Annotated in this window: 43 protein-coding genes, 2 tRNA genes, 2 rRNA genes, 1 other RNA gene and 1 pseudogene (2 of these 49 only partly in view); 28 read left to right on the top strand and 21 right to left on the bottom strand. The window is 59.0% G+C overall.

Annotated features, from left to right (window positions below; genetic code table 11):
• From AC3Y64_RS03505 to yfiB, 10 genes are all read left to right on the top strand, one after another.
• Positions 1 to 46: transfer RNA gene (locus AC3Y64_RS03505), tRNA-Ile, on the top strand (it extends 31 nt beyond the left edge of the window).
• A 31-nt stretch (positions 47 to 77) separates the two neighbouring features.
• Positions 78 to 153: transfer RNA gene (locus AC3Y64_RS03510), tRNA-Ala, on the top strand.
• A gap of 247 nt (positions 154 to 400) precedes the next feature.
• Positions 401 to 3,294 (top strand): 23S ribosomal RNA (locus tag AC3Y64_RS03515).
• Positions 3,295 to 3,445: 151 nt separating this feature from the next.
• Positions 3,446 to 3,561: ribosomal RNA gene (rrf, locus tag AC3Y64_RS03520) — 5S ribosomal RNA — on the top strand.
• A 154-nt stretch (positions 3,562 to 3,715) separates the two neighbouring features.
• A complete protein-coding gene (gene recC / locus AC3Y64_RS03525) occupies positions 3,716 to 7,168 on the top strand; it encodes an exodeoxyribonuclease V subunit gamma (protein WP_489986460.1) in 3,453 nt (1,150 codons plus the stop codon).
• Entirely contained in the window at positions 7,165 to 10,854 is a 3,690-nt protein-coding gene (gene recB / locus AC3Y64_RS03530) for an exodeoxyribonuclease V subunit beta (RefSeq protein ID WP_489986461.1), read from the top strand. Before recC ends, recB begins: the two co-directional genes overlap by 4 nt.
• Positions 10,851 to 12,959 carry an exodeoxyribonuclease V subunit alpha gene (gene recD, locus AC3Y64_RS03535; protein ID WP_489986462.1) on the top strand — a complete coding sequence of 703 codons (2,109 nt, stop codon included), beginning with the start codon at positions 10,851 to 10,853 and terminating at the stop codon, positions 12,957 to 12,959. Before recB ends, recD begins: the two co-directional genes overlap by 4 nt.
• Before the next feature lie 119 nt (positions 12,960 to 13,078).
• Entirely contained in the window at positions 13,079 to 13,654 is a 576-nt protein-coding gene (yfiR, locus tag AC3Y64_RS03540) for a regulatory sequestration protein YfiR (protein WP_489986463.1), read from the top strand.
• Positions 13,651 to 14,919: a diguanylate cyclase DgcN/YfiN gene (dgcN, locus tag AC3Y64_RS03545; protein WP_489986464.1), complete on the top strand. Its 1,269-nt coding sequence runs from the start codon at positions 13,651 to 13,653 to the stop codon at positions 14,917 to 14,919. Before yfiR ends, dgcN begins: the two co-directional genes overlap by 4 nt.
• A gap of 4 nt (positions 14,920 to 14,923) precedes the next feature.
• Positions 14,924 to 15,418, top strand: coding sequence for an outer membrane lipoprotein YfiB (gene yfiB, locus AC3Y64_RS03550; RefSeq protein ID WP_489986465.1), 495 nt, complete (start codon positions 14,924 to 14,926; stop codon positions 15,416 to 15,418).
• On the opposite strand, the gene AC3Y64_RS03555 is transcribed toward yfiB, so the two are convergent.
• Positions 15,415 to 16,362, bottom strand: coding sequence for a LysR family transcriptional regulator (locus tag AC3Y64_RS03555; RefSeq protein WP_489986466.1), 948 nt, complete (start codon positions 16,360 to 16,362; stop codon positions 15,415 to 15,417). The two genes, yfiB and AC3Y64_RS03555, sit on opposite strands and share 4 nt — an antisense overlap.
• 149 nt (positions 16,363 to 16,511) lie before the next feature.
• On the opposite strand from AC3Y64_RS03555, the gene AC3Y64_RS03560 reads away from it, so the two are divergent.
• Together AC3Y64_RS03560 and mmsB are read left to right on the top strand one after the other, a co-directional pair.
• The gene (locus AC3Y64_RS03560) at positions 16,512 to 18,038 is read left to right on the top strand and encodes a CoA-acylating methylmalonate-semialdehyde dehydrogenase (protein WP_489986467.1); all 1,527 of its coding nucleotides are present in this window, start codon (positions 16,512 to 16,514) and stop codon (positions 18,036 to 18,038) included.
• A 9-nt stretch (positions 18,039 to 18,047) separates the two neighbouring features.
• Positions 18,048 to 18,953, top strand: a complete 906-nt coding sequence (gene mmsB / locus AC3Y64_RS03565; RefSeq protein WP_489986468.1) for a 3-hydroxyisobutyrate dehydrogenase — start codon at positions 18,048 to 18,050, stop codon at positions 18,951 to 18,953.
• 94 nt (positions 18,954 to 19,047) lie between these two features.
• Here the strand turns inward: mmsB and AC3Y64_RS03570 are convergent, their stop codons facing one another.
• Both AC3Y64_RS03570 and AC3Y64_RS03575 read right to left on the bottom strand, forming a co-directional pair.
• Positions 19,048 to 19,398 (bottom strand): cupin domain-containing protein, encoded by a 351-nt coding sequence (locus AC3Y64_RS03570; protein ID WP_122589396.1) that lies wholly within the window; start codon positions 19,396 to 19,398, stop codon positions 19,048 to 19,050.
• Between the two features lie 88 nt (positions 19,399 to 19,486).
• Positions 19,487 to 20,374, bottom strand: coding sequence for a LysR substrate-binding domain-containing protein (locus tag AC3Y64_RS03575; RefSeq protein ID WP_489986469.1), 888 nt, complete (start codon positions 20,372 to 20,374; stop codon positions 19,487 to 19,489).
• 212 nt (positions 20,375 to 20,586) lie between these two features.
• Between AC3Y64_RS03575 and AC3Y64_RS03580 the strand changes: the two genes are divergently transcribed.
• On the top strand, positions 20,587 to 21,351 hold the full coding sequence (locus tag AC3Y64_RS03580) for a sulfite exporter TauE/SafE family protein (protein ID WP_489986470.1): 765 nt from the start codon (positions 20,587 to 20,589) through the stop codon (positions 21,349 to 21,351).
• Here the strand turns inward: AC3Y64_RS03580 and AC3Y64_RS03585 are convergent.
• On the bottom strand, positions 21,341 to 21,655 hold the full coding sequence (locus AC3Y64_RS03585) for a putative quinol monooxygenase (protein WP_489986471.1): 315 nt from the start codon (positions 21,653 to 21,655) through the stop codon (positions 21,341 to 21,343). The genes AC3Y64_RS03580 and AC3Y64_RS03585 overlap by 11 nt on opposite strands.
• 184 nt (positions 21,656 to 21,839) lie before the next feature.
• On the opposite strand from AC3Y64_RS03585, the gene mdaB reads away from it, so the two are divergent.
• The 8 genes from mdaB to AC3Y64_RS03625 all read left to right on the top strand — a co-directional run bounded on the left by mdaB (position 21,840) and on the right by AC3Y64_RS03625 (position 30,470).
• Positions 21,840 to 22,430 carry an NADPH:quinone oxidoreductase MdaB gene (gene mdaB / locus AC3Y64_RS03590; protein ID WP_489986472.1) on the top strand — a complete coding sequence of 197 codons (591 nt, stop codon included), beginning with the start codon at positions 21,840 to 21,842 and terminating at the stop codon, positions 22,428 to 22,430.
• A gap of 118 nt (positions 22,431 to 22,548) precedes the next feature.
• Entirely contained in the window at positions 22,549 to 23,460 is a 912-nt protein-coding gene (locus AC3Y64_RS03595; RefSeq protein ID WP_489986473.1) for a LysR substrate-binding domain-containing protein, read from the top strand.
• Between the two features lie 103 nt (positions 23,461 to 23,563).
• Positions 23,564 to 24,457 (top strand): NAD-dependent epimerase/dehydratase family protein, encoded by an 894-nt coding sequence (locus AC3Y64_RS03600; RefSeq protein WP_489986474.1) that lies wholly within the window; start codon positions 23,564 to 23,566, stop codon positions 24,455 to 24,457.
• Between the two features lie 361 nt (positions 24,458 to 24,818).
• Positions 24,819 to 26,168, top strand: coding sequence for a GntP family permease (locus AC3Y64_RS03605; RefSeq protein ID WP_489986475.1), 1,350 nt, complete (start codon positions 24,819 to 24,821; stop codon positions 26,166 to 26,168).
• Between the two features lie 16 nt (positions 26,169 to 26,184).
• On the top strand, positions 26,185 to 27,045 hold the full coding sequence (locus tag AC3Y64_RS03610) for a MurR/RpiR family transcriptional regulator (protein WP_095191405.1): 861 nt from the start codon (positions 26,185 to 26,187) through the stop codon (positions 27,043 to 27,045).
• A gap of 1 nt (position 27,046) precedes the next feature.
• A complete protein-coding gene (locus tag AC3Y64_RS03615) occupies positions 27,047 to 28,510 on the top strand; it encodes an N-acyl-D-amino-acid deacylase family protein (RefSeq protein ID WP_489986476.1) in 1,464 nt (487 codons plus the stop codon).
• Positions 28,511 to 28,624: 114 nt separating this feature from the next.
• On the top strand, positions 28,625 to 30,037 hold the full coding sequence (locus tag AC3Y64_RS03620) for a hypothetical protein (RefSeq protein WP_489986477.1): 1,413 nt from the start codon (positions 28,625 to 28,627) through the stop codon (positions 30,035 to 30,037).
• Between the two features lie 64 nt (positions 30,038 to 30,101).
• The gene (locus tag AC3Y64_RS03625) at positions 30,102 to 30,470 is read left to right on the top strand and encodes a glyoxalase superfamily protein (protein WP_489986478.1); all 369 of its coding nucleotides are present in this window, start codon (positions 30,102 to 30,104) and stop codon (positions 30,468 to 30,470) included.
• A 156-nt stretch (positions 30,471 to 30,626) separates the two neighbouring features.
• Here AC3Y64_RS03625 and gliR read toward each other — a convergent pair whose 3' ends face one another.
• From gliR to AC3Y64_RS03640, 3 genes and pseudogenes are all read right to left on the bottom strand, one after another.
• Entirely contained in the window at positions 30,627 to 31,643 is a 1,017-nt protein-coding gene (gliR, locus tag AC3Y64_RS03630) for an AraC family transcriptional regulator GliR (protein ID WP_489986479.1), read from the bottom strand.
• 301 nt (positions 31,644 to 31,944) lie between these two features.
• Entirely contained in the window at positions 31,945 to 32,808 is an 864-nt protein-coding gene (locus tag AC3Y64_RS03635; protein ID WP_370593494.1) for a methyl-accepting chemotaxis protein, read from the bottom strand.
• Positions 32,803 to 33,864 (bottom strand): annotated as a pseudogene (locus AC3Y64_RS03640) (methyl-accepting chemotaxis protein); the annotation flags it as partial. The gene AC3Y64_RS03635 and the pseudogene AC3Y64_RS03640, both read right to left, overlap by 6 nt.
• A gap of 254 nt (positions 33,865 to 34,118) precedes the next feature.
• Here AC3Y64_RS03640 and pmrG point away from each other — a divergent pair.
• Positions 34,119 to 34,790 (top strand): lipopolysaccharide core heptose(II)-phosphate phosphatase PmrG, encoded by a 672-nt coding sequence (gene pmrG, locus AC3Y64_RS03645; RefSeq protein ID WP_489986480.1) that lies wholly within the window; start codon positions 34,119 to 34,121, stop codon positions 34,788 to 34,790.
• Entirely contained in the window at positions 34,787 to 35,608 is an 822-nt protein-coding gene (locus AC3Y64_RS03650; protein WP_489986481.1) for a phosphatase PAP2 family protein, read from the top strand. The genes pmrG and AC3Y64_RS03650 overlap by 4 nt, the downstream gene beginning before the upstream one ends.
• On the opposite strand, the gene AC3Y64_RS03655 is transcribed toward AC3Y64_RS03650, so the two are convergent.
• The 3 genes from AC3Y64_RS03655 to AC3Y64_RS03665 all read right to left on the bottom strand — a co-directional run bounded on the left by AC3Y64_RS03655 (position 35,587) and on the right by AC3Y64_RS03665 (position 40,003).
• Entirely contained in the window at positions 35,587 to 37,434 is a 1,848-nt protein-coding gene (locus AC3Y64_RS03655; RefSeq protein ID WP_489987919.1) for a CocE/NonD family hydrolase, read from the bottom strand. The two genes, AC3Y64_RS03650 and AC3Y64_RS03655, sit on opposite strands and share 22 nt — an antisense overlap.
• Before the next feature lie 88 nt (positions 37,435 to 37,522).
• Positions 37,523 to 38,965, bottom strand: a complete 1,443-nt coding sequence (locus tag AC3Y64_RS03660; RefSeq protein WP_489986482.1) for a YfcC family protein — start codon at positions 38,963 to 38,965, stop codon at positions 37,523 to 37,525.
• A 132-nt stretch (positions 38,966 to 39,097) separates the two neighbouring features.
• Entirely contained in the window at positions 39,098 to 40,003 is a 906-nt protein-coding gene (locus AC3Y64_RS03665) for a LysR family transcriptional regulator (RefSeq protein ID WP_489986483.1), read from the bottom strand.
• A gap of 229 nt (positions 40,004 to 40,232) precedes the next feature.
• Between AC3Y64_RS03665 and AC3Y64_RS03670 the strand changes: the two genes are divergently transcribed.
• A complete protein-coding gene (locus tag AC3Y64_RS03670) occupies positions 40,233 to 41,456 on the top strand; it encodes an OprD family porin (RefSeq protein WP_489986484.1) in 1,224 nt (407 codons plus the stop codon).
• Position 41,457: 1 nt separating this feature from the next.
• Here AC3Y64_RS03670 and AC3Y64_RS03675 read toward each other — a convergent pair whose 3' ends face one another.
• From AC3Y64_RS03675 to AC3Y64_RS03720, 10 genes are all read right to left on the bottom strand, one after another.
• Positions 41,458 to 42,897 carry an ArnT family glycosyltransferase gene (locus AC3Y64_RS03675; protein ID WP_489986485.1) on the bottom strand — a complete coding sequence of 480 codons (1,440 nt, stop codon included), beginning with the start codon at positions 42,895 to 42,897 and terminating at the stop codon, positions 41,458 to 41,460.
• Between the two features lie 68 nt (positions 42,898 to 42,965).
• Positions 42,966 to 43,553, bottom strand: coding sequence for a GNAT family N-acetyltransferase (locus AC3Y64_RS03680; RefSeq protein ID WP_489986486.1), 588 nt, complete (start codon positions 43,551 to 43,553; stop codon positions 42,966 to 42,968).
• A gap of 207 nt (positions 43,554 to 43,760) precedes the next feature.
• Complete coding sequence (locus AC3Y64_RS03685; RefSeq protein ID WP_489986487.1) at positions 43,761 to 45,167, bottom strand: DUF2252 domain-containing protein; 1,407 nt, start codon at positions 45,165 to 45,167, stop codon at positions 43,761 to 43,763.
• A gap of 198 nt (positions 45,168 to 45,365) precedes the next feature.
• Positions 45,366 to 45,762: a transfer-messenger RNA gene (ssrA, locus tag AC3Y64_RS03690) on the bottom strand.
• Between the two features lie 95 nt (positions 45,763 to 45,857).
• Entirely contained in the window at positions 45,858 to 46,136 is a 279-nt protein-coding gene (locus AC3Y64_RS03695; RefSeq protein WP_489986488.1) for a PA2433 domain-containing protein, read from the bottom strand.
• 132 nt (positions 46,137 to 46,268) lie between these two features.
• The gene (locus AC3Y64_RS03700) at positions 46,269 to 49,079 is read right to left on the bottom strand and encodes an FAD-binding and (Fe-S)-binding domain-containing protein (protein WP_489986489.1); all 2,811 of its coding nucleotides are present in this window, start codon (positions 49,077 to 49,079) and stop codon (positions 46,269 to 46,271) included.
• Positions 49,076 to 49,747, bottom strand: a complete 672-nt coding sequence (locus tag AC3Y64_RS03705) for a LutC/YkgG family protein (protein WP_489986490.1) — start codon at positions 49,745 to 49,747, stop codon at positions 49,076 to 49,078. Before AC3Y64_RS03705 ends, AC3Y64_RS03700 begins: the two co-directional genes overlap by 4 nt.
• The gene (locus AC3Y64_RS03710; RefSeq protein WP_489986491.1) at positions 49,747 to 51,201 is read right to left on the bottom strand and encodes a LutB/LldF family L-lactate oxidation iron-sulfur protein; all 1,455 of its coding nucleotides are present in this window, start codon (positions 51,199 to 51,201) and stop codon (positions 49,747 to 49,749) included. The genes AC3Y64_RS03705 and AC3Y64_RS03710 overlap by 1 nt, the downstream gene beginning before the upstream one ends.
• Entirely contained in the window at positions 51,198 to 52,022 is an 825-nt protein-coding gene (locus AC3Y64_RS03715; protein WP_489986492.1) for a (Fe-S)-binding protein, read from the bottom strand. The genes AC3Y64_RS03710 and AC3Y64_RS03715 overlap by 4 nt, the downstream gene beginning before the upstream one ends.
• Before the next feature lie 149 nt (positions 52,023 to 52,171).
• The gene (locus AC3Y64_RS03720; RefSeq protein ID WP_463556767.1) at positions 52,172 to 53,866 is read right to left on the bottom strand and encodes a lactate permease LctP family transporter; all 1,695 of its coding nucleotides are present in this window, start codon (positions 53,864 to 53,866) and stop codon (positions 52,172 to 52,174) included.
• A 262-nt stretch (positions 53,867 to 54,128) separates the two neighbouring features.
• Between AC3Y64_RS03720 and AC3Y64_RS03725 the strand changes: the two genes are divergently transcribed.
• Positions 54,129 to 54,896, top strand: a complete 768-nt coding sequence (locus AC3Y64_RS03725; protein WP_158958613.1) for an FCD domain-containing protein — start codon at positions 54,129 to 54,131, stop codon at positions 54,894 to 54,896.
• 133 nt (positions 54,897 to 55,029) lie between these two features.
• Here the strand turns inward: AC3Y64_RS03725 and smpB are convergent, their stop codons facing one another.
• Positions 55,030 to 55,512, bottom strand: coding sequence for an SsrA-binding protein SmpB (gene smpB / locus AC3Y64_RS03730; protein ID WP_008088297.1), 483 nt, complete (start codon positions 55,510 to 55,512; stop codon positions 55,030 to 55,032).
• A gap of 119 nt (positions 55,513 to 55,631) precedes the next feature.
• On the opposite strand from smpB, the gene AC3Y64_RS03735 reads away from it, so the two are divergent.
• The 3 genes in view from AC3Y64_RS03735 to AC3Y64_RS03745 are tightly spaced (at most 7 nt apart) and all read left to right on the top strand, a layout consistent with a single transcriptional unit that may run on beyond the window.
• Positions 55,632 to 57,035, top strand: a complete 1,404-nt coding sequence (locus AC3Y64_RS03735; RefSeq protein ID WP_489986493.1) for a sodium-dependent transporter — start codon at positions 55,632 to 55,634, stop codon at positions 57,033 to 57,035.
• Positions 57,036 to 57,042: 7 nt separating this feature from the next.
• On the top strand, positions 57,043 to 57,477 hold the full coding sequence (locus AC3Y64_RS03740) for a type II toxin-antitoxin system RatA family toxin (RefSeq protein ID WP_016986510.1): 435 nt from the start codon (positions 57,043 to 57,045) through the stop codon (positions 57,475 to 57,477).
• On the top strand, positions 57,470 to 57,671 hold the 5' portion of the coding sequence (locus tag AC3Y64_RS03745) for an RnfH family protein (protein ID WP_489987920.1). Its footprint extends 113 nt past the window's final position; only the first 202 of its 315 coding nucleotides appear in the window; the start codon lies at positions 57,470 to 57,472; its stop codon lies off the right edge, out of view. The genes AC3Y64_RS03740 and AC3Y64_RS03745 overlap by 8 nt, the downstream gene beginning before the upstream one ends.

Here is a 57,671-nt window from a genome sequence, read left to right on the forward strand (position 1 = left end):
CCTGATAAGGGTGAGGTCGGCAGTTCGAATCTGCCCAGACCCACCAATTTTGTGTGGGAAACGCCTGTAGAAAATACGGGGCCATAGCTCAGCTGGGAGAGCGCCTGCCTTGCACGCAGGAGGTCAGCGGTTCGATCCCGCTTGGCTCCACCACTACTGCTTCTGAAGTTTGAAAGCTTAGAAATGAGCATTCCATCGTGATGATGGTGAATGTTGATTTCTAGTCTTTGACTAGTTCGTTCTTTAAAAATTTGGGTATGTGATAGAAAGATAGACTGAACGTTACTTTCACTGGTAACGGATCAGGCTAAGGTAAAATTTGTGAGTTCTCTTAGTTGAGAAATTCGAATTTTCGGCGAATGTCGTCTTCACAGTATAACCAGATTGCTTGGGGTTATATGGTCAAGTGAAGAAGCGCATACGGTGGATGCCTTGGCAGTCAGAGGCGATGAAAGACGTGGTAGCCTGCGAAAAGCTTCGGGGAGTCGGCAAACAGACTTTGATCCGGAGATGTCTGAATGGGGGAACCCAGCCATCATAAGATGGTTATCTTGTACTGAATACATAGGTGCAAGAGGCGAACCAGGGGAACTGAAACATCTAAGTACCCTGAGGAAAAGAAATCAACCGAGATTCCCTTAGTAGTGGCGAGCGAACGGGGACTAGCCCTTAAGTGGCTTTGAGATTAGCGGAACGCTCTGGAAAGTGCGGCCATAGTGGGTGATAGCCCTGTACGCGAAAATCTCTTAGTCATGAAATCGAGTAGGACGGAGCACGAGAAACTTTGTCTGAATATGGGGGGACCATCCTCCAAGGCTAAATACTACTGACTGACCGATAGTGAACTAGTACCGTGAGGGAAAGGCGAAAAGAACCCCGGAGAGGGGAGTGAAATAGATCCTGAAACCGTATGCGTACAAGCAGTGGGAGCAGACTTTGTTCTGTGACTGCGTACCTTTTGTATAATGGGTCAGCGACTTATTTTCAGTGGCGAGCTTAACCGAATAGGGGAGGCGTAGCGAAAGCGAGTCTTAATAGGGCGTCTAGTCGCTGGGAATAGACCCGAAACCGGGCGATCTATCCATGGGCAGGTTGAAGGTTGGGTAACACTAACTGGAGGACCGAACCGACTACCGTTGAAAAGTTAGCGGATGACCTGTGGATCGGAGTGAAAGGCTAATCAAGCTCGGAGATAGCTGGTTCTCCTCGAAAGCTATTTAGGTAGCGCCTCATGTATCACTGTAGGGGGTAGAGCACTGTTTCGGCTAGGGGGTCATCCCGACTTACCAAACCGATGCAAACTCCGAATACCTACAAGTGCCGAGCATGGGAGACACACGGCGGGTGCTAACGTCCGTCGTGAAAAGGGAAACAACCCAGACCGTCAGCTAAGGTCCCAAAGTTATGGTTAAGTGGGAAACGATGTGGGAAGGCTTAGACAGCTAGGAGGTTGGCTTAGAAGCAGCCACCCTTTAAAGAAAGCGTAATAGCTCACTAGTCGAGTCGGCCTGCGCGGAAGATGTAACGGGGCTCAAACCATACACCGAAGCTACGGGTATCACCTTCGGGTGATGCGGTAGAGGAGCGTTCTGTAAGCCTGTGAAGGTGAGTTGAGAAGCTTGCTGGAGGTATCAGAAGTGCGAATGCTGACATGAGTAACGACAATGGGTGTGAAAAACACCCACGCCGAAAGACCAAGGTTTCCTGCGCAACGTTAATCGACGCAGGGTTAGTCGGTCCCTAAGGCGAGGCTGAAAAGCGTAGTCGATGGAAAACAGGTTAATATTCCTGTACTTCTGGTTATTGCGATGGAGGGACGGAGAAGGCTAGGCCAGCTTGGCGTTGGTTGTCCAAGTTTAAGGTGGTAGGCTGAGATCTTAGGTAAATCCGGGATCTTAAGGCCGAGAGCTGATGACGAGTTACCCTTTGGGTGACGAAGTGGTTGATGCCATGCTTCCAAGAAAAGCTTCTAAGCTTCAGGTAACCAGGAACCGTACCCCAAACCGACACAGGTGGTTGGGTAGAGAATACCAAGGCGCTTGAGAGAACTCGGGTGAAGGAACTAGGCAAAATGGCACCGTAACTTCGGGAGAAGGTGCGCCGGTGAGGGTGAAGGACTTGCTCCGTAAGCTCATGCCGGTCGAAGATACCAGGCCGCTGCGACTGTTTATTAAAAACACAGCACTCTGCAAACACGAAAGTGGACGTATAGGGTGTGACGCCTGCCCGGTGCCGGAAGGTTAATTGATGGGGTTAGCTAACGCGAAGCTCTTGATCGAAGCCCCGGTAAACGGCGGCCGTAACTATAACGGTCCTAAGGTAGCGAAATTCCTTGTCGGGTAAGTTCCGACCTGCACGAATGGCGTAACGATGGCGGCGCTGTCTCCACCCGAGACTCAGTGAAATTGAAATCGCTGTGAAGATGCAGTGTATCCGCGGCTAGACGGAAAGACCCCGTGAACCTTTACTATAGCTTTGCACTGGACTTTGAATTTGCTTGTGTAGGATAGGTGGGAGGCTTTGAAGCGTGGACGCCAGTTCGCGTGGAGCCATCCTTGAAATACCACCCTGGCAACTTTGAGGTTCTAACTCAGGTCCGTTATCCGGATCGAGGACAGTGTATGGTGGGTAGTTTGACTGGGGCGGTCTCCTCCTAAAGAGTAACGGAGGAGTACGAAGGTGCGCTCAGACCGGTCGGAAATCGGTCGTAGAGTATAAAGGCAAAAGCGCGCTTGACTGCGAGACAGACACGTCGAGCAGGTACGAAAGTAGGTCTTAGTGATCCGGTGGTTCTGTATGGAAGGGCCATCGCTCAACGGATAAAAGGTACTCCGGGGATAACAGGCTGATACCGCCCAAGAGTTCATATCGACGGCGGTGTTTGGCACCTCGATGTCGGCTCATCACATCCTGGGGCTGAAGCCGGTCCCAAGGGTATGGCTGTTCGCCATTTAAAGTGGTACGCGAGCTGGGTTTAGAACGTCGTGAGACAGTTCGGTCCCTATCTGCCGTGGACGTTTGAGATTTGAGAGGGGCTGCTCCTAGTACGAGAGGACCGGAGTGGACGAACCTCTGGTGTTCCGGTTGTCACGCCAGTGGCATTGCCGGGTAGCTATGTTCGGGAAAGATAACCGCTGAAAGCATCTAAGCGGGAAACTTGCCTCAAGATGAGATCTCACTGGAACCTTGAGTTCCCTGAAGGGCCGTCGAAGACTACGACGTTGATAGGTTGGGTGTGTAAGCGCTGTGAGGCGTTGAGCTAACCAATACTAATTGCCCGTGAGGCTTGACCATATAACACCCAAGCAATTTGCGCTTAAGAGCCAGATTGCGGTGTGTGAAGACGAAACGAACCGAAAGTTCGAAATGCTCACAAAACACCAAGCTATCACATACCCAATTTGCTGAAGCGAGACCATCAGGTCGCGACTCAGTACCCGAATTTCTTGACGACCATAGAGCGTTGGAACCACCTGATCCCATCCCGAACTCAGCAGTGAAACGATGCATCGCCGATGGTAGTGTGGGGTTTCCCCATGTGAGAGTAGGTCATCGTCAAGATTAAATTCCGAAACCCCAATTGCGAAAGCAGTTGGGGTTTTGTTTTGCCCGCAGGAAAGTTCTTACAGCATTCGCGGACGTCGTCCGGCTGCCACAACCCGCCGACAATGCTAAGGTTCTGCCCTAGCTTTTGTACTTTTCCAAGGAAGCCTTTATGCCGGACGCCCAGTCCCTCAACGCTGCATTCATGGTGGTTCAGAGCAACAGCCTGGACGAACTGCGCAGCCTTGTGATCAGCATCATGCGGCGTTATCCACTGGCGCCCCTGGAAAACGAAATTGCCTTGGTGCAAAGCAACGGTATCGCTCAATGGCTCAAATTGGCGTTAGCGGAAGACCCGGAGGAGGACGATCTCGGCGGCTGCGGTATTGCCGCAGCGATTGATGTGCAACTGCCCGGCAGTTTTATGTGGCAGCTCTACCGAATGATTCTTGGTCGAGAAGAAATTCCGGCCAAATCCCTGCTCGATAAAGCCCCGCTAACCTGGCGCCTCATGCGACTGCTTCCTCAGGTCATCGACCGCGCGCATTTCGAGCCGCTGCAGCGGTTCCTCACTCATGACACTGACTTGCGCAAGCGCTATCAGCTCTCCGAGCGCTTGGCGGATCTCTTCGACCAATACCAGGTGTATCGGGCTGACTGGCTTGAAGACTGGGCTGAAGGGCGGCATCAACTAAGGAATGTCAGAGGCGAGGTTAAGGCATTGCCAGCCAGCAGTTGCTGGCAAGCCGAACTGTGGCGAGCGTTGCTGGACGACGTGGGTGAACAAGGCATGGCACAAAGTCGCGCCGGTGTTCATCAACGATTCATCGAGCGCGTCAACAACCTCACAGAAGCTCCGGCAGGGCTCCCCTCACGAGTGATCGTTTTCGGGATTTCTTCACTGCCAGCACAGGTCCTTGAGGCGTTGGCCGGGCTCGCCCGTTTCAGCCAGGTTTTGCTCTGCGTACACAATCCTTGCCGTCATCACTGGGCCGATATCGTCGCCGACAAGGATTTGCTGCGCCACCAATACAAACGACAGTCCCGCAAGAGCGGAATGCCTGTTGTCCTGGATCCCGATACGTTGCACCAACATGCCCATCCGCTCCTGGCTGCTTGGGGAAAACAAGGTCGCGACTACATCAACCTGCTCGACAGTTACGATGATCCCAACAGTTACCGCGCAGCGTTTCGCGATGGGCGCATCGATCTGTTCAGCGAAACTCAGCCGCACAATCTGCTCAATCAACTTCAGGACGATATCCTGGAACTGCGCCCGCTCAACGAAACTCGCGAGCATTGGCCTGCTATTGATCTGACAAAAGACGACTCGATCCGTTTTCACATTGCCCACAGCGCTCAGCGCGAAGTTGAAATCCTCCACGACCAGCTCTTGGCCCGTTTCAGCGCCAACCCCGAATTGCGTCCTCGGGATGTCATCGTGATGGTGCCGGACATCGACAGCTATGCACCGCATATCCGCGCGGTATTCGGTCAGCTTGATCGGCATGATCCACGCTTCATTCCTTTCACATTGGCGGACCAAGGCCAGCGTGGCCGCGATCCGCTCCTGATCGCGGTCGAGCATTTGCTTAAACTGCCGGACAGCCGTTTTCCCGTCAGCGAGATCCTCGACCTGCTAGACGTTCCCGCTCTGCGAGCCCGTTTCGACGTGGAAGAACGCGACTTGCCGACGCTGCATCGCTGGATCGAAGGCGCCGGTGTCCGTTGGGGCATGAACGCTGAGCAACGAGCCGGACTGGGCTTACCGGACGAACTGGAGCAGAACAGCTGGCACTTCGGCCTGCGCCGGATGTTGCTTGGCTACGCCGTCGGCAGTGCGGGCGCCTGCGCAGGGATCGAACCCTATGATGAAATCGGTGGTCTGGACGCCGCACTGATCGGGCCGCTAGTGGCCTTGCTTGATGCATTGGAACTCGCCCACCAAGAGCTTACGCAGCCGGCCCAACCCAAAGAGTGGGGGCGACGACTGCAGGCGCTTATGCAACTGTTCTTCAAAGCCAGTAATGAACACGACGATTACTTGCTGACCCAACTCGAAGAGCTTCGCGAAACCTGGCTGGATACCTGCGAATCGGTTGGGTTGGTCGACGATTTGCCGCTGACTGTCGTGCGAGAAGCTTGGCTCGCCGGGCTGGATCAGGGCCGTTTGTCCCAACGTTTTCTGGCCGGCGCGGTGAACTTCTGTACGTTGATGCCGATGCGCGCCATCCCCTTCAAACTGGTGTGTTTGCTGGGCATGAATGATGGCGATTACCCCCGCGCGCAACCGCCATTGGATTTCGACCTGATGGGAAGCGACTATCGTCCGGGTGACCGTTCCCGGCGGGAAGATGACCGCTATCTGTTACTTGAGGCGCTGCTGTCGGCGCGCAATCAGCTCTATATCAGCTGGGTTGGTCGCAGCATTCGCGACAACAGCGAACGACCGGCGTCGGTGCTGATCGGCCAGTTGCGCGATCACCTCGCCAGCGGCTGGCGATTGCTCGACGAAAGTCAGGATCTGTTGAGCGCCATGACAGAGGAGCATCCGCTGCAGCCGTTCAGTGCGCGCTATTTCCACGAAGGCGATCAACTCTTCAGCTACGCCAGCGAATGGCAGGTACTGCACCAACAGCATTCGCCTCAACATAATGCGGAGTTACTCGCTCCCTTTATTCAGGACGAGCCGCTGAGCCTCGCGCTACTACAGGATTTCCTGCGTAACCCGGTACGACATTTCTTCAATCAACGATTGAAGGTGTATTTCGAAGCCGCCGAAGCGCCGCTGGCCGATGAGGAGCCTTTTGTCCTCGACGCATTGCAGCGTTATACACTCAGCGACAGCCTGCTCGAAGCGGCGCTGAGGCAACCGGACAACGTTGATCAAGCGCTTGAGGTCCAAGCCCGTCGTTTGCAAAACAGCGGTCTGTTGCCAATGGCCGGCTTCGGCGAATGTTTGCAGCGAGAGCTGATCGAACCGCTGCCAGACCTGCTGCAGCGTTATCAACAGCTGCTGACCTTGTGGCCGACGCCCCTGACCAGTGCAATCCCGATCAGTCTCGATTTGCACGGGTTACGCCTTGAGGGCTGGATCTCCGGTTTGCATCAGCGCGCCGATGGTGGTCTGTTGTCAGTCACGACCATTCCCAATAGCATCGGCTCGATCAAAAGTCGCAAGTGGCATCGGTTGACCAAACCGTGGGTCAATCATCTGGTCGCCTGCGCCAGCGGGCTTTCGTTGACCACGGCGTTGGTCGCCAGTGACGACACATTGCTGCTTGAGCCGATGGAGCTAGAGCGAGCGCTGCGTTTTCTTGGCGATCTGCTGCTAGCCTGGCAGGCCGGCATGCGCCAGCCGTTACCGATCGCCGTCAAAACCGCATTCGCCTGGTTGTCCCAGACCGATCCGCTCAAGGCCGAAGTGGCTGCGCGCAAAGCCTACGAAGGGGACGGTCAGACCAGCGGAGGCGAGCGTCGTGAGAGCCCGGCGTTGTCGCGACAATTTGCCGACTTCGACGCACTGCTGGCGGACGAAACATTCTCCGGCTGGTGCGACGCCTTGTACCGCCCATTGCTTGAAGCCCCTTGGCGTTCATTGTCCAGTGAAGGGGCACGCGCATGAGTACGAAGACTCCACTTGCCCTGGCATTCCCCCTACGTGGCAGCCAGTTGATCGAGGCGAGTGCCGGTACCGGCAAGACCTTTACTATTTCTGCACTTTATTTGCGCCTGATCCTGGGGCACGGAGCTGAGGCCAACAGCTTCGGTCGCGAACTGTTGCCACCACAAATCCTCGTGGTGACGTTCACCGATGCCGCGACCAAAGAGCTACGTGAGCGGATTCGCACACGACTGGCCGAGGCTGCGCGATTCTTCCGCAACGAGACGCCGGCACCGGACGGATTGATCGCCGAACTGCGCGAACAATTCGAGCCTGCGCAATGGCCCGGTTGCGCCAATCGTCTCGATATCGCTGCGCAATGGATGGACGAAGCCGCCGTCTCGACCATCCACAGTTGGTGTCAGCGCATGCTGCGTGAGCATGCGTTCGACAGCGGCAGTCTGTTCACCCAATCCCTGGAAACCGATCACAGCGATCTGCTGGGCGAAGTGTTACGCGATTACTGGCGGCTGTTCTGTTATCCGATGCAGGGTGATGCGCTCAATTGGGTTCGCAGCAACTGGGGTGGTCCTGCGGCATTGTTGCCACGGGTCCGCGGCCTGTTCGCCAGTGAACGCGACAGTGATGAAGGCAAGGCGCCCGCAGAACTCATCGAAGCGTGCTTGGAAGAACGCCGCGCCGCATTGATCGAACTGAAAATGCCTTGGCGTCAGTGGGCAGACGAGTTGCTCGCCATCTGTCATCAAGGCGTTGCCAGCAAGACCGTCGATGGTCGCAAGATGCAAGCGCGCTACTTTGAACCGTGGTTCGAAAAGCTCAAGGCATGGGCCGAAGACGAAGCCATGGAACAACTGGACATCGGCTCCGGTTTTACCCGATTGACCCCCGACGGTATGGCTGAGGCCTGGAAAGGCCAGGCCCCGAGTCACCCAGGTCTGGACGCCATGCCCGGCCTAAAGTCCAGTCTCGATGCATTGCCGACACCCGACGCCGCTGTCCTGCAACACGCCGCCAAGTGGGTCGGTGCGCGCTTCGAAGAAGAAAAACGCCGCCGTGCCGAAATGGGTTTCGACGACATGCTCCTGCGCTTGGACGCGGCGCTGCAATCGGAGGGTGGCGAGCGTCTTGCGACGTTGATCCGCGAGCAATTCCCGGTCGCGTTGATCGACGAATTCCAGGACACCGACCCGGTGCAGTACCGGATCTTCGAAAGTATCTATCGCATCGAAGAAAACAGTCCTGAGACTGGCTTGTTTCTGATCGGCGACCCCAAGCAGGCGATCTATGCTTTTCGCGGTGCGGACATCTACACCTATTTGCGTGCACGTCAGGCCACTGTCGGCCGCCTGCACACGCTGGGCACCAACTTCCGCTCCAGCCATGGCATGGTCAACGCGGTCAACCATGTATTCGAACGCGCCGAGTCCCGAGAACAGGGACGCGGCGCGTTTTTGTTTCGCGAGAAAAACGGCGACAACCCGGTGCCCTTCCAGTCCGTCGAGTCTCAGGGCCGCAAGGAAAAACTGCAGATTGGCGGGCAGGACGTTGCGGCATTGAACGTGTGGCTGTTGCCCAGCGATCAGCCATTGTCAGGCGCGGTCTATCGGCAGCAATTGGCAGCGGCCTGCGCCAGTGAAATTACCGCGCTGCTTAATGGCGGACAAATCGGCAGCGCGGGATTCACTCAGGACTCTAAAGAATTCAGAGGTCTGCGCCCCTCTGACATCGCGATCCTCGTTCGTGACGGTAAAGAGGCTCAGGCCGTGCGTGGTGAACTCGCCGCTCGGGGAGTGCGCAGCGTCTATCTGTCCGACAAGGATTCAGTATTCGCCGCCCAGGAAGCCCATGACCTGTTGTCCTGGCTCAAGGCCTGCGCCGAACCGGACGTCGAGCGTTCGCTGAAAGCCGCGCTGGCCTGCATCACCCTGAACCTGCCGCTGGTTGAGCTGGAACGGCTGAACCAGGACGAGCTGGTCTGGGAAGCGCGCGTCATGCAGTTCCGAGGCTATCGCGAACTCTGGCGCAAGCAAGGCGTGCTGCCGATGTTGCGCCGCCTGCTGCACGACTTCCATTTGCCGCAAACCTTGATGACACGCAGCGATGGCGAGCGGGTGCTGACCAATCTTCTGCACCTGTCGGAACTGATGCAGCAAGCCGCCGCAGAACTTGATGGTGAACAGGCGCTGATCCGCCATCTGGCCGAGCTTCTGGCATTGTCCGGCCAAGCCGGCGAAGAGCAGATCTTGCGCCTGGAAAGCGATGAGCAACTGGTCAAAGTGGTGACTATCCACAAGTCCAAAGGCCTCGAATATCCACTGGTGTTCCTGCCGTTCATCTGCTCGGCAAAACCGGTAGACGGCAGTCGATTGCCGCTGCATTACCACGACGCATCGGGCAAGGCGCAAGTCAGTCTCCAGCCAACCGCCGAATTGATTGCACAAGCGGATGAAGAGCGTCTCGCCGAGGACCTGCGCTTGCTCTACGTTGCCCTGACCCGTGCGCAACACGCCTGCTGGTTGGGCGTGACGGATCTCAAACGCGGCAATAACAACAGCTCGGTGCTGCATCTTTCGGCATTGGGTTATTTGCTGGGCGGCGGTGCGTCGTTGGGAGAGTCCAATGGGCTCAACCGATGGCTGCAAGACCTGCAGCAGGATTGCCCGGCAATCAGCATTGCAGACATGCCGCAACCCACTGATGAGCATTACCAGCCTCCGCGCAATGAAGCCGTCCTCAGTGCCACGCTAATGCCCAAGCGCAAGGCCAGCGAAAACTGGTGGATTGCGTCCTACAGCGCGCTGCGCATCAGTGACGTGTTGAGCGTCGGCAGTGATGAAGCGCCGGACAGTCCGCAAGCGCAAAAGCTGTTCGATGACGAACGCCTCGACCCGAACGCCCCGCGCGAAATCATTGCCGGCGGTGCCGATATCCATCGCTTCCCCCGGGGCCCGAATCCCGGGACGTTTCTCCACGGTTTGCTGGAATGGGCGGGGGACGATGGCTTCGCCGTATCTCGCGAGATGCTAGAGGATGCCATTGGCCGCCGCTGCAATCTGCGCGGCTGGGAAGGCTGGATTGTCACCCTCAGTGACTGGCTGCAGCATCTGCTCAAATCGCCGTTACCGATTGCGGGCGAGCAGCCGCCGGTGATTCTCGAGCAACTCAAGCAGTACCGTGTCGAGATGGAGTTCTGGTTCGCCAGCCATAAAGTCGACGTGCTCAAGCTCGACGAACTGGTGCGTCAGCACACACATAATGGCGTCGCCCGTGTTGCGGCGGAACCGGTGCAACTCAACGGCATGTTCAAAGGCTTCATCGACCTGACGTTTGAACACAATGGTCGTTATTACGTGGCCGATTACAAATCCAACTGGCTCGGTGTGGATGATCTGGCCTACACCGAGCAAGCCATGGAACAGTCGATCCTCGACAACCGCTACGACCTGCAATACGTGTTGTATCTGTTGGCGCTGCATCGCCAGCTCAAAGCCCGCTTGGCCGACTACGATTACGACCGGCATGTCGGTGGCGCGCTGTATCTGTTTCTGCGAGGCACGCGCGCCCAAAGTCGCGGCGTTTATTTTGCCCGTCCGCCGCGCGAGTTGATCGAACGCCTGGACCGGATGTTCCAGGGCAAGCCCGAACCCAAGGCCGAACCCGCATGGGAACAGGGAGTCTTGCTATGAGCCGCACTTTCGCTGATTTGCTGCCGACCCCGTTGGCCGCTGACAGCCTGTCGAGACTTTCGCCGCTGACCCGTGCAGAGGATCTGCTGCTGTTACTCACCCGCTGGGTCGAGCGCGGCTGGCTGCGTGCTCTGGACAAAGCCTTCGTCGCGTTTCTTTACGAACTCGAGCCTGACACCGATCCGTTGGTGCTGCTCGCCGCCGCACTGACCAGCCATCAATTGGGGCACGGCCACGTTTGTCTGGATCTGTTCGAAACCCTCAAGGCTCCGGATTTTGCCCTGTCGTTGCCGCCCGAAGGCGACGTGCAAGGGGGCGTCCTGCTGTTGCCCTCGCAGTTGCTTGAAGCGCTCGATGGCGGGCATTGGTGCAAGGCGTTGGCCGGCAGCGATCTGGTCGCGCTGGCGGCTGATGACCGAGACGTGGCGCAGCAGCGTCCGCTGGTGCTGTCCGGGAAACGTCTGTACCTGCGACGTTATTGGGCCTACGAAAGACGCATCGATACAGCGTTGCGTCAGCGTCTCGAGCAAACCGAGACAACACAGGAAGACCTGCCGCAACGGCTGAATGAACTGTTCGGATCGGCCAGTTCCGCCGATGTGATCGACTGGCAGAAACTTGCCTGCGCGCTCGCCACTCGCAGTGCGTTCAGCATTGTCACTGGTGGCCCGGGCACTGGCAAAACGACGACGGTGGTGCGCTTGCTCGCGTTGCTGCAAGCGCCGGCAGTTGAGGCCGGTCATCCACTGCGAATTCGCCTTGCCGCGCCGACAGGTAAAGCGGCGGCACGCTTGACCGAGTCCATCAGTCAGCAAGTTCAGTCGCTGGAAGTCTCCGAAGACGTGCGGGCAAAAATCCCCTGCGACGTGACTACCGTGCACCGTCTGCTCGGCAGTCGTCCGGGCACGCGACACTTCCGCCATCATGCCGGCAACCGCTTACCACTCGATGTGCTGGTGGTCGACGAAGCGTCGATGATCGACCTGGAAATGATGGCCAACCTGCTCGACGCGTTGCCGGCCCATGCGCGTCTGGTGCTGCTGGGCGACAAGGACCAACTGGCCTCTGTGGAGGCCGGTGCGGTACTCGGTGACCTGTGCCGTGATGCCGAGCAAGGTTGGTACAGTCCGCAAACCCGCCAGTGGCTGGAAGTTGTCAGTGGGGAATCGTTGCAGCAAAGTGGTTTGCGTGAAGACGTCGACGGCTCCCATCCACTGGCGCAGCAAGTGGTGATGCTGCGTCATTCGCGGCGATTCGGTGAAGGCAGCGGCATTGGTCAGCTCGCGCGCCGGGTCAATAAGCAACTGCCGGACGAGGCGCGTCAACTGTTGGCCGCCGGGCACTACGACGATGTGTTTTCACTGCCGCTCAAGGGCGAGCACGATCACAAACTGGAGCGTTTGCTGCTCGAAGGTCACGGGGACGGGCCGCAAGGTTATCGGCACTATCTGAGCGTGCTGCGCAATCAGCGTCCGCCAGCCACAAGGCCCCTTGAACATCCAGACTGGACGGACTGGGCTCGTGACGTCTTGCAGGCATTCGATACCTTTCAATTGCTGTGCGCCGTGCGCAAAGGGCCCTGGGGCGTCGAAGGTCTGAACCAGCGCATCACCGGCGCATTGCTCAAGGCTCGTCTGATCGAGAACGACCAGCAATGGTACGAAGGTCGCCCCGTACTGATGACCCGCAACGACTACGGCCTGGGCTTGATGAACGGTGACATCGGCATCGCCCTCAAGCTGCCCGAGCGCGACGGGCCTGATACCGGTAAACCGGTATTGCGCGTGGCTTTCCCGCGCAACGATGGCCAGGGCGGAGTGCGCTTCGTCTTGCCGAGCCGGCTTAACGACGTGGAAACCGTCTACGCGATGACGGTGCACAAATCGCAGGGCTCGGAGTTCGCCCACACCGCGCTGATCCTTCCGGATGCGTTGAACCCGGTGCTGACCAAAGAACTGATCTACACCGGCATTACCCGCGCCAAGCATTGGTTCACCCTCATCGAGCCACGTGCCGGGGTGTTTGAAGAAGCCGTACAGCGCAAGGTCAAGCGTCTCAGCGGACTGATGCTGGAACTGGAGGAGGGCAGCGAGCCTCGACAGTGAAAATCTGGATGATGGACGGCGTTTACTGACCAGTCAGTCAGGGGGCGCTGCCTCGCTGGCGTTCTAGCGCTGTGCTATCGTTGCGGCATCATTTCGCTACGATCCAAGAGAATCCCTGCATGAAGGTGTCTGTCTGGGCGACAGAGCGCGTAGTTGGCTGCAAACTCGCGTGGCTTGTCGGTCTGCTCTGGCTGTTGACGGGCGTGTCCGTCACGCAAGCGCAAACGCCGCCGGGCATGGCAGAGCATCGTGCGCAGTCGGTCACTCAAGTGGTCCTCGGCATCCTCAGTTATGCACGCTGGCCGGTGGAACCTGCGCAACTGCGCCTGTGTATCGTTGGCCCTACCGAATACACCGACGACCTGGTCAAAGGCACCACGCAGGCCACTGGCCGACCGGTCATCGTCCGTCGACTGTTGGCCGACAATCCGGCGATCGTCAACGAATGCGATGCGGTGTACATCGGCAAACTCACGGCGGATGAGCGCAGCCGTCTCTTCGCATCCTTGATTGGTCACCCGGTGCTGAGCATCAGCGAAGGCGGCGATCAGTGCACGGTGGGCAGTCTGTTTTGTCTGCGCGTGGGTGACGAGCAGGTGTCCTTCGAGGTCAATCTCGACTCCGTAGCCCGCAGCGGCGTACGCATTCATCCAAGCGTGCTGCAATTGTCGCGTCGCAAACCGGCGGCACCATGAGACTGTTCAGATCGAATAGCCGCCCAACACTGGGCTCTGTGCTTGGCCGTGGACATTTGGCCGTCGCGCTGATGGCGGTGGCGATGGCCAGTGTCTCGCTGACCCTCCTTGGTGTGCTGGCATTGCGCGTGTATGCCGATCACAACCTGCACCTGATTGCTCGCTCGATCAGCTACACCGTGGAAGCGGCGGTGGTGTTCAATGATAAAAGCGCCGCTACCGAAGCGCTGGCGCTGATTGCCTCCACCGAAGAAGTGGCGGATGCGCAGGTGCTGGATGCCCAAGGTCGATTGCTCGCACGCTGGCAACGCCCGGAAAACGGCTTGTTCTCTGAACTGGAGATGCAGATCACTCGCGCCCTTCTGGAGAAACCGATCAGCCTGCCGATCGTCCATCAGGATCGCGAGATCGGCCATATTCTGCTCACCGGCCATGGCGGCAGCCTGATGCGTTTTCTGCTCAGCGGTCTGGCCGGGATTCTCCTTTGCACGGCCATCAGTGCATGGGTGGCTATTTACCTGGCGCGGCGCCAGTTGCGCGAAATCATCGGCCCGCTGCGCAGCCTTGCAACAGTGGCCCACGCCGCGCGCAGCGAGCGCGCATTGGATCGGCGCGTGCCGCCGGCGCAAATCGCCGAGCTCGATAACCTTGGTAACGACTTCAATGCCTTGCTCGATGAGCTCGAGTCCTGGCAAAGCCATCTGCAAAGTGAAAACGAAACCCTCGCGCACCAGGCCAGTCACGACAGCCTCACCGGGTTACCGAACCGTGCGTTTTTCGAGGGACGCTTGATTCGTGCCTTGCGCAATGCCAGCAAACTCAATGAGCGTGTGGCTGTGCTGTTTCTCGACAGCGACCGCTTCAAGGACATCAACGACAATTATGGGCATGCCGCCGGTGACGCGGTGTTGGTGGCCATCGCCAATCGGGTGCGGGCGCAGTTGCGTGAAGAAGATCTGGTGGCCCGTCTGGGCGGTGATGAATTCGCCGTGTTGCTTACGCCGTTGCAAAAGATCGAAGACGCCGAACGCATTGCCGACAAGATCCTCACCAGCATGGACATGCCCATCGCCCTACCGGGCGACACCCGTGTCGTGACCTCGCTCAGTATCGGCATCGCGGTTTTCCCGGATCATGGCGCCACCCCTGGCGGCCTGCTCAATGCCGCGGATGCGGCGATGTATCAGGCCAAACGCCTGTCGCGCGGCGCTCAATTCACGGCTGGGTCGGAGCGCCCGGTCGATCCCGTTCAAACCAGGAGCTAATCCCGTGTTCACACTTCCAATCCGACTGTTCTCCGCGTTGCTGTTGATGGCCGCACTGACATTGACCGGTTGCCAGACTGCGCCACAAAAAGGCCTGACCCCGGCGCAAGTCGCTGTGCTCAAACAACAAGGTTTTGAACTGACCGAGGAAGGCTGGGAGTTTGGCCTGTCGGGCAAAGTGCTGTTCGGCAGCGACGTCGAAAGCCTCAATAAAGAAAGCACCGAGATCGTCGAACGCATCGGCAAGGCCTTGTTGGGCGTTGGCATCGAGCGCGTGCGGGTCGATGGCCACACCGACGCGTCGGGCAAGGAAACCTACAACCAGCAATTGTCACTGCGCCGCGCCAAGAGCGTAGCCAACGTACTCAGCACGGTCGGCATGAAACAGGAAAACATCCAGCTGCAAGGCCTCGGCAGCAAAGAGCCGGTGGCCTCCAACAGCACGGCAGCGGGGCGTACCGAAAACCGCCGGGTGGCGATCGTGGTCAGCAACGACTAATCGGCGAACTGCATTTCTCCGGTTTCACCCATCAACAGCGCCTGATTACGCTCAGTCACTTCACGGATGTAGTCCCACAACAGGGTGATCCGTTTCAACTTGCGCAGATCCTCCCGGCAGTACATCCAGAATTGCCGGGTGATGTCGATGTCCTGCGGCAGTACCGGCAGCAAACGCGGATCCTGCGCGGCGAGGAAGCAGGGCAGAATCGCCAGGGAGCGCCCTTGCTGCGCGGCGACGAATTGCGCGATCACGCTGGTGCTGCGCAAGTTGGCGCTGGCGCCGGGCAACACGTTCGCCAGATAGAGCAGCTCCGAGCTGAACGCCAGGTCATCCACATAACTGATGAATTGATGCTTGCCCAAGTCTGCCGGGCGGCGGATCGGTGGGTGTTTGTCCAGATAGTCCTGGGTCGCGTAGAGCTGCAAACGGTAGTCGCAGAGTTTGCAGCAGACGTACGGCCCATGCTCCGGGCGCTCTAGCGCGATAACGATATCGGCCTCGCGCTTGGACAGGCTGATGAAGTGCGGCAGCGGCAGGATGTCCACCGAGATCGCCGGGTAGGCGTCGACGAAATGGCTCAACTGCGGGGTGATAAAAAAACTGCCGAAGCCTTCGGTGCAGCCCATGCGCACATGCCCGGACAGCGCCACGCCGGAGCCCGACACCTGCTCGCAGGCCATGTGCAGCGTGCTTTCAATCGACTCGGCATAACCGAGCAAACGCTGGCCTTCAGTGGTCAGCACGAAGCCGCTGGTGCGCGACTTTTCGAACAGCAAAGTACCGAGCGCCGCTTCCAGCGAGCTGATCCGCCGCGACACGGTTGTGTAGTCGACAGCCAGCCGTTTGGCGGCGGTGCTGGCCTTGCGGGTGCGGGCGACTTCGAGGAAAAACTTGAGGTCGTCCCAGTTCAGCGAGCCTAGAGAGGTGATGTTTTTTTGCATGATGGACGGGCTTATATGTGCGTTCTTATTAGAAGTTTGCACATCTATACTCCAAAAACCGTCCGACAACCAATTCGTGACACACGCCTCATCTCAAGGCGAACCTTTCGCCTTGGCTCCTAAGATAAAAACAAGTTTTGGAGACCAGCATGAACGCATCGCTTACGCCCAACGAAACCACGCTGCAGACAGTCAAGCTGCTGATCGACGGTGAATGGGTCGAGTCGCAGACCACCGAGTGGCACGACATCGTCAACCCGGCGACCCAGCAAGTGCTGGCAAAAGTCCCGTTCGCCACCGCCGCCGAGGTCGATGCTGCCGTCAGCGCCGCACAACGTGCGTTCCAGACCTGGAAACTGACGCCGATTGGCGCGCGCATGCGCATCATGCTCAAGCTGCAAGCGCTGATCCGCGAACACTCCAAACGCATCGCTATCGTCCTGAGCGCCGAGCAGGGCAAAACCATTGCCGACGCCGAGGGTGATATTTTCCGTGGCCTGGAAGTGGTCGAGCACGCTTGCTCGATTGGCAGCCTGCAAATGGGCGAGTTCGCCGAAAATGTTGCGGGCGGTGTCGATACCTACACCCTGCGCCAGCCGATCGGCGTTTGCGCCGGCATCACGCCGTTCAACTTCCCGGCGATGATTCCGCTGTGGATGTTCCCGATGGCCATCGCCTGCGGCAACACCTTCGTCTTGAAGCCTTCGGAACAGGACCCGCTGTCGACCATGCTGCTGGTCGAGTTGGCAATCGAGGCCGGCGTTCCGGCGGGCGTGTTGAACGTGGTTCACGGCGGTAAAGAGGTGGTCGATGGCCTGTGCACGCACAAGGACATCAAAGCGATTTCGTTTGTCGGTTCGACGGCGGTTGGCACTCACGTTTACGACTTGGCCGGTAAACACGGCAAACGCGTGCAATCGATGATGGGCGCGAAGAACCACGCCGTGGTACTGGCCGATGCCAATCGCGAGCAAGCGCTGAATGCCTTGGTCGGCGCCGGTTTCGGTGCGGCCGGGCAACGTTGCATGGCCACCTCGGTGGTGGTGCTGGTCGGCGCGGCAAAACAATGGCTGCCGGATCTGAAAGCGCTGGCGCAGAAACTCACGGTCAACGCCGGCAACGAGCCAGGCACCGATGTTGGCCCGGTGATCTCGAAGAAAGCCAAGGCGCGGATTCTCGATCTGATCGAAAGCGGCATCAAGGAAGGCGCCAAGCTGGAACTGGACGGTCGCGACATCAAGGTGCCGGGCTACGAGCAAGGCAACTTTGTCGGCCCGACCCTGTTCTCGGGCGTGACCACCGACATGCAAATCTACACCCAGGAAATCTTCGGGCCGGTGCTGGTGGTGCTGGAAGTCGACACCCTCGATCAGGCCATCGCGCTGGTCAACGCCAACCCGTTCGGCAACGGCACCGGCCTGTTCACCCAGAGCGGCGCAGCGGCGCGTAAATTCCAGACGGAAATCGACGTCGGTCAGGTCGGCATCAACATTCCAATCCCGGTGCCGGTGCCGTTCTTCAGTTTCACCGGTTCGCGCGGTTCGAAACTCGGCGACCTCGGTCCGTACGGCAAGCAAGTGGTGCAGTTCTACACGCAGACCAAAACGGTAACGGCGCGCTGGTTCGATGACGACAGCGTCAACGACGGCGTGAACACCACCATCAACCTGCGCTGAGGAATGGCCATGAAAATCGCATTTATCGGTCTGGGCAACATGGGCGCGCCGATGGCGCGCAACCTGATCAAGGCTGGTCATTCGCTGAATCTGGTCGATCTGAACAAAACCGTGCTGGCGGAACTCGAGCAACTGGGCGGCACCATTCGCGCTTCGGCTCGCGAAGCTGCGGAAGATGCAGAGCTGGTAATCACCATGCTCCCGGCGGCTGTGCATGTGCGTAGCGTCTGGCTGGGTGAGGACGGCGTGCTCGCAGGCATCGGCAAAGGCGTGCCGACGGTGGATTGCAGCACGATTGATCCGCAGACTGCCCGTGACGTGGCTGCCGCTGCCGCGAAACAAGGCGTGGCGATGGCTGACGCACCGGTCTCCGGCGGCACGGGCGGTGCGACCGCTGGCACCCTGACCTTCATGGTCGGCGCCACCCCGGAACTGTTCGCCACCCTGCAACCGGTGCTCGCGCAGATGGGTCGCAACATCGTGCATTGCGGTGAGGTCGGCACCGGGCAGATCGCCAAGATCTGCAACAACCTGCTGCTGGCAATTTCGATGGTCGGCGTCAGCGAAGCGATGGCGCTGGGCGATGCATTGGGCATCGACACGACGGTGCTGGCCGGGATCATCAACAGTTCGACCGGGCGTTGCTGGAGTTCCGAGATGTACAACCCGTGGCCGGGGATCGTCGAAACGGCGCCGGCGTCCCGTGGTTATACCGGTGGGTTCGGTGCCGAATTGATGCTCAAGGATCTGGGGCTGGCGACCGAAGCGGCGCGTCAGGCGCACCAACCGGTGATGCTCGGCGCGGTAGCGCAGCAGTTGTATCAGGCGATGAGTCAGCGTGGGGACGGCGGGAAAGATTTCTCGGCGATCATCAACAGCTATCGCAAGCCTGCTGCAATAGAAGGACAGCGCTGAAAAAACTGTGGGGGGCTAGCCCTGCAGGGCAATGGTGTGTGTTTGAGATTGTTTGCCGGGAAATCACGTCGGGTGATCTCCCGGCTTTTTTGCATCAGGCGAACACGAAATATTTGCGCACGGTTTCGACCACTTCCCATGTGCCTTTCATGCCCGGCTCAACGACGAAGATATCGCCGGCGCGCAGGTGAATCGGCGCCATGCCGTCCGGGGTGATCACGCAGTAGCCTTCCTGGAAATGGCAGTATTCCCACTTCACGTATTCAACGCGCCATTTGCCCGGCGTGCAGATCCACGTGCCCATGATCTTGCTGCCGTCCTCACTGGTGTAGGCGTTGAGGTTGACGGTGTGCGGATCACCTTCGAGTTTTTCCCATTTGCAGGCATCGAGTACCGGCAGCGGATGGGTGTCGCGCAGAACGGTGATAGGGGCGGTCGCGGTCATGAGGACTCCGGGCATTGGGCTTGAGAAAGAACTCGCACCCTATAGCGCCCGGTCGGTGCTCAGTTGTCTGGGGTCGACATCAAGCTGCTCAGAAACGCGCATCAGTAAGCGCGTCCAGCAAGGCTTTGGCATAACCCGGCAGGGCGCCGAAATCCCTCGCGCACAGTTGCAGCGTGCGACGCGCCCACGGTTCGTTGAGCGCTACGCTTTTGAAACCGCATGGCGCCGCGCGCTCGACAGCGGCCAGCGGCACGATGGCCAGCCCGGCACCTCGGCCGACCATGCGCATCACGCCGTCGAAACCGTCAGCCCGGATCCGCACCTGCATACGCGCACCGCTGTGCAAGGCTTGTTCTTCAAGGTAGATCGCCAAAGCACTGTTGGCGCTGAGCCCGACAAAGTCGTGGTGCAATGCCTCGCTGAAACTGACCTCGTTGGTGTCAGACAACGGGTGATCGAGGGGCAGAATCAGCACCAGTGGATCGTCGCGAAACGGTTGTGTCTGCAGGTCGCTGGTGTCTACCGCATCGGAGACGATGCCGAGGTCTGCCGCACCTTGGCGCAAGGCGTGGGTGATGCGCGCGCTCGGCAGTTCTCGCAGGTCGATGTCGAGATTGGGGTGGTCGCGCAGGAAATCGGCGAGCACCTCCGGCAGGTATTCGGTGATCGCCGTGGTGTTGCACAGTAGCCGCACCTGACCTTTGACACCTTGGGCGTAGTCGGCGAGATCCTGCTGCATGCGTTCGGCCTGTTGCAGAAGGATACGCGCGTGGTGGGCGAGGGCGTTGCCGGCGGGTGTCGGGGTGACGCCACGGCGCCCGCGCTCAAGAAAATCTGTGCCGAGCGAGGCTTCCATGGCGCGGATTCTGGCGCTGGCTGCAGCGAGGGATAAATGGCTGCGCGCGGCGCCAGCGGTGATGTTGCCGGTGTCGAGGATGTTCAGGTAGAGGCGCAGGTCGGTGAGGTCGAAGTGCATGGGGGAAGCCGGTTTTTGTGGAGTTTATGCCAGCCCCATCGCTGGCAAGCCAGCTCCCACAGGATTTGTGTGGTTCTCAAATTTTGTGATCAACACTAAACCCTGTGGGAGCTGGCTTGCCAGCGATGAGGCCATCAGCCTCTCAAAAAAGCAGAGGCAACCTCAGTATATGGCAGATTTTCAGCCAACCTCGACTCGCGCACAGTACGCCCATGAACACACTCACCGACTTCTACCAAAACCTCGGCCTTGCCCTGTCCTTGCTGGTCATCGCCACTTTCATCCTTGCCGGCCTGATCAAAGGCGTGATCGGCCTCGGCTTGCCCACCGTCGCCATGGGTTTGCTCGGTCTGGCTATGGCGCCGTCGCAGGCTGCCGCTTTACTGATCATTCCGGCCACGCTGACCAATGTCTGGCAGCTGGCGTTCGGTGGTCACTTGAAAGGCCTGATCAAGCGCCTCTGGCCGATGTTGTTGATGATCTTCCTCGGCACCGGCATCGGCACGCTGTGGATCGGCATGGCGGGCGGGCACTGGGTGGTGCGCGGGCTCGGCGCGGCGCTGTTGCTGTATGCGTTGAGCGGATTGTTCCTGCCAACGCTGCACGTAAAACCTCGCCATGAGCGCTGGCTCGGTCCGCTGTGCGGTTTGATCACCGGCGTCATCACCTCAGCCACTGGCGTGTTCGTGATTCCGGCTGTGCCGTATATGCAGGCATTGGGTTTGAACCGTGATGAACTGGTGCAGGCGCTGGGTCTGTCCTTCACCGTTTCGACGCTGGCGTTGGCCGCTGGACTGCTCTGGCGTGGCGCCCTCGGCGGCGGCGAATTGAACGCTTCGTTGCTGGCGCTGATCCCCGCCGTCCTCGGCATGCTGCTCGGCCAATGGTTGCGGCAACGCATCAGTGCGGAGTTGTTCAAGCGAGTGTTCTTTATCGGACTGGGCGTGCTCGGCGCCCACTTGCTGATCAGCGGTTAGCCGAGGCTTCGCTGAGCATGTCGATGGCGCGGATCTCGAAGTCGCGTTCCAGATAATCCATGCGCCGTTCAAAAAATGCCTTCATGTGTGGCAGATTCGAATGCACGTCGAGATGTGCCTGGGATGCCCAGATCTCGTAGAAGATAAACAGCGACGGATCTTCCTTGTCGCGCAGCATGTGGTATTCGATGCAGCCCGGCTCCGCGCGACTCGGCTCGACATAGGCGCGAAACAGTGTCTCAAAGGCCTCGGCTTTCTCCGGGCGGGTCTTGGCGTGCAGGATAAAACCCTGGCGTTCACTCATCGCAACAACTCCTCAAATTCAGATGGCTGCGGATGCTATTGCAATAATCGGCATTCGATTCGTGCTTTTCAGTCAAATGTATTTTGCGTAATCACGGCTTATTCCGCGCGAGGCGGACCGTTAATCTGCCGCCATTCCATTTTCCCTTCTCCACCCAGCCCAATGGCTGCGCCGAGGTCTTCTGATGAAAAAAGTATTGCTGCTCAATGGCGGTAAAAAATTCGCCCACTCCGACGGTCGCTACAACACCACCCTGCACGAAACCGCACTGAGCGTGCTGGATCGCGGCGGTGTCGACGTCAAAACCACATTCATCGATGAGGGCTACGACGTCGCTGAAGAAGTGGCCAAATTCCTCTGGGCCGACGTGATCATTTATCAGATGCCGGGCTGGTGGATGGGCGCGCCGTGGACAGTGAAAAAGTATCTCGACGAAGTCTTCACCGAAGGCCACGGCAGCCTTTACGCCAGCGATGGCCGCACACGCTCCGATGCATCGCAGAAGTACGGCAGCGGTGGTCTGATTCAGGGCAAGCAATACATGCTGTCGCTGACCTGGAATGCACCGCAGCAGGCCTTCGATGACCCGACTGATTTCTTTGAAGCCAAAGGCGTTGATGCGGTGTACTTCCCGTTCCACAAGGCCAACGAATTTTTGGGCATGACCGGGCTGCCGACGTTCCTCTGTGTCGACGTGATGAAGCGTCCGAATATCGAGGCCGATGTAGCGCGGTATGAGCAGCACCTGACCGAGGCGTTTAGCCTTAAGGCTTAAGTGGTTTAGGGCTACTATCGGTGAACAGCAAAAGATCGCAGCCTGCGGCAGCTCCTACAGAGTTCACATGTAGGAGCTGCCGCAGGCTGCGATCTTGGCGATCTCAAAGAGGACACCCGTGAAAGCCAGATCCGATGAGTTGCAGATTTTCGTCTGCGTGATCGAATGCGGTTCGATCTCCGCAGCCGCCGAGCAAGTCGGCCAGACTCCATCAGCCGTCAGCCGCACGCTGTCGAAGCTGGAAGCCAAACTCGACACCACGCTGATCAACCGCACCACGCGGCGCATGGACCTGACCGAGGAGGGCAAGTACTTCTTCGAGCACGCCAAGCTGATTCTCGATCAGATGGATCAACTCGAAGAACGCCTGTCTTCGCGCCAGCAAACGCCATCCGGACGTTTGCGGATCAACGCCGCTTCGCCGTTCATGCTCCACGCCATCGTCCCGTACATCGATGAATTCCGCCGGCTCTACCCGGACATCCAGCTCGAACTCAACAGCAATGACCTGATCATTGACCTGCTGGAACAAAGCACCGACGTCGCCATCCGCATCGGCACCCTCGCCGATTCGACGTTGCACGCACGTTCGCTGGGTTGCAGTCCGCTGCTGATTGTCGCCAGCCCGGCCTATCTGGAAAAACATGGCGCGCCGCAGCAAGTGGCGGACTTGAGCGAACACACCTTACTCGGCTTCACCCAGAACGAAGGCCTCAACCAATGGCCGCTGCGCTATGTGCACGGCGACCGCTGGCCGATCACCCCGGCGATCAGCGCTTCCAGCGGCGAGACCGTGCGCCATCTGGCGCTGGAAGGGCAGGGCATCGCGTGCTTGTCGCACTTCATGACCATCGACGACATCCGCGCCGGGCGCCTGAAAGTCCTGCTCGGTGAATTCAACAGCGGTTATCGCCAGCCGATCAACGCGGTGTACTACCGTAACTCGCAACTGGCGCTGCGCATTCAATGCTTCCTCGACTTCATCCAGAGCAAACTCGCCGCCTACGCCAGCGCCGATTTCAAGGGCTGATTCGTGACCTCTGCGCAACAGTGATTTGGGTGAGGGCGGGTGTTTCCCTTGGGCTCACGGGCCGATACTCGTCCCATCACTTACTCACGCAGGGAGTTACTCCATGAACGTATTCGTCACCGGCGCTGCCGGTTTTATCGGCGGCTCGATCGCTACCGGTCTGGTTCAGGCAGGGCATAAAGTCACCGGTCTGGTTCGCAGCGCTGAACAGGCAGCCGAGCTGAAAGCACTTGGCATCACCGCGGTCATCGGCACGCTTGATGACAAATCACTGCTCGCCGAACGGGCCCGCGCCGCCGACGCGGTGATCAACGCCGCCAGCAGCGATCATCGTGGCGCGGTGGAAGCGTTGCTTGATGCTTTGCGCGGTACCAACAAAGTGTTTCTGCACACCAGCGGTTCGAGCATCGTTGGCGATGCGTCGGGTGGTAAGTCCAGCGACGTCATCTACTACGAAGACAACCTGCCGGAGCCGACCGTCGACAAGGCTGCACGCGTGGCCATCGACAATCTGATCCTCGCGGCGGCGAAGGATGGCGTGAACTCCGCCGTCATCTGCAACACGCTGATCTACGGCCACAGCCTGGGCGTCAATCGCGACAGCGTGCAACTGCCGCGATTGCTCAAGCAAGCGCGCAAAAGCGGTATCGTTCGCCACGTTGGTACCGGCCAGAACATCTGGTCCAACGTGCACATCGAAGACGTCGTCGCCCTCTACCTGCTGGCGCTGACCAAAAACGTCCCGGGCACGTTCTACTTCGTCGAAAGCGGCGAAGCGTCGTTTATCGACATGACCACCGCCATGGCCCAAGCGCTGAACCTGGGCCAACCGCAAGACTGGCCATTGAAAGAAGCCGAAGCCGAATGGGGCTACGAAATGGCCAACTACGGCCTCGGCTCCAACAGCCGAGTGCGCGGCAAACATGCCCGCGAACTGCTGGGCTGGGCGCCGAAGCGCACGTCGGTGGTTGAATGGATTCGTAACGAAATGGTGTGACGCTTACGCCAACCTTGTAATCACCACCGAACCTGTGGGAGCTGGCTTGCCAGCGATAGCGGTCGATCAGTCAGCATCTATGTTGAACCTGCAGCCGTTATCGCTGGCAAGCCAGCTCCCACAGGTTATCCGCGTTGTATCTGACGCAATCGCGAGCAGGCTCACTCCTACAGGGGCTGTGTGGCTGCATAAGCATGAAAATCCCGCCCCGCGATTTTCATTAATCGCGACAAGACATATCCATTAGCGACACGCCTTACCTCTCCACGAAAATTACTTTCATGCGGTTTGAAATCTCGATCTCGAAATGATTTATGAGTTTCACAACCCATTCGAACGTGACCCTTTCGAGGAGTACCGCATGACGCCTGACTTCGGCTATTGGCTGCTGGTTTATGCAGCCGTTGCCATCATCGCTTTGATCGTCCTGATCGCCCGTTACCGGCTCAATCCGTTTATTGTCATTACCTTGATTTCCATTGGCCTGGCGCTGGTGGCCGGGATGCCAGCCTCGGGTGTGGTGGGGGCGTATGAGGCTGGGGTTGGCAAAACGCTGGGGCATATTGCGCTGGTGGTGGCGCTGGGGACGATGCTTGGCAAGATGATGGCCGAGTCCGGGGGCGCCGAGCAGATGGCGCGCACGCTGATCGATAAATTCGGCGAGAAGAACGCGCACTGGGCGATGGTCTGCATCGCTTTTCTGGTTGGGCTGCCGCTGTTCTTCGAAGTCGGTTTCGTCTTGCTGGTGCCGATTGCGTTTACCGTGGCACGGCGGGTTGGCGTGTCGATTCTGATGGTCGGTTTGCCGATGGTCGCCGGCCTGTCGGTGGTGCATGCGCTGGTGCCGCCGCACCCGGCGGCGATGCTCGCGGTGCAGGCCTATCAGGCCTCGGTCGGGCAGACCTTGCTGTATGCGATTGCCATCGGCATTCCAACGGCAATCATTGCCGGGCCGCTGTACGCCAAATTCATCGTGCCGCGCATTCAGTTGCCGGCGGATAACCCGCTGGAAAAACAATTCCTCGACCGCGAACCACGGGACAAACTGCCGGGTTTTGGCATCACCATGGCGACCATTCTGTTGCCCGTGGTGTTGATGCTGCTCGGGGGCTGGGCCAACCTGATTTCCATGCCGGGCAGCGGCTTCAATCAGTTCCTGCTATTCATCGGCAACTCGGTGATTGCGCTGTTGCTGGCGACGTTGTTGAGCTTCTGGACGCTCGGGATTGCTCAGGGTTTCAACCGCGAATCGATCCTCAAATTCACCAACGAATGCCTGGCGCCGACAGCCAGTATCACCTTGCTGGTCGGCGCTGGCGGCGGCTTGAACCGGATCCTGGTCGACGCAGGCGTGACCGATCAGATCGTCGGCCTCGCGCACGAATTTCACCTGTCGCCGCTGATCATGGGCTGGCTGTTCGCCGCGTTGATGCGCATCGCCACCGGCTCCGCGACCGTGGCGATGACCACCGCGTCCGGCGTGGTCGCGCCGGTGGCCATTGGTCTGGGATATCCGCACCCTGAGCTGTTGGTGCTGGCGACCGGCGCCGGCTCGGTTATCTTTTCCCACGTCAACGACGGCGGCTTCTGGTTGATCAAGGAATACTTCAACATGACGGTCGCCCAGACTTTCAAGACCTGGACTGTATTGGAGACCCTGATTTCGGTGGTCGCTTTTGCAATGACCGTCGGTCTTTCTTACCTGCTGTAACCGGAGCCCACCGCCCATGGACATCCTCTACCAGATCCGTGCCCGCCAGGATTCCTTCAGCGCCGGCGAAGGCCGCATCGCCCGGCTGATGCTCGACGACGTCGGTTTTGCCGCGAGCGCCAGCCTCGAAGATCTGGCGCAACGTGCCGAAGTCAGCACCGCCACGCTGTCGCGTTTCGCCCGCACGGTTGGTTGCCGCGACTTGCGTGATCTGCGCCTGCAACTGGCCCAGGCCAGCGGCGTTGGTAGCCGTTTTCTCGACCCGGCGGGCACGCCTGAACAGTCGGCGTTCTACGGGCAGATCGTCGGCGACATCGAAACCACGCTGCGCCAGCATCTGGCCGGATTCGACGAGTCACGCTTCGCCGACGCAGTGAAACTGCTCGGCCAGGCGCGGATGATTCACGCCTTCGGCATGGGCGGTTGCTCGACCCTTTGCAGCGACGAATTGCAGGTACGCCTGGTACGTCTCGGCTACCCGATTGCGGTGTGTCATGACGCGGTAATGATGCGCGTCACCGCCGCCAGCCTCAACGCCGAACAAGTGCTCATCGTCTGCTCGCTGACCGGCATCACCCCGGAACTGCTCGAGACCGTCGAACTGGCGCGCAATTACGGCGCACGCATTCTCGCCATCACCCGCGCCGATTCGCCGCTGGCCGAACTGGCCGACATCGTCCTGCCGCTGCAAGGCGCCGAAACCTCGTTCATCTACAAACCGACGGCGGCGCGCTACGGCATGCTACTGGCCATCGACGTGCTCGCCACCGAGCTGGCGCTGGCCAATCCTGAAGACAATCAAGAACGTCTGCGGCGGATCAAACTCGCCCTCGACGAATACCGAGGCGGCGACGATCACCTGCCGCTGGGAGACTGACATGCTGTACGACACCCTGATTCGCAATGCCCTGATCATCGACGGCAGCAACACGCCCGGATACAAGGCCGACGTGGCGATTCGCGAGGGCCGCATCGAGCGCATCGGCGACTTGCACGATGCCACGGCGCCCGAAGAAATCGACGCGGCCGGCCGTGTGTTGGCGCCGGGTTTTATCGACGTGCACACCCACGACGACACCGTGGTGATTCGTCAGCCGGAAATGCTGCCCAAGCTCAGCCAGGGCGTGACCACGGTGATTGTCGGCAACTGCGGGATCAGCGCTTCGCCCGTGAAATTGAAGGGCAATCCGCCGGATCCGATGAATCTGCTCGGCACTGCGGCGGCCTTCGTTTATCCGCGATTCAGCGATTACCGCGCGGCAATCGAAGCGGCGAATACCACGCTGAACGTGGCAGCACTGATTGGCCACACTGCATTGCGCAGCAATCATCTGGACGACCTGTTTCGCACCGCCACGCCGGAAGAAATAACTGCGATGCGCGAGCAGTTGCGCGAAAGCCTTGAGGCCGGTGCATTGGGTTTATCCACAGGTCTGGCCTACGCCAGCGCCTACAACGCGTCGACCGATGAAGTGATGCAACTGACTGAAGAGCTGACGGCATTCGGTGCGGTATACACCACCCATTTGCGCAGCGAATTCGCCCCGGTTCTGGAGGCGATGGATGAGGCCTTTCAGATCGGCCGCCACGCCAAATCGCCGGTGATTATTTCCCACCTCAAGTGTGCCGGCGTGGGTAACTGGGGGCGCAGTCCGCAATTGCTCGCATCATTGGAAGAAGCCGCGAAAACCCACCCGGTCGGCTGCGATTGCTACCCGTATGCGGCGAGTTCTTCGACGCTGGATTTGAAGCAAGTCACCGATGCGCATCGCATCACCATCACCTGGTCGACGCCGCACCCGGAAGTCAGCGGTCGCGACCTGATCGACATCGCCGCCGAATGGAATCTGCCTCTGCTCGATGCCGCCAAAAGTCTGCAACCGGCGGGCGCGGTGTACTACGGCATGGACGAGGCCGATGTACGAAGAATCCTCGTGCATCCATTGTCGATGGTGGGTTCTGACGGACTGCCGGAAGACCCGTTCCCGCATCCGCGTCTGTGGGGCGCTTTCCCACGGGTGCTCGGACATTTCAGTCGCGATGTCGGCCTGTTTCCGCTGCACACCGCGGTGCACAAGATGACCGGCCTGTCGGCGGCGCGATTCGGCTTGAAGGAGCGGGGCGAGATTCGTGAAGGCTATTGGGCGGATCTGGTGTTGTTCGACCCGGCGACCGTGCGTGATGTGGCGGATTTCACTGATCCGCAACGCGCCGCGCAAGGCATCGATGGGGTTTGGATCAACGGCGTGTTGAGTTATCGCGAGGGACAGGCGACGGGCCGTCGTGAAGGTCGTTTCCTTGCGAGGCAGGGCGATTTACGCGGCGGATTTACCTCGCCTTAGAAGGCGCTGAAGGCTGCAGTAGACGAATGATGGCACATTGGAACTAAAGATTTTATCGGCCAAGCCGAATCGCTGACATTCAGTGGATTTGGCGTTCGTCGCCGAGGGAGTTTCATGTATCGCGTTTGTTTGCTTGTCGCCGTCACGCTCTTGAGTGGTTGCGTCGCCACCCCGCAAGATAAACAGGCTGCCGCAGGCGCTGGAGACAGTGGCATCCTGTTGCGTCCGATCGTGACCGATTCGATTATTCGTGAAGGCGATGTCCTGAGCTTTCAAGTCAGCGAGAGCGGCAGCAATCAAGCAGGCTCGGGCATCCTTGCGCAACTTGAAGCCTCCTGCACGGCGGATCGCGGCAGTTTGCTTTACCTGACCAGCTCTGTCCGTCGCTACCTGGGGACCAATAGTCGCCAGTACAGCGAGGGCTTGCCCATTCCTGCGGCGGTTTATCCGGCGCTCAGGCGTAACCCTGACTTTATCCGTGCCTGCGCACAGACACCGCAGCCCGACTGGCGGGTGGTCAAGGGCTCGGGCGAAGAACAGTGGGTATTGATCGATCGCAACAGCCTCAAGAACGAAGGCGGTGAGCTGAAATTCTGGGCTGCATATGACAACCCTTTTGTTGCGTTTGATATGCCTTATGACGCGCCCTACGCACAAAAGCGCGAGCAGTACGCGGTCAATTGCACAAAGCAGGTTTTCCGTCAGGTCGCCGGGTATGACCTGAATGCCGCCAACACGGTGACCGATGGCCAGGATCGCACTTCCCTGACGTCTACTGCGATCGCCGGCGGCAATGCCGAATACGAAATGCTGTTCAAACTGGCGTGCGAAAAACCACAATCCATCGCGCAACTGCCGGTGTTCGTGCCGCGTGCCAAGAAGACCCTTCCGGTCAGCCTGCCGAAGGTGCCCGAGGAGGCGCTCTCCGCCATCAAGCGCCTGAATATGCCCCCGGTCAGCAAGCCCCTCAGCTACGTGGAAGTGGTGGGCAAGTCCACCTACAAATCCACGACTTCGGACATGCGTGAGGAACGTTTCCTGGAAGTCGACGCTGCCAGCGGTCAGTTTTCCCAGCGCTTGACGGCCAAGCGTTACGAAGGCAACAGCGTGACTTTTCGCGGGCTGTTCGATCTCGTCAGGCAATCCCTGTACGGCAAGGGGAGTTCTTCGACGATGAAGGACGGTTCCAGCATGGAGGAACTCCATTTCACCGGCGACTGGCAGCATATGCCGGTCAACGGCAAACTGGGTTACACAACGCGATCGCGCTCGTTCAACTCGCTGATCGGCAAGTCCAGCGATATCAGCCGCAGCAACGAATGTACGGTCGTGCGTGAACTGTCCGCTGGTGAGCTTAATGCCACGCTCAGCGGCGCGGCCAAAGAGCTTTTCTGCCGGCAAGATAACGATGAGTACGAACGGGTCGACACGTATTACTACCTGCAGGACTATGGTTACTTTTTCTTCGCACGCACCGACAAGAACAGTTTTTACTACCATGACGTCACGCTCAAGACAGTACGCTGAGCCGGCAGTTTGAATCCGACACGCCCGCCTCAGACGGGCGTACCCCATACGCGAGAGCATGCCCATGAGCTTCGGTAAAACCACTCCGATACTGCGAATTTTCGATGAGCGCAAAGCACTGGAATTCTATGTCGACTTCCTCGGCTTCAAGATCGACTGGCAGCATCGCTTCGAGGCGAATTTTCCGTTGTATCTGCAGGTGTCGCGAGGCGAGTGCGTGTTGCATCTGTCCGAGCATCATGGCGACGCGAGCCCGGGTTCGGCGTTGCGTATCGAGACCGATGAGCTGGAAGCGTTTCAGCAGCAGTTGATCGCCAAGGACTACAAGTTTTCGCACCCGCAGATTCAGGCGATGCCGTGGGGCAGTCAGGACATGACGATTGCCGATCCGTTTGGCAATCGGTTGGTGTTTACCAATGCGATCAGCCTCTGAGGTGAAGCGAAAGCGCTACTTCAGCCAACGCAGGTGTTGAATGTCACACCGCCATCGCTGGCAAGCCAGCTCCCACAGTGTTTGGTGTCGTGCATAAAATTTGTGATCACCGCTGAACCTGTGGGAGCTGGCTTGCCAGCGATGAGGCCAGAACATTCATCCCCGATGCATCTGCCGAAATTTCCCCGGCGGGATCCCGCATCGGCTCTTGAACGTGCGGTGAAACGACCGCGGTTCGGTAAACCCCAGATACTGGGCAATGTCCTGAATCGGCAGCGTGCTGTTGAGCAGATAATGCTCCGCCAGCTCCTGACGCAAGTCATCGAGAATCTGCTGATACGACGTTCCCGCCTGATGCAACTGCCGCTGCAACGTACGCACTGAAACAGCGAGCTGTTCGGCTACCTGTTCCTTGCGCGGCAAGCCTTCCTTGAGCAATTGGCGCAGGATGTTTTTCACCTGCTGCTCCAGCGACGCATCCTCCAGCGCCGCCATCAATCCCAGCGCATGTTCTTCCAGCGTCCGCAGTAATTGCGCATCGGCCTGGCGCAACGGCAGCTGCAAATAAGCCAGCGGCACCACCAGCGCTGAATAGGGCTGATCAAACCACACCGGGCAATCAAAAAACGCCTCGTACTGCGCCGGTGTCGCCTCGGCCGGGCAGGCATGTTCGAACCAGACAGCGGCCGGCGACAACTGCGTATCAGCAATCCAGCGCGCATAGTGCAGCCACGAACCGAGGACGTTCTCCACCAGATGCCGACGAATCCGTGCGCGCTGATAACGGCACGTCCAGATCAGATGCACGTGGCCATCCAGCACCTCGACGCGACTGACGCCCATGTCACCGACCAGTTTCTCGAACGGCATGATCCGGCTCATCGCATCGCCCAGCGTGGCGCAGTTCATGGTGATGTAGCCGAGCACGCTCCACGAGTTGGGCAGGACGAAATTCGCCGCGTGGAGCCCGAACAACGGATCGCCCGAATGTTCGCAGAAATAATCCAGCAAGCGTTCATGCGCCTCACCGGGCAAGCGCAGGGTATTGTCGCTCAGCTGCTGCGCCTGCAAACCCGCCGCTGCCAACGCAGGCTCGATGGCCATGCCCAGTTGTTCGGCGTGGCGCAGGTACTTGAGCAACGGCGGAACCGAGGTGAAGCCAAGCGATTGCATGATCGCATTCCTTTGATCAACGGCAGCGGAGGCGGACGAATTGCCTGAAAGGTAATTTGAAACCCCGACTAAAGTAAATGGCTGACGCTGGCGCGACGTTTGACTCAATTGGCTACACGAACTGGCCGGATGCGACCACGGTGACGAGCAAAGAGCGCTTCAGTAGCGCAAGCCATAACGCAATCGCGGGCAAGCCCGCTCCCACAGTTAACGAGTCGAACACAACCTCTGTGTACGACTCAAAACCCTGTGGGAGCGGGCTTGCCCGCGATTGGTTTTTTGCTTCAGCGCTAAATCAGGATCAAACGCGGAAGTGGCTGACCATCTGCTGCAACTGACCACCCAAGCGTGCCAGTTCAACACTCGACGCTGCGGTCTCATCACTCGCTGCGGCGGTCTGTTCCGACACGTCGCGGACGTTGATGATGCTGCGGCTGATTTCTTCAGCCACGGCGCTCTGCTGTTCAGCCGCCGCGGCGATCTGCTGGTTCATCGACTGGATGTTCGACACCGTGCGGGTGATGTTTTCCAGCGATGCGCCGGCCTTGCGCGTCAGGGCCACGCTGCTGTCGGTCAGCGCGCGGCTGTTGTTCATCACCGCCGAGACTTGCTGGGTGCCGTTCTGCAGACCGGCGACCAGGCCTTCGATTTCTTCGGTGGATTTCTGCGTGCGCTGAGCCAGACCACGCACTTCGTCAGCGACCACGGCAAAACCACGACCGGCTTCACCGGCACGTGCCGCTTCGATCGCGGCGTTCAGCGCAAGCAAGTTGGTCTGTTCGGCAACTGCCTTGATCACGTCCATGACGCTGCCGATCTTGTCGCTTTCCTGTTGCAGCACGCTCATCGCTTCGGTGGAACGCACCACTTCGCTGGCCAGACGTTCGATCTGTGCGATGGCTTCGTTGACCACTTTGTCGCCTTCGCGGGCTTCACCGTCAGCAGCGGCGGCGGCTTGCGAAGCTTCTTCGGCATTACGCGCGACTTCCTGCACGGTGGCAGTCATCTCGTGCATGGCGGTGGCGACCTGATCGGTCTCGACTTTCTGGCTGTTCACACCGGCGCTGGTCTGCTCGGTCACGGCCGACAGTTCTTCGGCAGCGCTGGCAATCTGGGTGACGCCGTCGCGGATGCCGCTGATCAAGTCGCGCAAAGTCACGCCCATGCGCGCGATGCCTTGCTGCAGCACACCGAGTTCGTCGCGGCGGGTGACGGTGACGTTCTGGGTCAGGTCGCCGCTGGCGATGCGCTCGACCACGGCCAGGGTTTCTTGCAGCGGGCGGGTGATCTGACGGGTGATGATCACCGCGGCGATCACGCCAACCAACAGCGCGAGCAGGGTGCTGATCAACTGCAGCGTGCGCGCCTGAGCGCTTTCGACATCGCGGCGGTCGAGCTGGATCTGATACAGCTGCTCGCTGGTGGTGACGATCGCGGCGCCTTGATCGGTCATTTCCTTACGCGCCTGCACAGCGTCAGTGTTGGCGTTTTTAAACGCCAGCAATGCGCTGCGGTAGTTGCCGAGCGCGGTTTCCAACTTACGCAGAGCGTCTTGCTGACTGTCAGCAAAGTGCACGTTCAATTGCTTCAGGCTGGCGATGGCCACATCGAGTTGGCCGACGGCTTTCTGTTCGGTCTCGGCGTTGGTGGTGGCCATGTAACCGCGCACTTCGTAGCGCGTGAGGATGAACGCTTCCTTGGCGGTGGTGATGGCCTGGAACTGTTCGAAACGCTGCTCGCTGATGTCCATCTGCTGCACGCGTTTGCTGATCGCTTCAATCAGGCTGTAAGCGGTTTGGGCATTGGTGTTCATGGTGTCGCGCGCAGTGTTGCCGGTGCGATAGGCATTGCGCATTTTGTTCAGGGACGTCTGGTATTCAGCGATGGTCGCTGCCTGCTCCTTGAGCAGTTTGACGTTTTCCGGGCTCTTGAAGCTGCTGATCAGCTTTTGCTGTTGGGCAGCAAACGCTTCCAGGGTGGTCTGCACGTTTTGCGCGGCAGTTTCATCGCCGTTGGTCAGCATGTACTGCAGGCGCACCACGCGCAGTTTGGTCAGCCCCGAATTGAGCTGGGTGATATCGCTCATCCAGTTGCTGCGGTCAATCAGGCCGCCCAGGCTGGTCCAGCCCGTCAAGGCCAGCACGCAGGTCAGGGCCAGCACCAGGCCGAAGCCCAGGCCCAATTTCATGTTTACGCTGATGTTGCCGAACCAGCTATTCATCACAAATCCTCCAGAAACGTTGGGTTTCTTGGTCGTCGGTTAGGCTGGAAGATTGTTGTTTTTTTGAGCCAGCAAGGGTGTTAGCAGGTTTGTATCGGCAGCAAAGCCGAGAGCTGAAAGGATTTTGTCCGACAGAATTTGTAACAAGCGCTCCCAAGACTTTTTTCACATGGGTTTCACTGGCTGCCAACGCCCGCCTCTGTACCTTCGCCGCATCGAATGACAAGTGATAGATGCCGGCGAGGCGGCTTTTTGTGGAATTGAGACTGAAACTGTTCGGCGTCAGACGCGCCATCGATCTGAGCGGTTTGGCGCGTTTTCGCAACACCTGGGTGGTGTTGGCGGCCTCGGTGCTGATGATTCCGTTGACGCTGTGGCTGCTGGCGCCCGCAGCTGTGCCGGATCTGGCCCACGGCAATGTGGCCGGCGCGCAGGCGTTGGCGCAGGGCTGGGCCGAAGGCGACGTGATCGTGCTGGTGCGCCACGTCGAGCGTTGCGATCACTCCAAAGCGCGCTGCCTGAGTGGCAATGACGGCATTACCGAGCGTTCGCGCAGTGTCGCAGGCGCAGTGGGCTCGCAGTTCGAACAACTGGGGCTGAACAACGCCGATCTCTACAACAGCCCGATAGAACGCACCGTGCAGACGGCCGGCCACATGTTCACCAAACTTTCAACCGCCGCCGATTGGCTGATCAGTTGCAAGGGACGCATGTTGCAAGAGGCGCTGGCGCACAAAGTGCCAGGGCGTAACTTGATTCTGGTGACCCACAGCGAGTGCATCGCGCAATTCGAGAAAGACCTGAAAGTGCCGGCGTCCGACCCCGGTTATGGCTCTTCGTTGTTTGTTTCCGCTGCAAATCCGGCGGCTCCGAAAATGCTCGGCTTTATTGAAGCCTCCGACTGGCGCACGGTGACCACCCGATGAAATCCCGTTTCTACGCATACAACTTCGGCATTGCGCTGCTCTGCGCAGCGGCGGTGTTTCTGATGTTCGACATGACCCGAATCGACATCGCCTTCAGCAATCTGCTGTTCGATCCGCTGACCCAGACGTTCCCTCTCGACAAAATTCACTTCTTCGAAAAACTCACGCACAAGTGGGCGCGAATCATTCCGAACTGGACAGCAGAAATCGCCCTGATCGGCGCAATGCTCTCGGTGATCTGGCCGCTGGTCAATCCGCAGAAGCAACCGCGTCTGGGTGCGTTCCTTGAGCGCAGCAGAGTCGCGCCTGTACTGCGCTTTACAGCTGATCACCGTCGGGATTTTTTCTTTATCGTGGTGGCGTTCGCCGTCTGCACTGGCGTGATCCATTTCCTCAAAGCCCACACCAGCGTTTACTGCCCGATCGAGACCACGTTATATGGCGGCAAAATGGCTCATATCGAGTGGTACGAAAATTTTCAGCTGTTCCATGAAGCGGGTGATGGCCGTTGCTGGCCGGGCGGACATGCGTCCGGCGGCTTCACCATGCTGGCGTTGTACTTTGTTGCGCGGCGCTATCAGTCGCGGTTTTCCAAGGCGATTTTTTGGGGCTCGATATTGCTCGGTTTCGTTTACGGCACGACGCGGGTTCTGCAGGGCTGGCACTACATGTCCCATACGCTCTGGGCCGGGATCTTCGTGTGGCTGGCGTGTTTGCTGACGGCAATGGCGTTTTATGGTCGGGCGCGACTGGAGAAACCGGTGTTGCGCACATCCGCAACACCGGCCGTTCTGCATCAATCCGAATCGGTGGCCTGACGTTCGAGGGCGGCCAGCGCGGTGGGCGTGAGGATGGTCAGCACCAGGCGTGAAGCGAAGTCGGCGCTCATATGTACCGTATTGGTAGCGAGGCGTTTGCAGGTTGCCTGACCTTCAGCTTCGCCGCTGTTGGGGTTGACGTCGAAGTGCGGAAAGTTGCTGCTGGCAATATCCAGCCGCAAGCGATGTCCGCGCTTGAACAGGTTGCAAGTGGCGAATGGCTCAATCACTACTTTTACCCGCTGTCCCGGCACCAGGGCCTGCGGGTTTTCCCATGAGTCGCGATAGCGGCAGCGCACGATCCCGTCGGTAATGTTCATCGCGTAGCCGTCCGGGTAGACGTCGACCAGTTTGGCGGTGAAATCCGTGTCGAGGCCGTCGCTCTCCACCCATAATTCAATGCTTAGCGGGCCGGCGACGATCAGGTCTTCCTTCAACGGTGCAGTCTCGAAACTCAAGACATCGGCGCGTTCGGCCAAGGGTCTGTCATCAGCCGTGGTGCCGAAAAAATCGGCGCGCTCGCGTTGATCGAAAGCGCCGCCGACAAACACCGGGGCGCCGGAAGTCAGGGCGCCGCCAATGGTCGGGACCGGATGATCGGGGTCAGCGTGATAGCTCAGTTTCGACTCCCTTGCTGAAGGCGTGTCCTCGCTCAATTGCCGCTGATCATTCAGATAAAGGTTGAACGGCTGACTGCCGGGCAACGGCCACTGCGAACTCCGCAGCCAGCGTCCTCCGTGTTGCAAACGACCGTTGTCATCCTTCTCGCCATCGCCGCCGCCCATCAAAAACACCTGAACGGGTGCCGTTGTTTCAGGGGCGAGAGACTGATCCTTGAGCGAGCGCTCAAACCAGTCCAATCGGCAATCGAGCCAGGTGCGCGCGACATTGCCATCGAAGTTGGCCGCTGCGCCGAATTCAGCATCGCCGCTGTGGCTGATGTTGCGATCGCCGTGTAGCCACGGGCCCATGATCAAATGCTGGGGGCTGCGGTTGTGACGGTTGAAGGCATGGTAATTGGCCAGTGTCGAACTGACATAAGCGTCGTACCAACTGGACATGAACAACACCGGAATATCCGGCAGGTTATCGTAATGACCTTCGGCGTAGATGCCCGACTTGCGCCAGTAATCCGTGAAGCTGCCCTGCGCCCATTGCTCCAGCAGATAGGCTTCGTACTCCGGCACATGGCGAATCGGCGAGTGGCCGGCCTGCCAAGGCATGCGCGAAAACCACTGGTGAATGTCTTCCTGCTCCAATGCGGCGCGCACCTGCGGGTCGGCGAGGGCGGCAGGGCTTTCTTTCGCCTGACGCCAAGCCCAGGTTGCCTGCTTCAATTCAAAAGCTCCGCCCTGACGAATGCCGCACTGGAACGCATTCGAAAAACCACCGGAGTCGAGAACCATGCTGCTTAACCCCGGCGGATGCAGACAGGCCATCGCCAATTGCGTGTGCGCCGCATAAGACAAACCCATGCTGCCGATCCGACCGTTGCACCAGGGTTGCTCGACGATCCAGGCGAGGGTGTCGAAACCGTCTTCGCCTTCCGAGGTGTATTTGGTGAACACACCCTCGGAGGCATAGCGCCCGCGACAGTCCTGAAACACCGCAACAAAACCGCGCGCGGTGAAACGCGCGGCCATGGCTTCACGGGAAATGTGCAGACCGTCGAGTTGCTTCTCCGAGCGCGACGGTTTGCGCTTGTCGTAAGGCGTGCGTTCGATCACCACCGGCCAAGGGCCTGTGCTGTCGGTCGGCAGGTAAATATCGGTGGCGAGGCGGATGCCGTCGCGCAGCGTAATCATTTGATCGGGCAACAACTGCATCGCCGGGCCAACCTGTTCGCAAAGGGAATTCATATCAGAACCTTGTAGAAACCGGCGCCTGTCGCGTTGGCTGCAGGCGCCCGGATACTCAATAACCGGTAGACACGGCCACCGCCAGCAGCACCATCGCCAGCACCGCATAGATCAGGAAAAGCGGCAGGATGTAGCGCGCCCACTGGCCCCAGCCCACTTGTGCGGTGGCGAGCAGCACCAGCAAACCGCTGGAAGTTGGCGTGATCATGTTGGTCAAACCGTTGCCCAGCAAAAACGCGTACACCGTGGTTTGCGGACTGACACCGGAGAGCTGGCCGAGCGGGCCGAAGATCGGCATGGTCACGGCGGCCTGACCGGAGGTGGATGGAATCAATACGTCCAGACCCAGTTGCGAGAAGAACATCGCGTAGGCCGAAACGACCGGGCCGTGGTCGCTGACCACGCTGGCCAAGCCGTTGACGATGGTGTCGAGCACCTGGCCGGTGCTGAGGATGATTTCCACCGCCGTCGCCAGCCCGATCAGCACGCCGGCGATCAGAACCTTTTTCATCCCGTCGACAAAAGCGCTGGCGGCGGTGCTCGCGCCCATGCCGTGGATCGCCGCGAAGACCACGCTCAGGAGCAGATAGAACGCCGACAGCTCATGGTATTTCCAGCCCCAGCGATGCGAGGCAAACACCATGAAACCGACGCCAAAAGCCAGCACCAACAGGTTGAGCAAATGGCGCAGCGGCAGCGGTTTGTGTTCGAAGGTGATGACGGCGCTGTGGTCGTAGCCGTGGCGACGAATGCTCCACAACACAAACACGATCCCGACACTGAGGAACAGCGCATAAGCCGCGATGCGCATGCTCATCCCGCTGAAAATCGGCAGGCCGACCATCGGTTGCGCTACCGACAGCGCGACCGGATTGGTGATCGACGCCAGATAGCCGATCTTCACCGAGATGCACACGATGGCCAGGCCGATCAGGTTCGACAGCCCCAGCCGATTGGCCATCGCCACCATCAGCGGCACGATCAGAATGAATTCCTTGGCCAACCCCATAAACGTACTGCCGGCTGAGAACACCAGCATCAGCATCGGTACCAGTACATAGATGTTGCCGCGGGTCATGCCGAGCAAGCGTTCGAGCCCGGCGTCGATCACTCCGGCCTTATTCAGCACGCCAAACATGCCGCCGATAAACAGCACCATGAAAATCAGCCCGGCACGCTTTTCGATGCCTTGCGGAATCGCCATGAAGCCTTCGATCAGTGACACCGGTCTGGCGACCGGGTCCTTGGCCACGCGCGGCTCGACAGCGAACAGCTGGCTGAGGGAATGGCTCTTTTCCAGGACTTGATAGGAGCCCGGCACCACCAGCCCGTTCTGGCGCTCGAAAGTGCCGGAGTGGACCGCATAGGTGAAGCCGACCGCGAGCAAAACGATGCTCAACAGGATGATCGCCGGGTTGATGGTTTTACGTGGAGTCTGCTTGTCCGGCTGCGACTGACTGTCGGCAGCATCCGGTTGGGTGAGGCTGATCTGGGACATGGCGGTGAGCCCTTTGGCGTTTTTGTTTTGGGTGTCGACACTTCGATGGGGCAGACACTAGGGCAAACGCCAAGGGGCGACAACGTTATGCGAGGAGCGGGTCAGGCTATGCGTTTTCTGCTTTGAGCGAGCTTATTGCACGGGATTGATCGACTCGCCCAGACGTTGTTTGAGGTGGCTGGCGAATGCGCTGACGAGGGGCGAACGCTGCTCGTCGCGGCGGAATGCCAAACCGAATTCATAGCGCAATGTTGGCTGGAAGGGGCGCGTGACGATGGGCAAATGGGCGAAGTGACTGGCGAGCAATCCGTTGACGATCGACACTCCCAAACCTTGCGCGACGAAGCTGCATGCGGCGCCGACCGAGTGCACTTCGATACGCACTTGCGGCGTCAGGTTGACCGCGCGAAACACCTGATTGAGCTCCGCACGCAAGGCCCGTTGCCGGCCCAGCAACACCAGCGGCACATTGCGCAGATGCTGCACGTCGATCACCGGGTAGCGCGTCAGCGGATGATCAGCGGGCATCACGCAAACACCTTCGGTTTCCAGCAGCGGCTCGATGTCGAAGTCCGGCAGTTCGGTGGGCAGGCGGACAAAACCGAGATCGGCAGAACGGTCGAGCACGGCGCGCTCAATGGTGTCGTAGGAGCCGGTGAGCAACTCGACCACGATGTCATCGTGACTCTTGAGAAATTCGGCAACGATTTTTGGTAGCAGCTCTTGGGTCATGCTGGTTGGAACGGCAACCTTGAGCAGACTCTTGTGCGAGCGACCGATGCGCAATTCATCGGCCATGCGTTGAATGCGCTGCAGGCCATCCACTAATCCTGAGACCTCGGCGAGCAGCTCTTCGGCTTCCGGTGTGGCCATCAAACGCCCCTTCTTGCGCAGGAACAAAGCGAAGCCCAGGGTCTCTTCGAATTGTGTCAGCAAGCGACTCACCGCCGATTGCGAAAGCCCCATGCGAGTGGCCGCGCCGATGGTCGAACCGGTGGCCATGATGGCTTTGAAAGCCTCGAGTTGTTTGAGGTTCACGCTGACGATTCCCATGGTTCTGTAACGGTGCAGGCCTGCGAAAAACCCGCTTTCGCATAGCTTGATGCGCTTCTCGCATAACGTTGTGGACGCGCTGTCGAGCCGTTAGTGTCCGCCGCAATGCGCTGTTGAGTCCAGCCGTGCAGCACTACAAAAACCAGATCAATCCCGCTTGCGGGACCTTTGCGACTGCCCATAAAACCGACAATGCGGGGCTGAGGAAAACACCATGCGTGGACTGTTCACGAGAGGCGGCATTGTGTCCGCAGGATTGCTGGCGAGCTTGTCGCCAGAGCTGATGGCTGAAGGTTTCTTTGCCGATTCGCAAGGCAAACTGACCTTGCGCAATTACTACTTCAACGACGGTTATCGCGATGGCGGCGAAGATCGCAAAGAGTGGGCCCAGGGCTTTCTGCTCAACTTGCAATCGGGCTACACCGAAGGTGCGGTCGGCTTCGGTCTGGACGCATTGGGGCTGGCCGGTCTGAAACTTGATTCCAGTCCAACCCACGCCGGCACCGGTTTGCTGCCGGTGCACGATGACGGTCACGCAGCGGACGGTTTTTCCAGTCTGGGAGTGACCGCAAAAATGCGCATTGGCGAAGCGGTCATCAAGACCGGCAACCTGATGCCGAAGATTCCGGTACTGGTCTACAACGACGGTCGCCTGTTGCCGCAGACGTTTCGCGGCACGCAAATCGAGTACAGCGGCATCCGTGACCTGTATTTGCACAGCGGTCATCTGGACAAATTCAAGCAGCGCAACTCCACCGACAGCGTCGATCTCTATCCGCAGGGTTACTCCGGCAGCAAAGGCACCGACTTCGATTTTGCCGGCGCCAGCTACAAGTTCACGCCGAACTTGAGCGGTACCTGGTATTACGGTGAGATGCGCGAGTTCTATCGGCAGCAGTTTCTCGGCCTGGCGCACAAACTGCCGCTAGGCGGCGGCAGTCTGACCAGCGATTTGCGCTACTTCATCAGCGACGATGCCGGGGAAGCACGCAACGGCGCGGTCGATGCCGATATGTTCAGCGGCTTGTTCACCTATCGCCTCGGCGCGCATGCCTTGGGCGTTGGCTATCAAAAGGTCAGTGGCGACACCGCATTGCCCTACACCAGTGTGTCTACGGTGTACTCCTTCTCCAACGCAGGTGTCGGAAAATTCATCCAGGCTGGTGAACAAACGTGGATGCTGAGGTACGACTATGACTTCGCCGCCATTTTGCCCGGCCTGAGCCTGATGACCCGTTACTACAAAGGTGAGAACGGCGACTACAAGGGCCGCGACGCCAGGGAGTGGGAGGCTGACACCAACTTGCGCTACGTCATTCAAAGCAGCGTACTCAAAGGCTTAGGCATTGAAATGCGCAAGGCCACTTATCGCTCGACCTATGCCAGTGATCGCGACAACTATCGCCTGTACCTGACCTATGACATTGCCTTGTGGTGATTCAGTAACCGACGAAGTAATACGCCTGCCGCCCGACCTTCATGGTCTTCAGCACTTTCACTGGGGCGGTGGGTTCGATATCTGCGGCAATAACCGCCACATTGGTTGAAGAAACGCTAAGAAACTCCCGCAACTGCGCCTCGGTATCCAGACCCTTTAGCACGCTCTGCGTATAGAAAACGCTGGCGCCGCCCACTCGTTCGTTGGCTTGAAACAACGCCACCTGATGACCGTCCGCTTGCAGCGCTTGAATGTGTTCGGTCAGCGGCAGGAACGACAGGTGTTTATCGGCGTTTGGCAACGCCCATTGAGCGGCGCCGAGATAGCTGGCGATCACCACGGTCAGAATGCTGGCTGCCAATGTCTGACGATGACGAGCGATTCGGCCGACAAAGCTGTGGCTCGATTCGTAGGCTTTCAGCTTGTCGAAGAGTACGCCTGCGTACTCCGCCGCAATCACCGCTGCCGCCGGGGTTATCGACATCAGGTACACCGTGCGTTTGCTCGACGCCAACGTCAGCATGATGAACTGCGCAACCATCCACAGGCTGAAAAACAGCAGATAACGATTGGTCTTGAGCTGTTTGCGGAAATGCCACAGCCCCAGATACACCAGGATGTTCCACGGCAAAAACGCTTGCGGCAGTTTGGCGAGGTAGTAATAGAACGGCTCGTAATGCCCGGCCTCGATGAACGACCCGCTGAAACGACCGACGCTGTTGGTCAGCAACACTTCTCTGACCGCTTGCGCTCCGCCATGCTGATAAAGCACAACCAGCCAGATCAATAGCGGAATCAGCCCGACCACGGTCAGCAGCCCCGGCCGCACCCAATCAGCGATTTTCAGGCGTTTTTCGATCAAGGTATCGGCCAGCAGATAAGCGAAAATCACCACCCCCGGCATTGCCAGCCCCAGGACACCCTTGCTCAATGTGGCAATGGCGATCCCAATGACGAACAGCAGCGAGTTGCCGGCGGTCAATGCACGTTGCGCCTGGAAGAACGCCAGCAATGCCATCGTCACGCCGAGCGCGAGCAGCGCGTCTTCGCCGACGCCGCGCACGTTGCTCCAGTAGCTGGCCATGGTTGCCAGCAAAATCCCCGCCGTCCACGCGATCCGCTTCGGCCGTTCGAAACGTCGCAACAGGCCATACAGCATCATCACACTGAGCAATCCGGCCACCGCCGATGCCAGCCGAACCGACCAAGGCGATACACCGAACACGCGCATGGCGCCGGCATCAAGCCACAGACTCAGCGGCGGTTTTTCCAGAAACGGTTCGCCGAACAGGCGCGGCGTCACCCAGTCGTTGTCCAGGTGCATTTCCATGGCGATGCCGGCGACGCGGGCTTCGGTGGAACCCTGCAATTGATGACCGCCCAACGCGAAGAAAAACAGCAGGGCGGCAAGCAGAAACAGCGAAGAGGCGGCACGCGACATGGTTTCAGGCTACCGAAGGAAGCGGGACCCTCGAGCATACGTCGCCATTGCTGAACAAATCGTGAAGCTCACGCCAATGATCGTGACCAGCGCTTGTCCGGCGTTTCGAACACGGGATTGACCAGCGACGTCAGCACATGATCCTGCCAGCGCCCGGCAATGTTCAGGTAGGCCTTGGCATAACCCTCCCGTTCAAACCCCAGTTTCTCCAGCAGTCGCGCGCTGCGTTCGTTGCCGGGAATGTAGTTGGCCATGATCCGGTGCAGGTTCTGCGTGTCGAACATATAGCCGATCCCGGCCTCCAGCGCTTCGCGCATCAAACCCTGGCCCTGATGGGCTTCGTCGATGTGATAACCGAGATAACAGGCCTGAAACGCGCCGCGAATGATGCCGCTGAAATTACACGCGCCAATCATTTGCTGGCCATCCTGAGTCAACAACGCGAAATGCATCGCCAGCCCGGCCTCAAAGGCGCTGGCCTGAATCTCCAGACGTCGGCGAATCTGCTCGGTGGAAAAATATTCAGTGGTGCGAATCGGCGACCAAGGGGCGAGGTGGCGCAGGTTGCGTTGGTAGAACGCACTCTCGAGACCGGCCTGATCCGGGGCGAGAATCGCCAGCGTCAAGCGTTGGCAGGGCAGAGACAGCAGCGGCATCGGGCACTCCTTGGCGAAGGGTCTACCGGCAGCGTCGCGCAATTGCCTGGGGGACGGCAAGTGGTGATGATTTTCAGGCAAAAAAAAGCCCGCGGGAGAGCCGCGGGCGAACCGTAGTTTCTTGAATGAGCGAGCCGACTTTACAGGTTTGAATGTGAAGGGGCAGTGAAGAAAAATTCATTTCAGTAGCGGCCGCTCTAGCCCAGTTCAAGGCAGATAGGCGGCGGCGAAATCAGCTTCCGAGCGTGCGCGCAGATGGCCCTTGCGACAGGCCAACTGGAAGCGTTCGAAGTCGCGTTCGTTCTGCGAGGCGTAGTGTTGCGCGTACTTCAGCAGGGCATCGGCCAGGGCCTCGCCCTTGCCGATATAACCGCTGATCTGCGCCGCCAGCCCCGACGCCTTGGCATGGGCGCGAGCCAGCGCACGGCCACACACCCGACCATAGGCAGCGAAGGTTTCGGTGTCGAAGGTTTCCAGCTCGGCAGAAATCTTCATGTCGCGCAATTGCCGGACATAGAAATGCCGACCATGAGGCCCCGTGGCCCAGCCGAGAAACAGGTCGCTGGCCGCTTGCATCAAACGCTGGCCCTCAACCACTCGCTGACCCTCGTGGCGGACCCGTGATTTGCTTTTCACATAAGCGGCGAGCACCGAACGCCGCGCCTCCTTGAATTGCAGGAACAGCGGAAACCCCTGATCGTCAGTCAACAACGCCACCAGACAGCGCGTGCCGACACTGCCAACGCCGACCACTTTGAACGCCATGTCGTGCACATGAAAGCGCGACAACAGCTCGCGCCGATCGGGTTGTAGCGTGCCGCGATAATCGCGCATGAACGTGTCGTACAGCGGACGCCAATCCGACAGTCGCAGCCAGTCATCCTCGGCGTCCAGTAGCGTAGTGTTTTTGTGCAGATGGAAAATTTCCGGCAAGTCATCGCGAATGATCAGACGCCCATCCTGGTCGCGCTCGCTGATCTTCGGCAGCAGCTCCGCGTGCGTACGCCGCTCGGCTTTCTCGATGGCACGCTCGACATGCTCAAGGGTGCTCTTGCGCGCCTGAGCCAGCAGGTCGTTGTAGCTGATCGACTCGTACCAGTTCTCCAATGAGCTTTGCTCGGCGCACTCCAGCAAAGTTGCCTGATAGGCGCCGACCATATCGCGGCACACTTCTTCCTCGACTGAGTTGCCATGGCGCAGATCCCGCGCAGCCACCACAAAACTCGCCGCCAGGCGCTTCAGATCCCACTCCCAAGGCCCGGGATGCGCCTCGTCGAAATCATTGACGCTGAACAACAGGTTGCGCTCCGGCGTAGCGAAACCACCGAAGTTCATCAGGTGACAATCACCACAGATCGGCAGATTCAGCCCCATGGTCGCCGTACTCGACAGATCGTGTGCCTGCAGCAACGCGTTGCCGCGAAAGAAAGTGAACGGTGACACCAGCATGCGCCCATAACGCAGCTCGACCAGCGACTCGACCCGGCCCTGGCTTGACGCCTGGATCAGCGGGATCGGATCACGGTTCATTTTGCCGGCGACAGCCTGAGAACTGCGTGGGCAGTTCTGGCGAGCGTCTTTGCCTTGTTGCAGGCGGTCTTTCAGGGAAGTCATGAGGACTCGGTTCGGCGGAGGGCGCGCTGTGAGTGTAGAAGCGTTTTGTGCTTTTATCCGCTGATATCAGAGCTTGCCGCCGGCATAAAAAAGCCCGGCGTTTTGCCAGGCGTTGGGGATACGTTTCCGGGAGATCAGCCGCAGCGCGGGATCTCCAGATGCGACAAAGCCCGCACTTGGCGGGCTTTGTTGTTGAGTTGGTGGAGCCGGGGGGATTTGAACCCCCGTCCGCCAGTACTCCGCTGTCGGTACTACATGCGTAGCCGTTTCTATTAAGTTAACCCTCAGCGACCCGAAGGGCAGGGTGCTTTGGGCGAGTTGTGTAAGTTTTAGCCGCTTCGTCCACAACGTACTGCACGGCGATTCTGTTCTATATGACAATCACTTTGGGTTTACAGACATCCCCTGGTGATTGCTGGACCCGAAGGTACCAGAAGCTCAGGGCTAAGGCTGCTTACGCAGCGAGAGCGAATTCCTGGCCGTAGTTTTCGTCATTGGCAACTATAAGTAGTTGCAACAGTGGATTTACGACTTCTGTTACCAAGTCGGCATGCACCTAAAGTTTCGCAACCGGCGTCGAATCCTAAACGGCCCCGAACTCATTGCTCAGTACATCTGTTTGAGCAACAAGCGTGTGCAGTGTACGCCAATCAGCCCCTAAGGCCAACCCGAAGGTTGGCCGGGCGCTGATCAGTTGTTGGTGCCGGCTGCTTTTTGAAGGTCCGAGATGAGTTGCGAGGTTTCCGCAACGCAGTTATCGATTTGGCCTTTAGCCTTGAGGTCGTGCGCTCTGGTCACAGTGGCTTCTGCTTTTTGGCTCAGTTCTGGCTTTGCCGCCAGTTGGCCCTTCATATTGTTGATGGTCTGAATATTGGCATCACACAGGTCAGCAGGCTTGTCGGCGGCAAAGGAAGTGGAAGCCATCATCGATGCAGTAACGAACAGACCTAACAGTACAGAACGTTTCATGTGTATCTCCTTGAACCGAGTGGGGGTCCAGACTTCGCTGGCCGTCAGGACGGGCAACTGAATGGATGAAAAACCCCGATCAGTCGGGGTTAATCTGTGGACTACAGCCGGACTCAAGGGTTCTATTTTTCTTCAGCAGGTCTTTGCACGCGTCACTCGGTCCACCAGATAGACCAGCCCGTGATAGTCGATTCCGCCGTGTTGCGTCAGACCGATCTCGCAGGTACGGCTGGTGGAAATCCCCTCGCTGCAATGCTGCACCGCGTCCTTGAGCGTGCGCAGCGAATGGCTGTTCAGCTCTGGTGTGGTGAAGCCTTTATCGCCAGCAAACCCGCAGCAATGTATGCCTTCCGGGATCACCACGGTTTTGCTGCACTTGCGCGCCAGATCAATCAACGCCTGGCTTTCGCCCAGATGCTGGGTGCTGCAGGTCACGTGCACGGCGATTGGTGCGTCTTGCGGGGTGAACTCCAAACGATCAAGAAGATGCGTACGGATGAAGCGCACCGGGTCGTACAGATCCAGACGGGTTTCTCCTACGTCCTGCACCAGCCGCAGCGTGCATGGACTGGTGTCGCAATAGATCGGATCGAGTCCGCCGCGACTGGCCTGCAGTAGCGCGCTGATCAACTCTTGGCGCTTGTGTTCGGCCTGTTCGGCGTAGCCTTTCGAGGCGAACGGCTGACCGCAGCAGAGGTTGTCCTGATTGTCCGGGAAGACCACTTGGTAACCGGCCTTTTCCAGTAACCCTCGGGTTTTGTCGTACAGCGACATCTGCTCTTTATCGCCCGCCGCCGGGCCCATGACCCGCGACACACACGCGGCCAGATACACCACGCGCGGGCGTTCGTCCGAAACGCTGGGGCAGAAGCGAATGGCTTTCTCGGGTTGCGGCATCGCATTGGTCCACAGCGGCACCTGGCCCTTGGACAGGCGCGTAATCGTTGCCGAAAGTTTCGCCAGACGCGGTGCGCCGAGCATCATTCGCGCACCGTTGGCCACGTGCAAAGTGAAGCGTGCGCCCTGCAGAGTCTTGGCGAAATTTCCTTCAATCCAGTCAGCGGTTTTCTGATGCGTTGCGTGTCGGCCACGCAGTTTTTTCACCAGCTCACCGGTGTTGATGCCTACAGGGCAACGTTGCGCACACAGGCCGGTGGCGGCGCAGGTTTCGATGCCTTGGTACTCGTAGGCTTTTTCCAGTTCCGTGGTGTCGACGCCGGCACGTTTCTTCGCCTGAATGTCGCGCCAGATCACGATGCGTTGCCGCGGGCTCAAGGTCAGGCCTTTTGACGGGCAGACAGGCTCGCAAAAGCCACACTCGATGCACTTATCCACAATCTCATCGGCTGCAGGCAGCGGTTTCAGATGCTTGAGATGGATCTGCGGATCTTCGCTGAGCACCACGTCCGGGTTGAGAATGCCGTTTGGATCGAGCAGACGTTTGAGCTGCCACATCAGTTGATAGGCGTCGCTACCCCATTCCAGTTCGACGAATGGCGCCATGTTGCGCCCGGTGCCGTGTTCCGCCTTCAACGAGCCGCCGAATTCCACAGCGACCAGTTGCGCGACGTCGTCCATGAACGCTTGATAGCGTGCGACTTCTTCCGGGTTGTTGAAGCCTTGGGTGAAGACGAAGTGCAGATTGCCTTCCAGCGCGTGTCCGAAAAGGATCGCTTCGTCGTAGGAATGTTTGTCGAACAGCTCGATCAAGCGATTGACGCCGATGGCCAGTTGTTCGACCGGGAAGGTCACGTCTTCGATGATCACCGTGGTGCCGGTTTTGCGAACTGCGCCGACGGCGGGGAAGGTGTCCTTGCGGATCGCCCAGAGCTTGGCGTTCTCGGCAGGGTCTTCGGTGAAATCGACCTGCTTCTCCACCGGAAAACCGCTGAGCGAGGCCATGATCTGCGCCAGTTGTTCCTGCAGCAAAGTGGAAGAAGCCGCGCGGGATTCGATCAGCAGCGCGCAGGCATTGTTCGACAGTTGTTGTACGAAAGCAGGCATGCCCGGTTTGTTTTGCACCGAGCGCAGGCTGCGGCGATCAAGCAATTCTACGGCGGAGACCGGTTGGCTTTTCAGCACAGTCACTGCGTTGCAGCAGGTTTCGACATCCGGGAAAACGATCAGCGCCGAGGCTTTGTTCGGGTGATCGATGACGGTGTCATAAGTCACCGCACTGATGAATCCGAGGGTGCCCTCGGAACCGACCAGCAAGTGGCTCAAGATATCCACAGGCTCATCGAAATCCACCAAGGCATTCAGCGACAGGCCGGTGGTATTTTTCAGACGGTATTTGTGGCGGATTCGTGCAGCCAGTTCGGCGTTGGCACGAGTCTCGCGGCCTAAAGTCGCCAGCCGTTCGAGCAGTTCGCCATGGCCGGCGTGGAATGCCGCGACACTGGCAGCGTCTTCGGTATCCAGGCGCGAGCCATCGGCGAGCACCAGGCGAATGCCGGCCAAGGTGTGATAGGTGTTTTGCGCGGTGCCGCAGCACATGCCGCTGGCGTTGTTGGCGACGATGCCGCCGATTTTGCAGGCGTTGATCGACGCCGGATCCGGGCCGATCTTGCGCCCGAACGGCGCCAGCCAGGCGTTCGCCTGTGCGCCGATCACGCCCGGTTGCAGACGAATCTGCGTGCCTTGGCCGCGGATTTCGCGAGCGTTCCAGTTATCCCCAAGCACGATCAAAATCGAATCGCTGATCGCCTGTCCGGACAGGCTGGTGCCGGCCGCACGGAAGGTCACCGGAACGTGGTCGCGCTGAGCCAGTTTCAGCAGTGCCACCACTTCGTCTTCAGATTCGACGCGAATCACCAGTTGCGGAATCAGCCGATAAAAACTCGCATCGGTGCCGAAAGCCAGCGTCGATAACGGATCATCAAAGCGGCGCTCGGACGGAATCAGTTGCTGCGCATCACGCAGGAAATTCACTGGAAGCGTCATTGGTCCTCCAGAATCAGAACCACCAGGTCCTTCGGTCCGTGGGCGCCGTAAGCCAGTACCTGCTCGATGTCAGCGGTTTTCGACGGGCCAGAGACCAGCAACGCGTTGGTCGGCATGCCTTGCGCCCATTCGAATTCCTGCTGCACCTGATAGAAGTTGTCGCGGATTTCACTGGCCTTGAGCAAAGCGAAGTGCACCGGAGGCACCAGGCTCATCAATCGCGGTTCCTCACGGGTTGGCCACATGATCAGGCTGCCGGTAGCGGCGATGGCACCGAGGGTGCCGGTGAGGCTGGCCGGGGTATCGTTGAACAACTCGGCTTTCCATTCTTCCATCGGCCGATCGTAGGATTTCAGCGTCGGCAGGTCGGGATTGTTCGCCCAGTGCTGTGTGATTTTTTGCCCGTGGGCTGTCGTCGGCGCGATCAACAGGCTCGGCAACTGACGATCACGCAGTAATTGGGCAAGCAACGCCGGCCATTCTTCTGCCGAAGTCAGGTGGATTTCGGTGTGCACCGCCTCCATCAGTTTGCGCAGTTGCGGGATGCGTTGTTCGGCGCTGTAGGTGTAAGGCTGCGTCACCAGATCGACATCGAAGTTGTCGGCAATCGGTGTGGTGCCGGTCAGACTTTTCCGCAGTTTGCCGAGGATATTTTGCTTGGCGCTCATCAGCGGTCTCCCTCTTTGGCCAGATGCTCGCGGGCCATGTCATGCAGTGAGCGGGCGGCGGGTTTCGGCGCGCTGTGGTTTTGTGTCCACGGGCCGACGTTGCTCGGGGTCAGTGCGCGCAGGCGCGTGGCGAAGAAACCGAACACTCGATACAAGGTTGGCGAGCTGTTGAGCTTGGCCCAGGCATTCCAGATAAAACGTTCCTTGCGCGAATACTTGCTGCCCTGGCCGCGCATCACTTGATTCGGGCTGTCAGGGGCTTTGACGTTTTCTTCGCGCAGGCGCCGGAGGATCGCCGGGATCGGAATTTTTACCGGACAGACTTCACCGCAAGCGCCGCACAGCGATGACGCGCTCGGGTGATCCGGGACTTTCGCCAGACCGACCATGTGCGGCGTGATGATTTTGCCGATCGGTCCTGGATACACCTCGCCATAGGTGTGGCCACCGACGCGGGTGTACACCGGGCAATGATTCATGCAGGCGCCGCAGCGGATGCAGTTCAAGGTCTGGCGCAATTCGCTGTCGGCGAAAGCCTGGCTGCGACCGTTGTCGAGCAACACCAGATGCACTTCCTGCGGGCCGTCGAGTTCATGCGCCTTGCGCGGGCCGGAGATCATGTTGACGTACGTGGTGATCGGAATGCCCAGCGCCGAGCGCGTCAGCAGTGACAGCAGCGGCACCACGTCACGCAGGTTTTCGACAACCTTTTCGATCCCGGTGACGGCGATGTGCACTGGCGGCACGGTGGTGGTCATGCGGCCGTTGCCTTCGTTTTCCACCAGCAGCAGGGTGCCGGTTTCGGCCACGGCGAAGTTGACACCGGAGACGCCGATGTCCGCTTCGAAGAATTTCTGCCGCAGGACTTTGCGACCGATCTGAATGAGTTGGTCAACGTCCTTGGTGTATTCCACGCCAAGTTTGTCGTGGAACAAGGACGCGACCTGACCGGCATTCTTGTGGATCGCCGGCATAATGATGTGTGAAGGCTTCTCGTGGTCGAGCTGGACGATGTATTCCCCCATATCGGACTCCAGACATTCAATGTCCCGAGCCTCGAGGAAATGGTTCATCTCCATCTCTTCGCTGACCATCGATTTGCCCTTGATCACTTGCCGCGCCTCGTGAGCGCGGATGATCGATAAGACGATGCCATTGGCCTCGTCCACCGTTTCCGCCCAGTGCACTGTCACACCGTTGCGGGTCAGGTTTGTTTCCAGTTGCTCGAGCAGGTCGGGCAACTTGGACAGCGCGCGGGCCTTGATCGAATTGCCCAGTGCGCGCAAATGCTCTCTTTCATGGGGATCACTGAAAGCGGCTGCCCGCTTGACCATCAGTGAATCCATGGCAGTGCGGAAGTTGTTCCGTAGCTGCTGATCACCCAAGGCGTTGTGCGCCCGGGTGCGGAAATCTTCTTCTACGGCGACCGTAGGAATAATCGCGGAAGTGCTCATTGCGCACCCCCGGTTCGTTGCCACAAGAAGCTGGCGAGATGTTGCCCGCGCAGCGCTTCTTTTTGTTTCTCCAATGCGCCGTTGATGTTCATCAAACAGCCACAATCAGCGCTCAAGACCTTGTGCGCGCCGGAATCCTTCAACGCTTTGGTCTTGTCAGCCACCATCGCCCCGGAAATGTCTGGCATACGGACGCTGAATGTCCCACCGAAGCCACAGCATTCGCTTTCGTGGTCGTGGTTGACCCGTTCCACGTTGCTCAACTGCGCCAATAACTCGCGGCCGTGCAGGTGAGTGTTCATCTCGCGGCGTGCTGAACACGAAGTGTGCAGCGCGACTTTGACCGGCTCGCCGCTGTCCTTGAGCTGCACCTTGCAGACGAACAGCAGAAACTCGGCCAGTTCATAGGTACGAGCCGCGAGGGCCTGAACCTGTTTCAACGTTTCCGGCTCGTCCCTGAACAAGTCGGCGTAATGCTCGCGCAGCATGCCGGCGCAAGAACCTGACGGCACCACCACCGGATAATCTCCGGCAAACAGCGCCAGTTGCGAGCGCGCCACGGTCCGCGCCTGCTCGGTGTAACCCGAGGTGTAGGCGGGTTGGCCGCAGCAACTCTGCCCTTGCGGGTACTCGACCCGGATGCCTTCGCGTTCCAGCAAGTGGATCGCGTCCATCCCGGCTTCGGGGTAGAACAGGTCGACCACACACGTCCCGAACAGATAGACCCGCGACGGTTTCTCGCTGGGGTATTGCCGAGGTTCGGGCAGTGGCGGTGCCACGCGTGTAGCGTTCGGCACAGCGTTGTAAAAAAGCTCGCTCATCAGGCGTGTCTCCGGGTGGTCCCGGTTATCCGTCTGTTGCGGCTGCTGAATATAAAGAGCGTTGCTTTCAGCAGCCTTACAGACCGGGTTGTGAATTGCTGACGCCGGCATCACGAACCGGCGTCGGTTTTTTCTGTATTTTTTTAGGTTTAGTGCACCAGCATGCCAGTGAACCAGTAGGCCTGAGCCAGGGTGATCAAACCGACAATCGTTGCAAAGAATAGGCTGTGCTTGAGGGTGAAGCGGAACAGATCCGATTCCTTGCCCACCAATCCGGTCGCGGCGCAGGCCACCGCGATTGATTGTGGCGAGATCATTTTGCCGGTGACGCCGCCGCTGGTGTTCGCTGCGACCAGCAGGGTGTCGTTGACGCCGATCTGGTGCGCAGTGGTTGCCTGCAGCGAACTGAACAGCGCGTTGGACGAAGTATCCGAGCCTGTCAGGAACACGCCGAGCCAGCCAAGGAATGGCGAGAAGAACGGGAACGCCGCGCCTGTACCGGCCAAAACCAGGGCCATGGTCGAAGACATGCCTGAATAGTTAGTGACGAAAGCGAAGGCCAGCACCATGCCGATCGACAGGATGGGCCAGCGCAGTTCGTAGAAGGTCTCTTTCAAAGTGGTCAGACCAGTTTTGAAATTGATCTTCAAGACCAGCATCGAGATCAGTGCGGAGAAGAAAATCGCCGTGCCGGTCGCGGAAATCGGATCAAGTTTGAACACTGCCGGAATGGCCGTTGGAGTGGCCACGATCGGTGCGGTCTTGATCACCAGTTGATCAAGGTGCGGAATCGCGAAGTTGAACACCCAGCTGTACATCGAGCCGCCAGCGGCGAACATCGCTTTGAAAGGCTTCAGCGTCCAGATGGTCACCAGCACGGTGAGGATCAGGAACGGCGACCAGGCTTTGAAAATTTCCCCGAGGCTGTAGGGCGAAGCCACGGTGGTGCGTTTTTGGCCGAAACCGCCGACGCTGGCGGTCACCACCGAAGCAGAAACGGCACCGGCGATGTGCTGGCCGGCGGCGCGTTTTGGCTGCCAGACTTTCAGGAACAAGGTCAGCGAGATCAGGCTGGCCAGGGCCGAGGTGATGTCCGGCAGTTCCGGGCCGATGAAGTTCGAGGTGAAGTATTGAGTGACGGCGAAACTCAGCCCCGCGACCAGCGCTGCCGGCCAGGTTTCGCGAACGCCACGCAGGCCGTCCATCATGAACACCAGCCAGAACGGCACGAACAGTGACAGCAGCGGCAGTTGGCGGCCGGTCATGGCGCCGATCTTGAACGCGTCGATGCCGGTGACTTGGCCGGCAACGATGATCGGAATCCCCAATGCACCGAATGCCACCGGCGCAGTGTTGGCGATCAGGCACAGGCCGGCGGCGTACAGCGGATTGAAGCCCAGTCCTACAAGGAGTGCGGCGGTAATCGCCACGGGTGCGCCGAAACCGGCAGCACCTTCCAAAAACGCACCGAAGCAGAAGCCGATCAGCAGCACTTGCAGGCGCTGGTCGTCAGTAATCGATAACACCGAACTGCGAATGACCTCGAACTGACCACTTTTGACCGTCAGTTTGTAGAGGAATACCGCCGCGACAATGATCCAGGCAATCGGCCACAGACCGTAGGCGAAGCCATAACCGGCGGCGGCGAAGGCCATGTCGACCGGCATCTGAAACGCGAAGATCGCTACGGCAATCGACAGGGCGAGGGTGATGCTGCCGGCCACATGGCCTTTGAGGCGGAACACCGCCAGCGCGAGGAAAAAGAACACGATGGGAATGACGGCCGCGAGCGCGGACACGCCGAGGCTGCCGAGCGGGCTGTAGAGCTGTTGCCAGGTTTGCATATGGGGTGGCCCCTAATTGTTGTTGGTCAGGCACTGTCAGCGTTCTTGGATAATTGGTAAGACCAATTTACAATCGCTGTTGGCTAGGGTAAAAGCCTTGATATCGGTGTGTCAATTTGTCGCCCTAAAACTTTTGTCGAACAAGCGGCGCAGTTCGCATCTGATCCGGTTTCGGCTGGTGGCGCGTGGTAGGTGTCGGCAAGGCGCGGATAGGCCAGAATAGAGAGCCCGGCGAGCGGTCGGGATCGTGGAGAAATGAGTTATGGGGTTTGATCAGATTCGGCAGCGCCGTTTGTCTGACGATATTGTCGAGCGACTCGAGGGGATGATTCTTGAGGGCACGCTGAAGTCCGGTGAGCGGCTGCCGGCGGAGCGCACGTTGGCCGAACAATTTGGCGTATCGCGGCCGTCGCTACGGGAGGCGATTCAGAAACTGGCGGCGAAAGGCTTGCTGGTCAGCCGGCAGGGCGGCGGCAATTATGTGGTCGAGAGCTTGGGCTCAACGTTCAGTGATCCGCTGCTGCATTTGCTCGAAAGTAACCCCGAGGCACAGCGCGACTTGCTCGAGTTTCGGCACACATTGGAGGCATCGTGCGCTTATTACGCAGCATTGCGCGCGACTGATGTTGATCGCGAGCGGCTGACGGCGGCGTTCGAAGAATTGCAGGACTGCTACTCGCGTCACGACGAAGTCAGCCGGGCGGAAGAGGGCGCGGCGGATGCGAAGTTTCACTTGGCGATTGCCGAGGCCAGTCACAACGCGGTGTTGCTGCACACCATTCGCGGCTTGTTCGATTTGCTCAAGCGCAACGTGGTCACCAACATTGGTGGCATGTACAAGCAGCGCACGGAAACTCGCGACATGCTGATCACTCAGCATCGGGAATTGTATCTGGCGATTATCGAAGGTCGCGCGGAGCAGGCGCGGGAAGTGTCCAGCCGACATATTTTGTATGTGCAGGAAGTGCTGGAAGAGGTGCGGCAGGAGGTTCAGCGCATGGCCCGGGCGGAGCGGCGCAAGGGGATGTGATTTTTTAAAGCAAAAAGATCGTCCGATCGCGGCCCGAGCCTGCGGCAGCTCCACAGGGAAATGCGAATTCCTGTGTAGGGGCTGCCGCAGGCTCGGGCCGCGATCGGACGATCTTTGCTTTCAAGGGGGAAGACTAGTCTTCCTTGCCCTTGTTGCGCACTGCACGCTGCAGTTCACGTCCGGCATCGCGTTCGCGCTCGGTGTCACGCTTGTCGTATTCCTTCTTGCCCTTGCCCAGAGCAATCTCGCACTTGACCATGTGCTTGCTCCAGTACCAGGACAGGCAGACGCAGGCGTAACCCTTTTGCTGCACCATCGCTGCAAGCTTTTCCAGCTCGCGGCGGTTGAGCAGCAACTTGCGCGTGCGCACCGGGTCAGCGATGACGTGGGTGCTTGCGGTCATCAGAGGCGTGATGTGGCTGCCGAGCAACCACGCTTCGCCATCCTTGAGCAGGACATAGCTGTCGACCAGCTGTAGCTTGCTTGCCCGCAGACTTTTTACTTCCCAGCCGGCCAGGACCAGACCAGCCTCGAACTTGTGCTCGATGAAGTAATCGTGTCGCGCCTTTTTGTTCTGCGCGATGGTCCCTGTTGGGTGTTTCTTCTGTTTAGCCATAGGGGCGGCATTATATGGAGATAAACGGCTGTCGGCTACGGTGATGCTGCGTGCTTGAGCAGGTTGAGTGAATCCCGGACAATGCGGCCTCTTTTTCTAACGCTTGGGCGTGATAAACGATGTCGACAGACAAGGTTTCTGTCCACGGCAGTTGGGCTAGCCGCTGGGTTTTCATACTCGCCGCGACCGGTTCGGCCGTGGGACTGGGTAGTATCTGGAAGTTCCCCTACATGGTCGGGGTCTACGGCGGCGGCGCCTTTGTGCTGATGTTTCTGGCGTGCATCGCGTTGATCGGCATCCCGGTCATGCTGGCTGAAACCCTTATTGGCCGGCGCGCCCGGCAAAGTCCGGCGAACGCCTTGAAGGTGCTGGCGCTGGAAGCCGGGCACTCGGGCAAGTGGTCGTGGGGGGCATTTGCCGGGATGATCACGGCGTTGCTGATCCTGTCTTTCTATAGCGTGGTCGGCGGTTGGTCGCTGGACTACATCGTCGACATGGGCCGCGGTGACTTCCAGGGCGCCACAGCCGATCAGGTCGGTGCTTATTTCGGCAATGTCATCTCCAATCCATGGCGTCTGACACTTTGGCACACGATTTTTATGCTGTTGTCGGCCTTCGTCATCGCCAAAGGCGTGGTCGCGGGGCTTGAGCGCAGCCTGCGCATCATGATGCCGCTGCTGTTCGTGATGATTCTGGTGTTGCTGGGTTACAGCATGACCACCGGGCATTTCATGGAAGGCGTGCATTTCATGTTCGACTTCCATCCGGAGAAAGTCCTCGACGGCTTGCTGCCAGCGATGGGGCACGCGTTCTTCTCGCTGAGCGTAGGTGTCGGTTCGATCATGATCTACGGCGCTTACATGCCGAAAAGCTCATCGTTGTCGGGCACAGTTGTCGGCGTGGCGCTGCTCGATACCTTTGTTTCGCTGATCGCCGGTCTGGCGTTGTTCCCTATTGTGTTTGCCGGAGGCTTGAACCCTAGCGAGGGGCCGGGCCTGATGTTCGTCAGCCTGCCATTTGCCTTTGGTAACGTGGCTTTCGGTCAGTTGATGGGCGTGGTGTTCTTTGTTCTTGTGGCGATCGCCGCCTGGAGTTCGGCGATTTCCTTGCTGGAACCGATGGTTGCCTATCTGGTTGAGCGCACTAAAGTCAGCCGCGCCTGGGTGACTTTCTGGCTTGCTTTCACTTGCTGGTTCGTCGGTCTGGGCACGGTGTTCTCCTTCAATATCTGGAAGGAAGCCAAATTTTTCGTGAACGAAGGCGGGGTGTTCCAGCTCTACCAGTGGGGAGCGAAGAGCGGTCTGGACTTCTTTGGCGTGATCGATTTCTTCACTTCGCGGATCATGTTGCCGCTCGGTGGCCTGTGTTTCGTGCTGTTCGCCGGATGGGTGATGGGGCGTGATGCGGTGCGCGACGAGTTGTCGATCCGCAACCCGGCACTGTTCGCCCTGTCTTTGTTCTTGATGCGCTACGTGGCGCCCATCGGCATTCTTGTAGTGTTTGCCGCTCAGCTCTGGAAGTAACGCTCACATGACGACACATATTCAACGATCGGCATTGCTGCCGTACCCGGCGCAATTTCTCTACGACCTCGTCAATGACGTGGCGCGTTACCCGGAATTTCTGCCGTGGTGCTCCTCCGCTGAAGTGCTGGAAAGCTCGCCGGAACATATGCGCGCCAGTGTTGGCGTGGCCAAGGGTGGGCTCAGTCAGCATTTTGTGACGCGCAATACCTTGGTGCCGGGACAGTCGATCGAGATGAACCTGGAAGAGGGGCCGTTCAATCAGTTGCACGGTGTCTGGGTGTTCAAGGTGTTGAATGAGAAGGCCTGCAAGATCAGTCTGGATCTGTCGTTCGACTATGCCGGGCCGCTGGTACGCGCTACGTTGGGGCCGTTGTTCAATCAGGCGGCCAATACGCTGGTGGATGCGTTCTGCCAGCGTGCCAAGCAAATGCATGGTTGAGCCGGTGATCGAGATAGAGGTCGTCTACGCGGCTGTGGATCGTCAGGCTTTGCGCTCGGTCAGTGTGGCGCCGGGAATGACGGTTCGGGCGGCGGTGCTTGCATCGGGTATCGGTAGCGAGTTTCCTGAGCTGAATCTGGCGGAGTGTCCGTTGGGTATCTTCGGCAAGGTGGTGTCTGACCCGGAGAATCGGC

This window comes from Pseudomonas sp. 4CAES_32.4, assembly GCF_058136335.1.

Coding starts and splice junctions, on each gene's coding strand:
- recC (WP_489986460.1), top strand. CDS start 3,716: ATGCCGGACGCCCAGTCCCTCAACGCTGCATTCATGGTGGTTCAGAGC.
- recB (WP_489986461.1), top strand. CDS start 7,165: ATGAGTACGAAGACTCCACTTGCCCTGGCATTCCCCCTACGTGGCAGC.
- recD (WP_489986462.1), top strand. CDS start 10,851: ATGAGCCGCACTTTCGCTGATTTGCTGCCGACCCCGTTGGCCGCTGAC.
- yfiR (WP_489986463.1), top strand. CDS start 13,079: ATGAAGGTGTCTGTCTGGGCGACAGAGCGCGTAGTTGGCTGCAAACTC.
- dgcN (WP_489986464.1), top strand. CDS start 13,651: ATGAGACTGTTCAGATCGAATAGCCGCCCAACACTGGGCTCTGTGCTT.
- AC3Y64_RS03555 (WP_489986466.1), bottom strand. CDS start 16,362: ATGCAAAAAAACATCACCTCTCTAGGCTCGCTGAACTGGGACGACCTC.
- AC3Y64_RS03560 (WP_489986467.1), top strand. CDS start 16,512: ATGAACGCATCGCTTACGCCCAACGAAACCACGCTGCAGACAGTCAAG.
- mmsB (WP_489986468.1), top strand. CDS start 18,048: ATGAAAATCGCATTTATCGGTCTGGGCAACATGGGCGCGCCGATGGCG.
- AC3Y64_RS03570 (WP_122589396.1), bottom strand. CDS start 19,398: ATGACCGCGACCGCCCCTATCACCGTTCTGCGCGACACCCATCCGCTG.
- AC3Y64_RS03575 (WP_489986469.1), bottom strand. CDS start 20,374: ATGCACTTCGACCTCACCGACCTGCGCCTCTACCTGAACATCCTCGAC.
- AC3Y64_RS03580 (WP_489986470.1), top strand. CDS start 20,587: ATGAACACACTCACCGACTTCTACCAAAACCTCGGCCTTGCCCTGTCC.
- AC3Y64_RS03585 (WP_489986471.1), bottom strand. CDS start 21,655: ATGAGTGAACGCCAGGGTTTTATCCTGCACGCCAAGACCCGCCCGGAG.
- mdaB (WP_489986472.1), top strand. CDS start 21,840: ATGAAAAAAGTATTGCTGCTCAATGGCGGTAAAAAATTCGCCCACTCC.
- AC3Y64_RS03600 (WP_489986474.1), top strand. CDS start 23,564: ATGAACGTATTCGTCACCGGCGCTGCCGGTTTTATCGGCGGCTCGATC.
- AC3Y64_RS03605 (WP_489986475.1), top strand. CDS start 24,819: ATGACGCCTGACTTCGGCTATTGGCTGCTGGTTTATGCAGCCGTTGCC.
- AC3Y64_RS03610 (WP_095191405.1), top strand. CDS start 26,185: ATGGACATCCTCTACCAGATCCGTGCCCGCCAGGATTCCTTCAGCGCC.
- AC3Y64_RS03615 (WP_489986476.1), top strand. CDS start 27,047: ATGCTGTACGACACCCTGATTCGCAATGCCCTGATCATCGACGGCAGC.
- AC3Y64_RS03620 (WP_489986477.1), top strand. CDS start 28,625: ATGTATCGCGTTTGTTTGCTTGTCGCCGTCACGCTCTTGAGTGGTTGC.
- AC3Y64_RS03625 (WP_489986478.1), top strand. CDS start 30,102: ATGAGCTTCGGTAAAACCACTCCGATACTGCGAATTTTCGATGAGCGC.
- gliR (WP_489986479.1), bottom strand. CDS start 31,643: ATGCAATCGCTTGGCTTCACCTCGGTTCCGCCGTTGCTCAAGTACCTG.
- AC3Y64_RS03635 (WP_370593494.1), bottom strand. CDS start 32,808: ATGGGCGTGACTTTGCGCGACTTGATCAGCGGCATCCGCGACGGCGTC.
- AC3Y64_RS03650 (WP_489986481.1), top strand. CDS start 34,787: ATGAAATCCCGTTTCTACGCATACAACTTCGGCATTGCGCTGCTCTGC.
- AC3Y64_RS03655 (WP_489987919.1), bottom strand. CDS start 37,434: ATGCAGTTGTTGCCCGATCAAATGATTACGCTGCGCGACGGCATCCGC.
- AC3Y64_RS03660 (WP_489986482.1), bottom strand. CDS start 38,965: ATGTCCCAGATCAGCCTCACCCAACCGGATGCTGCCGACAGTCAGTCG.
- AC3Y64_RS03670 (WP_489986484.1), top strand. CDS start 40,233: ATGCGTGGACTGTTCACGAGAGGCGGCATTGTGTCCGCAGGATTGCTG.
- AC3Y64_RS03675 (WP_489986485.1), bottom strand. CDS start 42,897: ATGTCGCGTGCCGCCTCTTCGCTGTTTCTGCTTGCCGCCCTGCTGTTT.
- AC3Y64_RS03680 (WP_489986486.1), bottom strand. CDS start 43,553: ATGCCGCTGCTGTCTCTGCCCTGCCAACGCTTGACGCTGGCGATTCTC.
- AC3Y64_RS03685 (WP_489986487.1), bottom strand. CDS start 45,167: ATGACTTCCCTGAAAGACCGCCTGCAACAAGGCAAAGACGCTCGCCAG.
- AC3Y64_RS03695 (WP_489986488.1), bottom strand. CDS start 46,136: ATGAAACGTTCTGTACTGTTAGGTCTGTTCGTTACTGCATCGATGATG.
- AC3Y64_RS03700 (WP_489986489.1), bottom strand. CDS start 49,079: ATGACGCTTCCAGTGAATTTCCTGCGTGATGCGCAGCAACTGATTCCG.
- AC3Y64_RS03705 (WP_489986490.1), bottom strand. CDS start 49,747: ATGAGCGCCAAGCAAAATATCCTCGGCAAACTGCGGAAAAGTCTGACC.
- AC3Y64_RS03710 (WP_489986491.1), bottom strand. CDS start 51,201: ATGAGCACTTCCGCGATTATTCCTACGGTCGCCGTAGAAGAAGATTTC.
- AC3Y64_RS03715 (WP_489986492.1), bottom strand. CDS start 52,022: ATGAGCGAGCTTTTTTACAACGCTGTGCCGAACGCTACACGCGTGGCA.
- AC3Y64_RS03720 (WP_463556767.1), bottom strand. CDS start 53,866: ATGCAAACCTGGCAACAGCTCTACAGCCCGCTCGGCAGCCTCGGCGTG.
- AC3Y64_RS03725 (WP_158958613.1), top strand. CDS start 54,129: ATGGGGTTTGATCAGATTCGGCAGCGCCGTTTGTCTGACGATATTGTC.
- smpB (WP_008088297.1), bottom strand. CDS start 55,512: ATGGCTAAACAGAAGAAACACCCAACAGGGACCATCGCGCAGAACAAA.
- AC3Y64_RS03735 (WP_489986493.1), top strand. CDS start 55,632: ATGTCGACAGACAAGGTTTCTGTCCACGGCAGTTGGGCTAGCCGCTGG.
- AC3Y64_RS03740 (WP_016986510.1), top strand. CDS start 57,043: ATGACGACACATATTCAACGATCGGCATTGCTGCCGTACCCGGCGCAA.